General features: G+C 71.2%; 55 protein-coding genes (2 of these 55 cut by a window edge). 30 read left to right on the top strand and 25 right to left on the bottom strand.

The genetic code is table 11. From position 1 onward, the window contains the following. Positions 1 to 348 carry the 3' portion of a MarR family winged helix-turn-helix transcriptional regulator gene (locus ACFYZQ_RS12975; RefSeq protein WP_389145589.1) on the top strand. 102 nt of this gene lie to the left of the window's left edge, so only the last 348 of its 450 coding nucleotides appear in the window; the start codon falls outside the window, past its left edge; it ends in the stop codon at positions 346 to 348. Positions 349 to 372: 24 nt separating this feature from the next. Here the strand turns inward: ACFYZQ_RS12975 and ACFYZQ_RS12970 are convergent, their stop codons facing one another. Both ACFYZQ_RS12970 and ACFYZQ_RS12965 read right to left on the bottom strand, forming a co-directional pair. Continuing rightward, positions 373 to 1,977, bottom strand: coding sequence for a peptide-N4-asparagine amidase (locus ACFYZQ_RS12970; protein ID WP_389145586.1), 1,605 nt, complete (start codon positions 1,975 to 1,977; stop codon positions 373 to 375). Between the two features lie 51 nt (positions 1,978 to 2,028). After that, complete coding sequence (locus ACFYZQ_RS12965; protein ID WP_389145583.1) at positions 2,029 to 2,781, bottom strand: L,D-transpeptidase family protein; 753 nt, start codon at positions 2,779 to 2,781, stop codon at positions 2,029 to 2,031. Between the two features lie 128 nt (positions 2,782 to 2,909). Here ACFYZQ_RS12965 and ACFYZQ_RS12960 point away from each other — a divergent pair, with 128 nt between their 5' ends. From ACFYZQ_RS12960 to ACFYZQ_RS12945, 4 genes are all read left to right on the top strand, one after another. Continuing rightward, positions 2,910 to 4,757 carry an ABC transporter transmembrane domain-containing protein gene (locus ACFYZQ_RS12960; RefSeq protein WP_389145581.1) on the top strand — a complete coding sequence of 616 codons (1,848 nt, stop codon included), beginning with the start codon at positions 2,910 to 2,912 and terminating at the stop codon, positions 4,755 to 4,757. Further along, positions 4,754 to 6,535, top strand: coding sequence for an ABC transporter ATP-binding protein (locus ACFYZQ_RS12955; RefSeq protein WP_389145578.1), 1,782 nt, complete (start codon positions 4,754 to 4,756; stop codon positions 6,533 to 6,535). The genes ACFYZQ_RS12960 and ACFYZQ_RS12955 overlap by 4 nt, the downstream gene beginning before the upstream one ends. A gap of 285 nt (positions 6,536 to 6,820) precedes the next feature. Then, entirely contained in the window at positions 6,821 to 7,291 is a 471-nt protein-coding gene (locus ACFYZQ_RS12950; RefSeq protein ID WP_388790526.1) for a DUF5709 domain-containing protein, read from the top strand. Positions 7,292 to 7,325: 34 nt separating this feature from the next. Further along, entirely contained in the window at positions 7,326 to 7,592 is a 267-nt protein-coding gene (locus tag ACFYZQ_RS12945) for a type B 50S ribosomal protein L31 (protein ID WP_389145575.1), read from the top strand. A 41-nt stretch (positions 7,593 to 7,633) separates the two neighbouring features. On the opposite strand, the gene ACFYZQ_RS12940 is transcribed toward ACFYZQ_RS12945, so the two are convergent. Next, entirely contained in the window at positions 7,634 to 8,428 is a 795-nt protein-coding gene (locus ACFYZQ_RS12940) for a metal-dependent hydrolase (RefSeq protein ID WP_389145572.1), read from the bottom strand. Between the two features lie 145 nt (positions 8,429 to 8,573). On the opposite strand from ACFYZQ_RS12940, the gene ACFYZQ_RS12935 reads away from it, so the two are divergent. Continuing rightward, complete coding sequence (locus ACFYZQ_RS12935; protein WP_389145569.1) at positions 8,574 to 11,087, top strand: DEAD/DEAH box helicase; 2,514 nt, start codon at positions 8,574 to 8,576, stop codon at positions 11,085 to 11,087. Positions 11,088 to 11,106: 19 nt separating this feature from the next. Then, positions 11,107 to 11,973 (top strand): acyl-CoA thioesterase, encoded by an 867-nt coding sequence (locus ACFYZQ_RS12930; RefSeq protein WP_389145566.1) that lies wholly within the window; start codon positions 11,107 to 11,109, stop codon positions 11,971 to 11,973. Here the strand turns inward: ACFYZQ_RS12930 and ACFYZQ_RS12925 are convergent. Next, complete coding sequence (locus tag ACFYZQ_RS12925; protein WP_389145563.1) at positions 11,960 to 12,949, bottom strand: DUF6397 family protein; 990 nt, start codon at positions 12,947 to 12,949, stop codon at positions 11,960 to 11,962. The two genes, ACFYZQ_RS12930 and ACFYZQ_RS12925, sit on opposite strands and share 14 nt — an antisense overlap. 124 nt (positions 12,950 to 13,073) lie before the next feature. Then, complete coding sequence (locus ACFYZQ_RS12920; RefSeq protein WP_389145559.1) at positions 13,074 to 13,487, bottom strand: roadblock/LC7 domain-containing protein; 414 nt, start codon at positions 13,485 to 13,487, stop codon at positions 13,074 to 13,076. A gap of 94 nt (positions 13,488 to 13,581) precedes the next feature. Between ACFYZQ_RS12920 and ACFYZQ_RS12915 the strand changes: the two genes are divergently transcribed. After that, on the top strand, positions 13,582 to 14,010 hold the full coding sequence (locus ACFYZQ_RS12915) for a PPOX class F420-dependent oxidoreductase (protein WP_389145556.1): 429 nt from the start codon (positions 13,582 to 13,584) through the stop codon (positions 14,008 to 14,010). A 14-nt stretch (positions 14,011 to 14,024) separates the two neighbouring features. Here ACFYZQ_RS12915 and ACFYZQ_RS12910 read toward each other — a convergent pair whose 3' ends face one another. From ACFYZQ_RS12910 to ACFYZQ_RS12890, 5 genes are all read right to left on the bottom strand, one after another. Beyond that, complete coding sequence (locus tag ACFYZQ_RS12910; protein WP_389145553.1) at positions 14,025 to 14,639, bottom strand: ATP/GTP-binding protein; 615 nt, start codon at positions 14,637 to 14,639, stop codon at positions 14,025 to 14,027. 71 nt (positions 14,640 to 14,710) lie between these two features. After that, the gene (locus ACFYZQ_RS12905; protein WP_389145550.1) at positions 14,711 to 15,124 is read right to left on the bottom strand and encodes a DUF742 domain-containing protein; all 414 of its coding nucleotides are present in this window, start codon (positions 15,122 to 15,124) and stop codon (positions 14,711 to 14,713) included. 22 nt (positions 15,125 to 15,146) lie between these two features. Further along, entirely contained in the window at positions 15,147 to 15,584 is a 438-nt protein-coding gene (locus ACFYZQ_RS12900; RefSeq protein WP_389145548.1) for a roadblock/LC7 domain-containing protein, read from the bottom strand. Continuing rightward, entirely contained in the window at positions 15,581 to 18,094 is a 2,514-nt protein-coding gene (locus tag ACFYZQ_RS12895; protein WP_389145546.1) for a nitrate- and nitrite sensing domain-containing protein, read from the bottom strand. The genes ACFYZQ_RS12900 and ACFYZQ_RS12895 overlap by 4 nt, the downstream gene beginning before the upstream one ends. A 48-nt stretch (positions 18,095 to 18,142) precedes the next feature. Next, entirely contained in the window at positions 18,143 to 18,916 is a 774-nt protein-coding gene (locus tag ACFYZQ_RS12890) for an MHYT domain-containing protein (RefSeq protein WP_389145544.1), read from the bottom strand. 152 nt (positions 18,917 to 19,068) lie between these two features. Between ACFYZQ_RS12890 and ACFYZQ_RS12885 the strand changes: the two genes are divergently transcribed. After that, positions 19,069 to 19,668, top strand: a complete 600-nt coding sequence (locus tag ACFYZQ_RS12885) for a class I SAM-dependent methyltransferase (protein WP_389145542.1) — start codon at positions 19,069 to 19,071, stop codon at positions 19,666 to 19,668. 14 nt (positions 19,669 to 19,682) lie between these two features. Here ACFYZQ_RS12885 and ACFYZQ_RS12880 read toward each other — a convergent pair whose 3' ends face one another. Further along, the gene (locus ACFYZQ_RS12880) at positions 19,683 to 20,438 is read right to left on the bottom strand and encodes an alpha/beta fold hydrolase (RefSeq protein WP_389145539.1); all 756 of its coding nucleotides are present in this window, start codon (positions 20,436 to 20,438) and stop codon (positions 19,683 to 19,685) included. A gap of 129 nt (positions 20,439 to 20,567) precedes the next feature. Between ACFYZQ_RS12880 and ACFYZQ_RS12875 the strand changes: the two genes are divergently transcribed. Beyond that, a complete protein-coding gene (locus tag ACFYZQ_RS12875) occupies positions 20,568 to 21,101 on the top strand; it encodes a PadR family transcriptional regulator (protein WP_389145537.1) in 534 nt (177 codons plus the stop codon). On the opposite strand, the gene ACFYZQ_RS12870 is transcribed toward ACFYZQ_RS12875, so the two are convergent. Continuing rightward, entirely contained in the window at positions 21,078 to 21,983 is a 906-nt protein-coding gene (locus ACFYZQ_RS12870; RefSeq protein WP_389145534.1) for an oxygenase MpaB family protein, read from the bottom strand. The two genes, ACFYZQ_RS12875 and ACFYZQ_RS12870, sit on opposite strands and share 24 nt — an antisense overlap. 99 nt (positions 21,984 to 22,082) lie before the next feature. Between ACFYZQ_RS12870 and ACFYZQ_RS12865 the strand changes: the two genes are divergently transcribed. Both ACFYZQ_RS12865 and ACFYZQ_RS12860 read left to right on the top strand, forming a co-directional pair. Next, the gene (locus ACFYZQ_RS12865) at positions 22,083 to 22,379 is read left to right on the top strand and encodes a hypothetical protein (RefSeq protein ID WP_389146229.1); all 297 of its coding nucleotides are present in this window, start codon (positions 22,083 to 22,085) and stop codon (positions 22,377 to 22,379) included. A gap of 145 nt (positions 22,380 to 22,524) precedes the next feature. After that, a complete protein-coding gene (locus ACFYZQ_RS12860; protein ID WP_389145531.1) occupies positions 22,525 to 23,373 on the top strand; it encodes a hypothetical protein in 849 nt (282 codons plus the stop codon). A 39-nt stretch (positions 23,374 to 23,412) separates the two neighbouring features. Here ACFYZQ_RS12860 and ACFYZQ_RS12855 read toward each other — a convergent pair whose 3' ends face one another. From ACFYZQ_RS12855 to xylA, 4 genes are all read right to left on the bottom strand, one after another. Beyond that, positions 23,413 to 23,679, bottom strand: a complete 267-nt coding sequence (locus ACFYZQ_RS12855) for a hypothetical protein (RefSeq protein WP_389145529.1) — start codon at positions 23,677 to 23,679, stop codon at positions 23,413 to 23,415. A 145-nt stretch (positions 23,680 to 23,824) separates the two neighbouring features. After that, positions 23,825 to 24,007, bottom strand: a complete 183-nt coding sequence (locus ACFYZQ_RS12850) for a hypothetical protein (protein ID WP_389145526.1) — start codon at positions 24,005 to 24,007, stop codon at positions 23,825 to 23,827. 160 nt (positions 24,008 to 24,167) lie between these two features. After that, entirely contained in the window at positions 24,168 to 24,584 is a 417-nt protein-coding gene (locus ACFYZQ_RS12845; protein WP_389145523.1) for a hypothetical protein, read from the bottom strand. Positions 24,585 to 24,737: 153 nt separating this feature from the next. Beyond that, positions 24,738 to 25,904: a xylose isomerase gene (gene xylA / locus ACFYZQ_RS12840; RefSeq protein ID WP_389145520.1), complete on the bottom strand. Its 1,167-nt coding sequence runs from the start codon at positions 25,902 to 25,904 to the stop codon at positions 24,738 to 24,740. 145 nt (positions 25,905 to 26,049) lie between these two features. Between xylA and xylB the strand changes: the two genes are divergently transcribed. The 3 genes from xylB (at position 26,050) to ACFYZQ_RS12825 (ending at position 29,300) form a co-directional block, all read left to right on the top strand. Beyond that, positions 26,050 to 27,495 carry a xylulokinase gene (gene xylB, locus ACFYZQ_RS12835; protein ID WP_389145518.1) on the top strand — a complete coding sequence of 482 codons (1,446 nt, stop codon included), beginning with the start codon at positions 26,050 to 26,052 and terminating at the stop codon, positions 27,493 to 27,495. A 105-nt stretch (positions 27,496 to 27,600) separates the two neighbouring features. After that, positions 27,601 to 28,809, top strand: coding sequence for an ROK family protein (locus tag ACFYZQ_RS12830; protein WP_389145515.1), 1,209 nt, complete (start codon positions 27,601 to 27,603; stop codon positions 28,807 to 28,809). After that, on the top strand, positions 28,806 to 29,300 hold the full coding sequence (locus tag ACFYZQ_RS12825) for an NUDIX hydrolase (protein ID WP_389145512.1): 495 nt from the start codon (positions 28,806 to 28,808) through the stop codon (positions 29,298 to 29,300). The genes ACFYZQ_RS12830 and ACFYZQ_RS12825 overlap by 4 nt, the downstream gene beginning before the upstream one ends. Here the strand turns inward: ACFYZQ_RS12825 and ACFYZQ_RS12820 are convergent. Continuing rightward, entirely contained in the window at positions 29,269 to 30,213 is a 945-nt protein-coding gene (locus ACFYZQ_RS12820) for a DUF4232 domain-containing protein (RefSeq protein ID WP_389145509.1), read from the bottom strand. The genes ACFYZQ_RS12825 and ACFYZQ_RS12820 overlap by 32 nt on opposite strands. A 528-nt stretch (positions 30,214 to 30,741) precedes the next feature. Between ACFYZQ_RS12820 and ACFYZQ_RS12815 the strand changes: the two genes are divergently transcribed. The 3 genes from ACFYZQ_RS12815 (at position 30,742) to ACFYZQ_RS12805 (ending at position 34,306) form a co-directional block, all read left to right on the top strand. Beyond that, positions 30,742 to 31,341 carry an N-acetylmuramoyl-L-alanine amidase gene (locus tag ACFYZQ_RS12815; RefSeq protein ID WP_389145506.1) on the top strand — a complete coding sequence of 200 codons (600 nt, stop codon included), beginning with the start codon at positions 30,742 to 30,744 and terminating at the stop codon, positions 31,339 to 31,341. Between the two features lie 66 nt (positions 31,342 to 31,407). After that, entirely contained in the window at positions 31,408 to 32,688 is a 1,281-nt protein-coding gene (locus ACFYZQ_RS12810) for a GAF domain-containing protein (protein ID WP_389145503.1), read from the top strand. A gap of 94 nt (positions 32,689 to 32,782) precedes the next feature. Next, a complete protein-coding gene (locus ACFYZQ_RS12805) occupies positions 32,783 to 34,306 on the top strand; it encodes an aldehyde dehydrogenase family protein (RefSeq protein WP_389145500.1) in 1,524 nt (507 codons plus the stop codon). Positions 34,307 to 34,498: 192 nt separating this feature from the next. Here the strand turns inward: ACFYZQ_RS12805 and ACFYZQ_RS12800 are convergent, their stop codons facing one another. Beyond that, the gene (locus tag ACFYZQ_RS12800) at positions 34,499 to 35,257 is read right to left on the bottom strand and encodes a FadR/GntR family transcriptional regulator (protein WP_389145497.1); all 759 of its coding nucleotides are present in this window, start codon (positions 35,255 to 35,257) and stop codon (positions 34,499 to 34,501) included. A 307-nt stretch (positions 35,258 to 35,564) separates the two neighbouring features. Between ACFYZQ_RS12800 and ACFYZQ_RS12795 the strand changes: the two genes are divergently transcribed. From ACFYZQ_RS12795 to ACFYZQ_RS12770, 6 genes are all read left to right on the top strand, one after another. After that, on the top strand, positions 35,565 to 36,929 hold the full coding sequence (locus ACFYZQ_RS12795; RefSeq protein WP_389145494.1) for an ABC transporter substrate-binding protein: 1,365 nt from the start codon (positions 35,565 to 35,567) through the stop codon (positions 36,927 to 36,929). After that, positions 36,926 to 37,840, top strand: coding sequence for a carbohydrate ABC transporter permease (locus ACFYZQ_RS12790; RefSeq protein ID WP_389145491.1), 915 nt, complete (start codon positions 36,926 to 36,928; stop codon positions 37,838 to 37,840). The genes ACFYZQ_RS12795 and ACFYZQ_RS12790 overlap by 4 nt, the downstream gene beginning before the upstream one ends. Positions 37,841 to 37,949: 109 nt before the next feature. Beyond that, on the top strand, positions 37,950 to 38,804 hold the full coding sequence (locus tag ACFYZQ_RS12785; protein ID WP_389146227.1) for a carbohydrate ABC transporter permease: 855 nt from the start codon (positions 37,950 to 37,952) through the stop codon (positions 38,802 to 38,804). Between the two features lie 8 nt (positions 38,805 to 38,812). Beyond that, positions 38,813 to 40,831, top strand: coding sequence for a hypothetical protein (locus ACFYZQ_RS12780; protein ID WP_389145488.1), 2,019 nt, complete (start codon positions 38,813 to 38,815; stop codon positions 40,829 to 40,831). Continuing rightward, complete coding sequence (locus ACFYZQ_RS12775) at positions 40,828 to 41,175, top strand: L-rhamnose mutarotase (RefSeq protein WP_389145485.1); 348 nt, start codon at positions 40,828 to 40,830, stop codon at positions 41,173 to 41,175. The genes ACFYZQ_RS12780 and ACFYZQ_RS12775 overlap by 4 nt, the downstream gene beginning before the upstream one ends. Before the next feature lie 38 nt (positions 41,176 to 41,213). Beyond that, positions 41,214 to 42,119, top strand: a complete 906-nt coding sequence (locus tag ACFYZQ_RS12770; RefSeq protein WP_389145482.1) for an amidohydrolase family protein — start codon at positions 41,214 to 41,216, stop codon at positions 42,117 to 42,119. A 258-nt stretch (positions 42,120 to 42,377) separates the two neighbouring features. Here the strand turns inward: ACFYZQ_RS12770 and ACFYZQ_RS12765 are convergent, their stop codons facing one another. After that, positions 42,378 to 42,572, bottom strand: a complete 195-nt coding sequence (locus ACFYZQ_RS12765; RefSeq protein WP_389145481.1) for a hypothetical protein — start codon at positions 42,570 to 42,572, stop codon at positions 42,378 to 42,380. Positions 42,573 to 42,758: 186 nt separating this feature from the next. On the opposite strand from ACFYZQ_RS12765, the gene ACFYZQ_RS12760 reads away from it, so the two are divergent. After that, the gene (locus ACFYZQ_RS12760; RefSeq protein ID WP_389145478.1) at positions 42,759 to 43,187 is read left to right on the top strand and encodes a hypothetical protein; all 429 of its coding nucleotides are present in this window, start codon (positions 42,759 to 42,761) and stop codon (positions 43,185 to 43,187) included. A 43-nt stretch (positions 43,188 to 43,230) separates the two neighbouring features. On the opposite strand, the gene ACFYZQ_RS12755 is transcribed toward ACFYZQ_RS12760, so the two are convergent. Together ACFYZQ_RS12755 and ACFYZQ_RS12750 are read right to left on the bottom strand one after the other, a co-directional pair. Next, positions 43,231 to 44,151, bottom strand: coding sequence for an alpha/beta hydrolase (locus tag ACFYZQ_RS12755; protein ID WP_389145476.1), 921 nt, complete (start codon positions 44,149 to 44,151; stop codon positions 43,231 to 43,233). Positions 44,152 to 44,200: 49 nt separating this feature from the next. Then, positions 44,201 to 45,814, bottom strand: coding sequence for a tannase/feruloyl esterase family alpha/beta hydrolase (locus tag ACFYZQ_RS12750; RefSeq protein ID WP_389145473.1), 1,614 nt, complete (start codon positions 45,812 to 45,814; stop codon positions 44,201 to 44,203). Between the two features lie 316 nt (positions 45,815 to 46,130). Here ACFYZQ_RS12750 and ACFYZQ_RS12745 point away from each other — a divergent pair, with 316 nt between their 5' ends. Next, positions 46,131 to 46,682, top strand: a complete 552-nt coding sequence (locus tag ACFYZQ_RS12745; protein ID WP_389145470.1) for a CGNR zinc finger domain-containing protein — start codon at positions 46,131 to 46,133, stop codon at positions 46,680 to 46,682. Between the two features lie 87 nt (positions 46,683 to 46,769). Here ACFYZQ_RS12745 and ACFYZQ_RS12740 read toward each other — a convergent pair whose 3' ends face one another. Further along, entirely contained in the window at positions 46,770 to 46,967 is a 198-nt protein-coding gene (locus tag ACFYZQ_RS12740; RefSeq protein ID WP_389145467.1) for a hypothetical protein, read from the bottom strand. 34 nt (positions 46,968 to 47,001) lie between these two features. Further along, complete coding sequence (locus tag ACFYZQ_RS12735) at positions 47,002 to 47,430, bottom strand: Ohr family peroxiredoxin (RefSeq protein ID WP_389145464.1); 429 nt, start codon at positions 47,428 to 47,430, stop codon at positions 47,002 to 47,004. 264 nt (positions 47,431 to 47,694) lie between these two features. Here ACFYZQ_RS12735 and ACFYZQ_RS12730 point away from each other — a divergent pair, with 264 nt between their 5' ends. From ACFYZQ_RS12730 to ACFYZQ_RS12715, 4 genes are all read left to right on the top strand, one after another. Then, on the top strand, positions 47,695 to 48,528 hold the full coding sequence (locus ACFYZQ_RS12730) for an oxidoreductase (RefSeq protein WP_389145461.1): 834 nt from the start codon (positions 47,695 to 47,697) through the stop codon (positions 48,526 to 48,528). A 104-nt stretch (positions 48,529 to 48,632) separates the two neighbouring features. Next, complete coding sequence (locus ACFYZQ_RS12725; RefSeq protein ID WP_389145458.1) at positions 48,633 to 49,691, top strand: alpha/beta fold hydrolase; 1,059 nt, start codon at positions 48,633 to 48,635, stop codon at positions 49,689 to 49,691. Between the two features lie 166 nt (positions 49,692 to 49,857). Beyond that, positions 49,858 to 50,718 (top strand): alpha/beta fold hydrolase, encoded by an 861-nt coding sequence (locus ACFYZQ_RS12720; protein ID WP_389145455.1) that lies wholly within the window; start codon positions 49,858 to 49,860, stop codon positions 50,716 to 50,718. A 424-nt stretch (positions 50,719 to 51,142) separates the two neighbouring features. After that, entirely contained in the window at positions 51,143 to 53,884 is a 2,742-nt protein-coding gene (locus ACFYZQ_RS12715; protein ID WP_389146224.1) for an AAA family ATPase, read from the top strand. Positions 53,885 to 53,897: 13 nt separating this feature from the next. Here ACFYZQ_RS12715 and ACFYZQ_RS12710 read toward each other — a convergent pair whose 3' ends face one another. Both ACFYZQ_RS12710 and ACFYZQ_RS12705 read right to left on the bottom strand, forming a co-directional pair. Next, positions 53,898 to 54,704: an alpha/beta hydrolase gene (locus ACFYZQ_RS12710; RefSeq protein WP_389145453.1), complete on the bottom strand. Its 807-nt coding sequence runs from the start codon at positions 54,702 to 54,704 to the stop codon at positions 53,898 to 53,900. Between the two features lie 167 nt (positions 54,705 to 54,871). Beyond that, positions 54,872 to 55,179, bottom strand: partial view of an acyl-CoA reductase gene (locus tag ACFYZQ_RS12705; protein WP_389145450.1) — the 3' portion only. The gene runs 1,075 nt beyond the window's last position; only the last 308 of its 1,383 coding nucleotides appear in the window; its start codon lies off the right edge, out of view — the gene reads right to left on this strand; the stop codon is at positions 54,872 to 54,874.

The following is a 55,179-nucleotide window of genomic DNA, read 5'->3' as shown; positions in this document are numbered from 1 at the left end:
GGCATCACCCCGGCCCAGTCCCGGCTGCTGCGCACCCTCGCCCACTACGGCTCACCGCCGCGCATGGCCGACCTGGCCGAGCGCCTCGAGGTGGTGCCGCGTGCGGTGACCACGCTGGTCGACGGGCTGGAGGCGAGCGGCAGGGTACGCCGGGTGCCCGACCCGGCGAACCGGCGGGTCACCCGGATCGAGCTGACGGAGGCCGGCCGGGGGACCCTCGACGCGCTGCGCGGGGCCCGGCGGTCGGCCGCGCTGGAGATCCTGGCGCCGTTGACACACGAGCAGCGCGAGCTGCTCGGCGACCTGCTGGACACGCTGGTCGACGGAGCCACGGTCAAGCGCTGCTGACCGTCGCGCGCCTGCTCCGCCCCTTCAGCAGCGCCTGTCGTCCTGCGTGAGCACCCCCTGAACCGTCGTCAGTGAACGGTCGTAGCAGCCGCCCGTGCCGTACAGCCGGTAGCGCTCGCGCGTCGTGCCGACCGCGTGGCGCTGGTCGCGAGGGACGCCGAGGGTGTAGGCGGCGTCGCCGGTGTAGGTGTCGTCGAGCCGCGACCAGGCCGTGCGCCTTCCGTTGCGTGTCCCGGCCACCACTGCCCGGTCGCCCAGGGTGAGTTCCGTGCGCAGCCGCTCGTCGGTGCCGATGACGGTGGTGCCGTCCATCGTGTACGTCCGGTGTGTGTACGTCGTCCCGGCGGGACCGCGTCCGTCGACCGTCACCGACTCGTCGTCGGTCCAGCGGGCGTCGAGTACGTCCGTCGTCTCGCCGTCGGTCCAGCGGTGGGCGGAGGTGTTGGCGAGCGTGCGCGTGACCGTGGTCCTCACGCGGCCGTGGGAGGTGTCGACGTATCCGGCGACCGTGAGCCGGTGGCCGGCGTCGGTGTCCACGCGGTGGTCCGGACCGGGCGTGTAGGTGGCGGAGTTCCTGAGGTCGCCCTCCTTGCGCAGGGTGATCCCGCCGGTGAGGCGCGCCCGGCCCGTGTCCTGCCAGACCATGACGTTCACGGGAGTGCTCCAGCCCGTCTGCCCCTCGGGGACCCCGACCACGGAGACGTGCACGCGGTGCGGACGGCCATCGTCGAGGATGCCCGCGTAGGGGGTCAGGTCGTACTCGATCGGCCGGACGTCGAAAGCCCGCGGAGCCGGAACGACGTACCAGAGGAAGGGGTTGGACCAGCCGCCGGTCCACACGTTCGGGAACGGCGCGGCGATCCCGGCCAGTTGGCCGTCGACCCTGACCTGGACCTCGCGGTAGGGGCCGCCGGCCGCCTTGCAGGAGTACGGCGCCGGATCGGGGGCCGCCAGGTACCAGAACTCCTCGCAGCCGCCGCCGGATCCGGTGGCGTACACCTCCGCGACGACGCGCTCGGTGTTGCGCGGTGTGGTGAGGGTGGTTCCGTCGGCCGTGTCGGTCAGGGTGAGGACGCGGTCGGGAGCGGCGACGGGCGGGCGGCCCGCGTAGAAGGTCAGTGTGACCTTCACGTCGATGACGCCCGTGTACGTGTCGTCGACGACGTTCCCGATGAGCATCTCGACGTTCTGCGGACTGCGGAGGGTGGCGCTGTAACGCGTGACGTCCTTCTCCACCGACCACTCGATGCCGTCCGGGGACGGCTCGGGGGTCGAGGTACGCATGACCTCCACGCCACCGACGTGCAGATACCCGAGCCGGTCGTACTGGCGGCCCTTCACCTTGCCGTCGAGTCGCAGCACCACCTTGCTCCAGCTCTCGCCGCAGCCCGCCGGGGGCGCGTAGGTGCCCCGGTACGGCGTGAAGTCCCTGAACCGCGCCTCGGCGAGGGTGACTTCGCAGGACCTCGTGTGCGGTCGGGTGACGGCCGGGGCCGCCGTCACGGGGTCGTGCCAGTCGGTGCCGAACTCGGCGGGGACGTCGGCGGACCGCGCGGGAGCCGCTCCCAGGAGGACGCCCGCCAGGAGGGAGATCCCGGCGAGCATGGACATGACTATTCGGCTTCTCATGGCCGGTGTTCTACGGGGAGCCGGGCCCGGCCGCAATGAGGCCTCGGCGGATCAGGTGCTCAGATCGGCCCTGTCCCCCATGACGATGACGGGATGCCGGGCCGGGTCGAGCGTGCGCAGCAGGTACTCCATGGCCTTCCGTGAGACGCTGACACAGGCCGACGTTCCGCTGCCGTGGTCCATGTGCAGCCAGATGCCGCCGCCCTTCTGCTCGCCCTCGGGGCGGGCCGGATTGTTCGGCGGGGTGCCCTTGACGCGGTTGTAGTCGATGGCGATGACGTAGTCGAAGTCGTGCCAGTGCGACTCGGCCCACATGCGCGGGGCGGCGAACGACGCGTCCTGCGTGTACGGCAGCCTGGCACCGGGATCGTCGAGCACGCCGCCCGCGTCGGAGAGGGTGTAGACCCCGACGGGGCTGCGGTTGTCACCCATGTGGTGGTCGACGGTCCAGCCCTTCTTGCCGTTGTGCGCCGGCCAACTACGGGTCCGCTCCCAGGCACTGCCACGCCTGGTGTACAGCACGACCGTGGCTTCGGCCGAGTCCTTGCCGCGGCCGTAGACGGCCACCACCTGGCCGGATTCAGCGGGAATCCGGCGGTGCAGCCGGTCACCGACGCCCGGCAGACGGGTCGGGTCGACGGCGGCGGGGCGGTGCGCGGAACGGCCGGGGGCCCCTCGCGCGCCGGCGGGCCGGGCACCGCCGTCTCCCGCGGAGCCGCATCCGGACAGGGCCGACAGGGTCGTCAGAAGCGTCCCGAGAGCCGTCACCACGACCGTCGTACGCCGCACACCGTTCAACTGCACCGGGCCATGGTGGCACGTTGTGCGCACTGTCCTGGAAAACCGTTTGCTTTCGACCACGCTGCGACGCGAACCTTGCACGGTTTGTTGCCGTCTCCCCCCTGACACGAGCCACTGGGACGTCATACGCCATGCAGATCCAAGACCTTCCGTATCCCGACCCTGGCGTCCCCGACGCGCGTTCGGGTCCCCGATTCCTGTGGTGGCTGTGGCGCAACCAGCTGGGCGGCCAGGTCAAGTCGCTGGCCTGGGGCCTGCTCCACTTCGTCTCCGTCTCCGCGCTGCCGTTCTGCGTCGGACTCGCCGTGCAGGCCGTGGTCGACCGCTCCGGCCGGCACCTGGCCCTGACCGGCGGGCTGATGGCGCTGTGCGGTGCGGGCATCGCCGTCGGCGACACCTTCCTGCACCGGGCCGCCATCACGAACTGGATCACGGCCGCCGCCCGCGTCCAGCAGTTGCTGGCCAGAAAGGCCGCACTGCTCGGCTCGGCGCTGACCCGGCGGGTCGCGGCCGGCGAGGTGGTGGCCGTCTCGACGGGTGACGTCGAGAAGATCGGCTGGTTCGTCGAGGCGGTCTCGCGCTTCACCGCCGCCGCGTTGACGGTGGTGGTGGTCTGCGTCGCCCTGCTCGTCTACCAGCCGGCGCTCGGCGTGCTGCTCGCGGTGGGCCTGCCGGTGGTGGCGCTCGCCGTGCTGCCGCTGCTGCCCCGGGCGACCCGGCGTGCCGACGTCCAGCGCGACAAGGCGGGCCGGGCCACCGAACTCGCCTCGGACACCGTCGCCGGACTGCGCGTGCTGCGCGGCATCGGCGGCGAGGAACTGTTCCTCGACCGCTACCGCAGCGCCTCCCAGGAGGTACGGCGCGCGGCCGTGCGCAGCGCCCGGATGTGGGCCCTGATCGCCGCGATCCAGGTGCTCCTGCCCGGAGTGCTGCTGATCACGATCGTCTGGCACGGCGTCCATCTCGCCCGCGACGGCCGGATCACCGTCGGCGAACTGGTCACCGCCTACAGCTCGGTGATGATTCTCGCCTATCCGCTGCGGCACTTCGAGGAGATCGCGATGGCGTACTCCTTCTCGCGTCCGTCGGCCAAGCGTGCCGCGCGCGTGCTGTCGCTGGACCGCACGACGGACGCGGGTGGCTCGCGCGAGGCCGAGACGCCGAGCGGCGACCTGTACGACCCGGGCACCGGACTGCTGGCGCCCACCGGCCGGTTGACCGCCGTGGTCTGCGGCGATCCGGACGCGGCCGGGCGGCTCGCCGAGCGGCTCGGCGGCCACCCCGCCGAACCGGGCCCGTCGGTGCTGCTCGGCGGGGTGCCGCTGGACGAACTGCCCCTGGACTGCGCGCGCACCGCCGTCCTGGTGCAGGACAAGGACCCGGTGCTGCTGTCGGGTTCGCTGCGCGAGCTGCTCGACGTGCCCGCGTCCGGCGCCGTCCGCGCGGAGGAGGCACTGGCGGCCGCGCAGTGCGGGGACGTCCTGGAGGCCCTGGTGCAGGGTTCGTTGGACGCCGCCGATCCGATGGACGCCCGCATCACGGAGCGCGGACGCTCGCTGTCGGGCGGCCAGCGCCAGCGGCTCGCGCTGGCCCGGTCCCTGATCACGGACCCCGAGGTGCTGGTCCTGGACGAGCCGACCTCCGCCGTCGACTCCCATACGGAGGCACGGATCGCCGAGGGAGTGCGGCAGCTGCGGACCGACCGCACGACGGTGGTGTTCACCTCCTCACCGCTGCTCCTGGACCGCGCGGACCGGGTCGTCCTCGTCCACGACGGCGAGGTGGCGGCGGTCGGCGCGCACCGCGAACTGCTGCACACCGAGCCCCGGTACCGGGCGGTCGTGACCCGCGAGAGCGAGGAAGGGGCTCCTGTGCCCGCACTGCCGGCGGACAAAAGGACCGCCCTGCGCGGTGGGTTGGAAGCGAATGAGGCCGCCGCCCTCCGGGGCGCCCTGGAAGAGATCGAGGAGAGCGCATGATCGGCGTCGCGCCACCGGCCTACGACCCGGCGGCCCCGACGACGGCCACCACCCTGCCCGTCGGCGCCCCGGCAACCGTACGCGCCTACGTGGTGGAACTGTTCCGTCGGCACCGCCGAGCCTTCGGGATCCTGATCCTCGTCAACACCGTCGCCGTGGTGGCCTCCATGGCGGGCCCCTACCTGGTGGGCGCACTGGTGGAACGGGTCTCCGACCGGGCCGCTGAACTGCACCTGGGCCTGACCGCCGGGGCCTTCCTGCTCGCGCTGGTCATCCAGGCGGTGTTCGTTCGCGAGGTGCGGCTGCGCGGGGCGATGCTCGGCGAGCGGATGCTGGCCGACCTGCGCGAGGACTTCCTCGTCCGGTCGGTCGGGCTGCCGCCTGGGGTGCTGGAGCGGGCGGGCACCGGTGACCTGCTGTCCCGTATCACCACGGACATCGACCGGCTCGCCAACGCCATGCGTGAGGCGGTACCGCAGCTGGCGATCGGGACGGTGTGGGCCGCGCTGCTGCTCGGCGGGCTCGTGGTCACCGCGCCGCCGCTGGCGGCTGCCGTGCTGCTCGCCGCGCCGCTGCTGGTCGCGGGCTGCCGCTGGTACTGGAGGCGGGCGCCGTCCGGCTACCGGTCCGAGGCCGCCGGGTACGCCGCCGTGGCCGCCGCGCTCGCCGAGACCGTGGACGCCGGCCGCACCGTCGAGGCCCACCGCCTCGGCGGCCGCCGCATCGCCCTGTCTGAACGCCGGATCAAGGAGTGGACGGCCTGGGAGCGCTACACATTGTGGCTGCGGTCCGTGCTCTTCCCGGTCATCAACGCCACCCACACCATGGTCCTCGGCTCGGTCCTCATGGTCGGCGGGGTCTTCGTGCTGCACGGCTGGCTCGGGGTCGGGCAGCTCACCACCGGCGCGCTGATCGCGCAGATGCTCGTCGAACCGGTCAACCTGATCCTGCGCTGGTACGACGAGGTCCAGGTCGCCCAGGTCTCGCTGGCCCGCCTGGTCGGGGTGCGCGAGATCGAGCCGGACGCCGGGGACGCGGCGCTGGCCCCGGACGGACGCGACGTGCACGCGGACCGGGTGCACTTCGGCTACCGGGAGGGCGTCGACGTGCTGCGCAAGGTCTCGCTGGAGGTCGCGCCCGGCACCCGGCTGGCCCTCGTGGGGCCCTCGGGGGCGGGCAAGTCCACGCTGGGCAGGCTGCTCGCCGGTATCTACGCGCCCCGGGACGGCCGGATCACGCTGGGCGGTGCCGAGCTGTCCCGGATGCCCGCCGAGCGGGTCCGCTCGCACGTCGCCCTCGTCAACCAGGAGCACCACGTGTTCGTGGGCTCCCTGCGCGACAACCTCCTGCTGGCCGGAGCCGGCGCCACCGACGCCGAGCTGTGGGCGGCGCTCGGCGCGGTCGACGCCGACGGGTGGGCGCGGGCGCTGGACGACGGCCTGGACACCGAGGTCGGCTCGGGCGGACTGTCGCTCACCCCCGCACAGGCCCAGCAGATCGCGCTGGCCCGGCTGGTGCTGGCCGACCCGCACACCCTGGTCCTGGACGAGGCGACCTCGCTCCTCGACCCGCGCGCGGCACGCCACCTCGAGCGCTCCCTGGCCCGGGTCCTGGACGGCCGCACCGTGGTCGCCATCGCCCACCGCCTCCACACGGCGCACGACGCCGACGTCATCGCGGTCGTGGAGAGCGGCCGCATCAGCGAGCTGGGCAGCCACGACCAGCTGGTAGCGGCGGACGGCGCGTACGCGGCGCTGTGGCGGTCCTGGCACGGGTGACCCACCGGCACGCCGCGCGGCCCGGCAGCGGGCCGGAAGGAGAGTGCACGCTTCAGGTGGACGGCTTGGAGCCGGGATCGGGGTGTGCACTCTCGGGCCGGTCCCCGTGCCGTTGCGCGGTGCCGAGCCGGGGTGGAAGGCTGGAAACTGGCACCGGCTTGGGGAACGCCCGGGAACCGTCCGCTCACCGTCCGGTTCGCGCCGGGTGACACCTGTGCCCCGCACCCCGGCGGTCCGCCGCCGGACGCGGTGAGAACGGGCCGTGCCGAGCAGCTGGAGGTAGCCGTGGACAGCACCGACGGATGGGGAGACGACGTCTACCAGCCCGATGCGTCCGAGATCCAGGACGACGCGGGACTGCTCGACGCGGAGGACACGCTCGTCGACGACGGTGTCGACGACCCCCTGGACCGCGGCTGGTCTCCTCCCGAGCGGCCCTGGGCGGTGGAGCACGTGGGTGTGACGGCGGCCGAGCGCCGGCACGGTGAGACCCTGGAGGAGCGCCTCGCCGAGGAACTGCCCGACCTCGCCGCCCCCGACGGCGACGGCATCGGCGACGCCGAGGACACCGACGGCGAAGCATTGGACAACGAGGTCGGAGGCCTCCGCTCCGGCCGCCTCGTGGCTCCCGACGAAGGGGCGCACGAGGACGAGGAGGCCGCCCTCGTGGCCACCGATGTGGGTATCGACGGCGCGGCCGCCTCCGCCGAGGAGGCCGCGATGCACGTCGTGGACGAGGACACCCTCTCCGGCTGACCCGAACGCCACCCGTCCGCCGCGGGGAGCCGGCGTGCAGGAGGACAAGCACCCCGACTACCACGCGGTCGTCTTCCGTGACCGCGCCGCCGGATACGCGTTTCTGACCCGGTCCACCGCGAACAGCGACCAGACCATCGAGTGGGACGACGGGGAGACGTACCCCGTCGTCGACGTGGAGATCTCCTCGGAGAGCCATCCCTTCTACACCGGCAAGGCCCGCACGGTGGACGCCGAGGGACGCATCGCGCGCTTCGAGCGCCGGTACGGCGGGGCGGACTCCGGGGAGTCCGCCTCCTGAGCCCGGTCCGGGGAGTCCGCTTCCTGGGCCCGGCCAGTCCGTCAGATGACGTTGAGCGCGGCGGCGCAGCCCACTCCGCCGAGCACCATGAACGCCGGCATCAGCACCTTCAGCTCGACCCAGCTGCCCGCCCGGAACCGCATCGCCTTCGGCGGCCCCAGCGGGTACCAGCGCTTGCGGCCCACGGGGATCGGCCACAGGATCGGGCAGCCCGAGACGGTCAGCGCGTCCCCGATGTCGTGCACCAGTGCCCCCAGCACCACGGGCAGCCCCAGCCACAGGTACTCCTGTCCGGGCGCGGTGAACAGCCAGCCGGAGCCGTTGCCCGGTTTATCCAGGATGCCCGCGAGGATCCACGCGCTCGTCGCGGCCAGCAGCCAGACCAGTACATCGCTGCTCGAGCCGCGCGCCGCCCGCCACAGCAACCCCTCGATCGCCAGCACCATGTGCGCGAAGAGGATCGCCAGCACCGCCCAGCGCCCCCCGGTGATCGCCGCCGCGGAGCAACCCCCGCCTATCAGGACCGCCCACAGCCAGGTGTGCGTCAGCGTCCGGTGCCCGCCGGAGCGCCGGGGGTCGCCCTGCTTCCTGGTCGCCTTGTAGACGGCGTACGACAGCTTGTCCACGATCTCGCAGATCCAGCGCGAGAGCGGCCCGAAGGCGCGCGAGATGGTGGCCGCCTTGTGGTCGAGGTCGGGGGCGAGCGCTGCACCGGCGCAGATCAGCGCGCCGACCAGGAGCACCGGCCAGGGCATCGGGTGCCCGGCCGCGGCGGCGGCCGCTCCGACGCCGAGCCAGGCGGCGGCCCCCGACAGTGAGTGTGCTGGTCCCATCATGGCCGTTGCCCGCCCCATTCCTCGTGTGCCGCTGTCCAGTTGACCGGGTGCGTCGACGCTCCGTCGGCGACACAGCGTAGCCTCCGTGATCTTCGAGCTCGCAGCCGATTCCCCCATCGGCCAGGACGCCAGGCAAGATGGGTGCGTGACCCTCATCGATCAGCTGCCGCCGACCGCCGACCCCGACGCCCTGTACGAAGCCTTCGAGTCGTGGGCCCAGGAGCGCGGTCTCACGCTCTACCCCCATCAGGAGGAGGCGCTGATCGAGGCGGTCTCGGGTGCGAACGTGATCGTGTCGACGCCCACCGGCTCGGGCAAGTCCATGATCGCCGCGGGGGCCCACTTCGCCGCGCTGGCCCGGGACGAGGTCACCTTCTACACGGCGCCCATCAAGGCCCTGGTGTCGGAGAAGTTCTTCGAGCTGTGCAAGCTCTTCGGCACCGAGAACGTCGGCATGCTCACCGGCGACGCCTCCGTGAACGCCGACGCGCCGGTCATCTGCTGCACCGCCGAGGTACTCGCGTCCATCGCGCTGCGCGACGGCAAGGACGCGGACGTCGGCCAGGTCGTCATGGACGAGTTCCACTTCTACGCCGAGGGCGACCGTGGCTGGGCCTGGCAGATCCCGCTGCTCGAACTCCCCCAGGCCCAGTTCGTCCTGATGTCGGCCACGCTCGGCGACGTCTCCTTCTTCGAGAAGGACCTCACCCGCCGCACCGGCCGCCCCACTGCGGTGGTCCGCTCCGCGACCCGCCCGGTCCCCCTCTCCTACGAGTACAAGCTCACGCCGCTCACCGAGACGCTCACCGACCTGCTGGAAACCAGGCAGGCACCCGTCTACATCGTGCACTTCACCCAGGCGCAGGCCGTGGAGCGGGCGCAGGCGCTGATGAGCATCAACATGTGCTCGCGCGAGGAGAAGGACCAGATCGCCGAGCTGATCGGCAACTTCCGCTTCACCACGAAGTTCGGCCGCAACCTCTCCCGGTACGTACGCCACGGCATCGGCGTCCACCACGCCGGCATGCTGCCCAAGTACCGGCGTCTGGTGGAGAAGCTGGCGCAGGCCGGTCTGCTGAAGGTCATCTGCGGCACCGACACCCTGGGCGTCGGTGTCAACGTGCCCATCCGCACGGTGCTTTTCACGGCCCTGACCAAGTACGACGGCAGCCGCGTGCGCACGCTGCGCGCCCGTGAGTTCCACCAGATCGCGGGCCGGGCCGGCCGGGCGGGTTTCGACACGGCGGGGCTCGTGGTCGCGCAGGCGCCCGAGCACGTCATCGAGAACGAGAAGGCCCTTGCCAAGGCGGGCGACGACCCGAAGAAGCGCCGCAAGGTGGTGCGCAAGAAGGCGCCGGAGGGTTTCGTCGGCTGGACGGAGAACACCTTCGAGAAGCTGATCGCCTCCGAGCCGGAACCGCTGACGTCCCGGTTCCGGGTGACGCACACGATGCTGCTGTCGGTGATCGCCCGGCCCGGCAACGCCTTCGAGGCGATGCGCCGTCTCCTTGAGGACAATCACGAGCCGCGTAGGCAGCAACTGAGGCACATCCGGCGGGCGATCGCCATCTACCGCTCGCTGCTGGACGGCGGCATCGTCGAGAAGCTGGACGAGCCGGACCCCACGGGCCGCATCGTCCGCCTCACGGTCGACCTCCAGCAGGACTTCGCGCTCAACCAGCCGCTGTCGACGTTCGCGCTCGCCGCGTTCGAGTTGCTGGACCCGGAGTCGCCGTCCTACGCCCTCGACATGGTGTCGGTCGTGGAGTCCACCCTGGACGACCCGCGGCAGATCCTCGCCGCCCAGCAGAACAAGGCGCGCGGCGAGGCCGTGGCCGCGATGAAGGCGGACGGCGTCGAGTACGAGGAACGCATGGAGCGCCTCCAGGACGTCACCTACCCCAAGCCCCTGGAGGAGCTGCTCTTCCACGCGTACAACACGTACCGCAAGAGTCACCCCTGGGTCGGCGACCATCCGCTGTCGCCGAAGTCCGTGATCCGCGACATGTACGAACGGGCACTGTCCTTCACGGAGTTGGTGTCCGTCTACGAGCTGGCCCGCACCGAGGGCATCGTGCTGCGCTACCTCGCCGGCGCCTACAAGACCCTGGACCACACGATTCCGGACGATCTGAAGTCGGAGGACCTCGAGGACCTGATCGAATGGCTCGGCGAGATGGTGCGCCAGGTCGACTCCAGCCTGCTGGACGAGTGGGAGCAACTGGCGAACCCGGAGGAGATGACCGCCGAGGAGGCCCAGGAGAAGGCCGACGAGGTCAAGCCGGTCACCACCAACGCGCGCGCCTTCCGGGTACTGGTCCGCAACGCGATGTTCCGCCGTGTGGAGCTCGCCGCCCTCGACCAGGTCGACGAACTGGGCGAGCTGGACGCGGAGTCCGGCTGGGACGCGCAGGCCTGGGGCGAGGCGATGGACAAGTACTGGGACGAGTACGACGACCTCGGCACCGGCCCCGACGCCCGCGGCCCCAAGCTTCTGGTGATCCAGGAGGAGCCGCAGAACGGGCTCTGGCGCGTCCGCCAGATCTTCGACGACCCGGCCGGTGACCACGACTGGGGTATCAGCGCGGAGGTCGACCTCGCGGCCTCCGACGCGGAGGGCCGTGCGGTCGTCCGCGTCACCGACGTCGGACAGCTGTGAGCACAGGAGCATCCCAACCATGACGAATCCGGCCGAGAGACTCGTCGACCTGCTCGACCTGGAGCGGATCGAGGTCAACATATTCCGTGGACTCAGCCCGCAGGAGTCCCTCCAGCGGGTCTTCGGCGGCCAGGTGGCGGGCCAGGCACTGGTCGCCGCCGGGCGCACCACGGACGGCGACCGCCCGGTGCACTCGCTGCACGCGTACTTCCTGCGCCCCGGCAGGCCGGGCGTGCCGATCGTGTACCAGGTGGAACGGGTGCGCGACGGGCGGTCGTTCACGACACGCCGGGTCACCGCCGTGCAGCAGGGCCGCACGATCTTCAATCTGACCGCCTCCTTTCACAAGCCTGAGGAAGGATCCTTCGAGCACCAGCTCCCGCCGGCCCGCGAGGTGCCGGCCCCGGATTCCCTGCCGACGGTCACGGAGGAGATCCGCAAGCATCTGGGCGCACTGCCCGAGCAACTGGAGCGGATGGCGCGCCGCCAGCCCTTCGACATCCGTTACGTCGACCGGCTCCGCTGGAACGCCGAGGAGGTGGAGGGCGCGGAGCCGCGCAGCGCGGTGTGGATGCGTGCGGTCGGCCCGCTGGGCGACGACCCGTTGGTGCACACCTGCGCATTGACCTACGCCAGCGACATGACCCTCCTGGACGCGGTCCGCATTCCCGTCGAGCCGCTGTGGGGACCGCGGAACTTCGACATGGCCTCGCTGGACCACGCGATGTGGTTCCACCGGCCGTTCCGCGCGGACGAGTGGTTCCTGTACGACCAGGAGTCCCCGATCGCCACGGGCGGCCGTGGTCTGGCCCGTGGGCGGATCTACGACCTGCAGGGGCGTCTGCTCGTGTCGGTGGTCCAGGAAGGTCTGTTCAGGGCCCTGTAGCCACGGCTCGGCGCCCTGGGGTCCGGGAGCTTCTGCGGCGCAGCCGGCCCAGGAGTCCGCGTGCCGGTTTCGGGGCGTGCGCCGCGTCCGGTGCGGACGGGCCCGGGTGTGGTGGTGACGGGTCCGGGTGTGGTGCCGGCGGGTCCGCGTGTGGCGTGGGTGGGTCCGCGTGTGGCGTGGGCGGGCACGGTGCGGGGCGCGGGGCGGGCCGGTGGGCGCGAGCCTCCCGCACCGCCTGCGCCAGATCGCCGCGGAGCCGGCCGACTTCCTCCGCGTCGTCCGCCGTCATGATCCGCTCGGCCAGCTCCGCGTAGGGCGATCCCGGGGCGCCGTTGGGGGGTGGCCCCGGCCGGTTGCGGCTGACATGAGCTCGTTCGTAGGGGTCCCTGATCACGTCCGAGATGTGCACCGGGTCGAGGAAGGCGGCCAAGGCCCCGGCGCGCTCCCAGGGATCGCCGGCCTGTCGCAGCAGGAACCCGAGATGACGTCCGCGCCAGGTGCGGGCCCGCAGATCCAGCCCCTCCCCCAGTCGCTCGCGCATGGCCTCGGGGGTGCGGCCGGTGAGCAGTGGGGCGTTCCGCTCGTCCGCCGTGAACTGCCGCAGTTCCTCGGCCGGATAGAGCCAGACCACGGCTCGGTACCGGTTCAGATAGAAGCGCACGGGCACCACCAGGCCGAGGCGTGCCAGGCGGGTGAACCTCATGGCCGACACTTCCATCAGGGCCGCGCCCTCCGTGGTACCCACGGCCCTGACGCTCTCCCGCAGTGATTCGGGGAATCCCTCCTCGGCGCGCAGCCGCTCGATCTCGGACCGCTCCACGCGGCGGCCCCCGCCTCCCTGTCGGTCGGGCACGGTCCGGATCCGCCCGAGGAGTACTGCGAGGTCGAATTCGCCGCGCGCAAGGCCGAGTTCCCGCGCGGCACGGCTCGGCGCGCAGGTCAGATGACGTGGTGCCGCGATGGTGCTGCCCGACATGGTCGTCTCCCCCGTGGAGTGGTGGCTCACGCCGTCCGCGCTCGCCGTGAAAAAACCGTAGCTGGTCCGGCGAATCTCCTGGCGAGCCTGTGGATAACTCCAGGCGGAGCGACGAATATGCAGGTCAGAGATCTTCTTTGGGTTCACGCCCGGGCTGCCGGGCATCCACGCCGAGGTGCTCGCCGACCCGGTTGACCAGCAGCGTCATCTCGTAGGCGATCTGTCCGATGTCGGCCTCCGCGCCGCTGAGCACGCACAGACAGCTTCCGCTGCCGGCAGCGGTGACGAACAGCACGGCGTCGTCGTACTCGACCATCGTCTGGCGGACCCTGCCCGCACCGAAGTGGCGTCCCGAACCCTTCGCCAGGCTGTGCAGTCCGGAGGCGACGGCGGCGAGATGCTCCGCGTCCTCACGGCGGAGGCCGGTGCTCGCGCCCGTCACCAGGCCGTCGTTCGACAGGACCAGCGCGTGCCGTACCTGTTCCACGCGTTCCGTCAGGTCGTCCAGGAGCCACCCGAGTCCCTGGTTCTGCGCCATTTGCGGTCTCTCCCCGTGTGACGTCTCCCCCTGGCTGGAGGAACTCTTCGCCAGCCTTCACCACGACCGCCGTCCGGGCAAGGAGGATGGAGGTATGGCACAGAAGATGACCGACGAGGAATGGCGGGCGTTCGTCTCGGCGGGCACCCGCACCGGCAAACTGTCGACCGTGCGGGCCGACGGCACCCCGCACCTGGCACCGATCTGGTTCCTGCTCGATGGGGACGAGGTGGTCTTCAACACGGGCAAGGAGACCGTGAAGGGGCGCAATCTGGCACGCGACGGCCAGGTCGCGCTCTGCGTGGACGACGACCGGCCGCCCTTCCACTTCGTGGTGCTGAACGGCCGCGCCCGGCTGTCGGAGGATCTCGGCGAGGTCCGGCACTGGGCGACCCGTATCGCCGCGCGGTACATGGGTGAGGAGCGGGCCGAGGAGTTCGGCGCCCGCAACGGCGTTCCGGGCGAACTTCTGGTCCGTGTCAGCGTCGAGCATGTGGTCGCCTTGAAGGACGTTGCGGACTGAGGCCTCGCAGGCCCTCAGCCGACCGAGTCGAGCAGCCGGGCGGTGTGCATCCGCCCGGCGTACTCGACGAGCCGGATCAGCACCTCCTTCCCCGAGTCCCGGTCACGGGCGTCGCACAGGACCACGGGGGTCCCCCGGTCGAGATCGAGGGCACGGCACACGTCGTCGGTGTCGTAGGTGCGTGCCCCGGCGAAGCAGTTGACCGCCACCACGAACGGGATGTGCCGGTGCTCGAAGTAGTCCACGGCCGGAAAGCAGTCCTCCAGCCGACGGGTGTCCGCCAGGACCACCGCTCCCAGCGCGCCCTGTGACAGCTCGTCCCACAGGAACCAGAAGCGGTCCTGGCCCGGTGTACCGAAGAGGTACAGGGACAGGCCCGAGCGGATGGTGATACGGCCGAAGTCCATGGCCACGGTCGTGGTGACCTTCTGGTCGACGCCGTCGGTGTCGTCGACCGACTGACCGGCCTCGCTCAGCAGTTCCTCGGTGCGCAGCGGGCGGATCTCGCTGACCGCGCCGACCAGGGTGGTCTTGCCGACGCCGAAGCCGCCGGCGACCAGAATCTTCAGCGCCAGGGCGGACGTCTCGCCGTCGGTGGTGTCGGAGTGCTCGGAGAGCTCTGAGACCATGATCACTTCTCTCGGGGATGCGGGTCGCGCGCGGCTGGGCGGCGAGGGTCCGGTGGGTCGGGAACTGTCATCTACAACGCCCGCAATCCCGCGATGACCTCGCGAAGAATCCGTTCGTCGGGCAGCTGCGCCGGGGGCACCGGGCGGCTGATCGTGACGCGGCCCAGATCGAGCAGGTCACCCAGCAGCACTCTGACCACACCCACGGGGAGGTCCGTGCCGGCGGCGAGTTCGGCGACCGACTGGGTTTCGGTGCGGCACAGGTCGACGAGCGAGCGGTGCTCGGGGCCGAGGGCGGGGTTGCCGTCTGCGGTGAGGCCGCCGGGATCGAGCGTCACGAGTGCGATCAGATCGAAGCGCACTCCGCTGGGGCCGGGCCTGGTGCGTCCGCCGGTCATGGCGTACGGGCGGACCAGAGGTCCGGCCTCGCCGTCGTACCACTGGCTGCCCTGCTTCGGCGGAGTGCCGCTGGTGTCCTCGCTCATGGGTGCCGACCGCCTTCTCGGTTCATCCGGCGGCAGGGGGCCGCGTGGCGGCCCGGGGGGCCGTGTAGAGGTGCTCACCGACGCGCTTGACCAGCCGTGCCATCTCGTACGCGACGAGTCCGATGTCGGCGGTCACCGCGGTGAGGACGGCGAGGCAGGAGCCGTCTCCGGCGGCGGCCACGAAGAGGAAGGCGTCGTCCATCTCCACCATGGTCTGGCGGACGCCTCCGACTCCGAAGTGCCGCCCCGTTCCCTTGGCGAGACTGTGGAAACCGGAGGCGACGGCGGCGAGGTGCTCCGCGTCCGCGCGCAGGAGGCCGGTCGAGGCGCCCACCGCCAGGCCGTCGTTGGACAGCACTACGGCGTGCCGTACGTCGCCGACGCGTGTCACCAGGTCGTCCAGCAGCCAGTCGAGTTCGCCGGACGGCTGGGCGGGCCTCGTTCTCGGGTCGTGGATCATACGGGGTCTCCTTCAGTGCTGTCGCTGCCCGCTTGGAGGTCGGGGGTGGTCCCGCGACCGGGACGCCTGCCGCCGCCGCGCGTCCAGCCGTCGCGGTAGGCCGCCATGCGGTCCCTCACCAGTTCGGGGGTGCGGTCGTCGCTCCGCGGGTCCGGTGCCGGGGACGGCTTGGGGTGGTGTTCACGCAGTTGGGGCGCCAGACTCGCCTGCCGTATCCGGCGCGGGAGGTCGTCGGAGCCCTCGGAGTCGTTCGGGGGGCGGTGCAGCCGCAAGGTGGTGACTCCCGGGGGTGCGGTTTCGATCGCGGGTTCGGCGGACGGCCGGCCGGTGGCCGCGAGGACGGGCCGGCCGGAGGACTCCACCGCGACCTCGTGGGGTGCTCGGGCCTCGGGCACGCGCGCGTATGCGTGGTGCTCGGTGCGTTCCCGGTCCGCCGCCGAGTGGGCGGTGGGTTCCGCCGGATCGCCGTGCAGGAGGGCGGTGGGCAGCAGGACCACCGCGGTGGTGCCGCCATAGGGCGAGGTCCTCAGGTGCACCTTGATGCTGTGGCGTGCGGCGAGCCTGCTGACCACGAAGAGGCCCAGACGGTCGCTGTCGAACAGGTCGAGCGCCTCGGACTGCTCGATGCGCCGGTTCGCCTCGTCGAGTGTCTCCGGGCCCATCCCCAGCCCGCGGTCCTCGATCTCCAGGGCGTAGCCGTTGCCGACGGGTTCACCCGTGACGCGGACGCGCGTGTGGGGCGGTGAGAATTGGGCGGCGTTCTCCACGAGTTCGGCGAGCAGGTGGGTGAGGTCGGCGACGGCGGCGCCGGCGACGGATGTCTCGGGAAGCTGCCGCACCTCGACGCGCGCGTAGTCCTCGACCTCGGAGACGGCCGCGCGTACGACGTCCGTGAGGGAGACGGGCATGCGCCAGGCCCGCCCGGGCGCCGCCCCGGAGAGAATGATCAGGCTCTCCGCGTGGCGCCGCATGCGGGTGGTGAGGTGGTCGAGCCGGAAGAGGTCACCGAGTTCCTCCGGGTCGTCCGAGCGGCGTTCCATGCTGTCGAGCAGGCTCAGCTGGCGGTGCACCAGGACCTGACTGCGGCGGGCCAGGTTGACGAAGACCCCGGAGATGCCGCTGGCCAGCTCGGCCCGTTCCACGGCGGCGCGCAGGGCCGCCCGGTGGACGGTACCGAGGGCTTCGGCGACCTGACCGGTCTCGTCCTCCGCGGGCGGTCCCGAAGGGGCTTCGGCCCGGATGTCGATCTCCTCCCCGGCGCGCAGTCTCCGCATGGCTTCGGGAAGTTTGCGGCGGGCGATCTCCAGCGCGCCGTTGCGCAGACCGACCAGCTCGACCACGAGTGCGCGTCCGATGCGTACGGAGATGACGAGTGAGGCGGTCACGGCGGCGAGGCCGAAGAGGACGGCGGCTCCGGCCGGGGTGAGCAGGCCGCGGCTGTACGGGTCGGCCTGGCCGGCGACGGTGATCGCGGCGTCCCTTTCGATGGCCCGCATTCCGTCCCGTACGCGCGCGTGGGCCCCCTCCCAGGTGCCTGCCGGGGCGGCCGCGGCCGCGCGGGCGCCGGGCGCCGCGGCCAGGACCCTGTCCTCGACGGCTCCGAGGGCGGTGTAGGCGCCGCCGGCGGCGAGTTTCCGCCAGGCGGCACGCTGGGCGGCGGGCAGGTCGGCGACGGCGGCGTCGGTGAGTGCGCGGCGGGTGTCGGCGGCGCCGGTGAACAGGCGCAGTCGCTCGCCGGCGAGTCCGCCCGCGAGGCGGGCGCCGGTGAGTACCGCGTCCTCCTGCGCCAGGGCTTCCCGGGCGCGGGAGAACTCGAGCACCACGCGCGCGTCGGAGCCCAGATCGGCTTGCTGGATGCCGGTGAGGGCGCCGTTCACTTCGAAGGCGGTGGTGATGGCCCGCGTGTACCGACCATACGCCTCGTCCCAGCCGGCGCGGCGGTTGAGCACCGCCGTGCGCACGGTGCGCAGGTGCTCGGCCCCGCTGACGAAGTCCTCCAGGCGCTGTGCGACGCCGGAGGGCAGTTCCTGGCCGTCGGCGACGGTGTTGTGGTCACCGAGCCGCAGCCGGGCAACGGCACGGTCGGTGCGGGCGGCGAGGGCCCGCAGGTCGTCGCCCTGTGTGGTGGCCGGATCGGTCGCACAGCGCACGGCGGCCACGCGTTCGGCCTGCAGGGCGGTGACGGCGTCGGCGAGCGGGGCGCGCAGTTCGGCGTCCACACGCTGCGACTGGCGCAGCCGGGCAACGTCCTGGGCGGTGGTGACGGTGGCGTACGCCCACAGGGCGAGCAGGGAGACGACGGGCACCATCAGCAGGCAGACGACCTTGGCGCGTACGGTCCGGGGTCTGATCCGCCGGCGTCCCGTGCGCACGGGAGCGGCGTCCGGGGGCCGGCCGGCCGTGTCGTCGGTGTCTTCGTCGGCGGGCCGCCCGGCATGGGCGCGACGGCCGCGCACCGGCGGCGAGGGCGGCGTCTGCTCGCCTGGTGTGGTCCTACGGGGTGTACGCATGGCCTTCTCGCTCGGATGTGGGTGGGGCGCGCTACCGGCGGGGGCCGGTCAGCGGGCGGGGCTCTGCACCGGGCGCTGCGCGGAGGCGGATGCCTCGCGCTCCCCCGCCGTCGGCGAGAGGGCGACGAAGGCCGAGGTGATGAACAGGTAGGACCCGAGGCCGACGGCGAGGGGGAAGATGAACTGCATCGCCGTGGCCCCGGGCAGCACCTGGCCCGAGGGGGTGACGTGCACGCGGACCGCGAACATGCCGGTGTAGTGCATGCTGCTGACGGCCGCTCCCATGACGAGGGAGGCGACGGTGACCGCGATCGGCGACTTGATGTTGAGCCCGGCCCACAGGGCCGCGGTCGCGGCGAGCACTGCGATCAGGACGGAGATCCCGACCAGCACCGGGTCGTAGGTCACGTCTCCGTGCAGCCGCACGGCCGCCATGCCCAGGTAGTGCATGCTCGCCACGCCCAGCCCGGTGGTGAGGCCGCCGAGCAGGAGGGCGCGGGTGCGGTCGCGGCTGTAGCCGACGGCGAAGACGCCGGCGCAGACGACGACCACGGCGACCAGGAGACTGAGGATGGTCAGCGGCACGTCGTAGCGGATGTCGGTGCCGCTGACGCTGAAGCCGAGCATGGCCACGAAGTGCATGGTCCAGATGCCGGTGCCGATCGCGGATGCCGCGGTGAGGAGCCAGTTGCGGCGTGCCCGGCCGGTGGTGCCGAGCGCGCGGACGGTGCAGCGCAGTCCCAGAGCGGCGCCGATGCACGCCATCACGTACGACAGCGTGGGGGTCAGCCAGCCGAAGGAGGCGTGGTCCAGGTGTCCCATGGCCCCGGGACGCTAGACCCGACAGGGACGTACAAAGGGGGCGCATTTCGAAAAGTGTTGGAATCTGGCGCAGACGTGCGCCGGAACGATCGCGTCACGCTCGAACATGTGCACAGAGCGTCCCTCCATGTGAGTGAGGGATCATGCGGACCATGAGCGATGACCACACACACGTCCAGGAGTTCTTCGCCGCCCGGGCGGACGGCTGGGACAGCAAGTTTCCGGGTGACGACCCGGCCTTCGCCGCCGCCGTCGCCGATCTCGGGCTGCGCGCGGGGGACCGTGTGCTCGACGCCGGCTGCGGCACGGGACGCGCCCTGGAGCCGCTGCGCACGGCCGTGGGGCCGTCCGGCGTCGTCGTCGGAGTGGATCTGACTCCGGCGATGCTGCGGGCCGCCGTTCGCGCGGGGCGGGATCGTCACGGCCGGCTGCTGCTGGCCGATGTCGCCGCGCTGCCGTTGCGGTCCGGGGCGTTCGACGCCGTGTTCGGCGCGGGACTGATCGCGCACCTGCCGCATCCGGCGGAGAACCTGCGGGAGCTGGCACGCGTGGTACGGCCCGGAGGCTCACTGGCCCTTTTCCACCCGGTCGGCCGGGCCGCTCTGGCAGCACGCCAGGGCCGCCGGATCACTCCGGACGACCTGCGCGCCGAGGCCAACCTGGGCCCCCTGCTGGCCGGTGCCGGGTGGCGCATGACGTCGTACGTCGACGAGGACACACGCTTCCTGGCCCTGGCTGTCCGCGAGGGCTGACCCCCGCGGAGGACCTATCCGACGCCTGCGACCGCCGCCGCGAACGCGTCAGGATTGTCGAACATGATGTTGTGACCGGCGGCCGGCACGGTCAGCACGCGGACCCCGGCCGCCTCCAGCCGGTCCCTGCCGGGCAGTTCACCGCTCAGCTCGCCCTGGAGGTAGACGCGCTCGATCCCCAGCCCCTCCAGCAGATCGCGCATGACGGGGTCCGAGCCCCTCCTCAGTCCGACGGCGCTGCGATGCAGTCCCCGCGGGTCGGCCAGCCGCATCGTCGCCGCCCACAGGGGGCCCACCTTCTCCAGCACGCGCGCGTGCCCGCCTGCCACGAACTCCTCCTCCTGGTAAGAGGCGATCGAGCTGCTGTCCGCACCGGGCGGAGGGAAGGCGTCGAGATTGGCTTCCGTGAGGACGAGCCGGGAAACCAGGTCGGGCCGCCGGTGAGCGAGCACGACGGCGACGGAACCGCCCATGCTGTGCCCGATCAGCTCGGCTCCTGTGAGGCCCGCTGCGTCCAGCGCGACCGCCACGGCGTCAGCGTGCTCCTCGAGGGTGTAGCCGAAGTCGCCCGGCCGGTCGCTGACGCCGTGCCCGGGCAGGTCGACGAACAGGCTGCGCCGGCCTGCGAGTTCCGGGCGGGCCGCGATGTGCGCGTGGTACACGGCCGACGCCGCACCCAGCCCGTGGACGTACACGCGCGCGGGGTTCGCGCCCGGGGTCTCGGTCCAGCGGATGCGGCTTCCCCTGCCGTCGAACTCGGCCTGCTTCATGACGTCCTCCTCGCTGACACCCGTGACGACCAAACGATACCTCGGTCAAACAATACCTCTGTCACGATGTATTACGGAAGAGAGGTACCTGCGTGGCGTCATACAGCGGATGTGAAGCAGAATGCGGACATGCTGGAGCTCGCCATCCTGGGATTCCTTTACGACGCCCCGCTGCACGGCTACGTGCTGCGCAAGCACATCGCGGCGCTGACGGGCCACGTACGGCCCATCGCCGAGAGCACGCTGTATCCCGCGATCAAGCGCCTGGAGAAGGCGGGTCTGCTCGCGCGCACCACCGAGCCGGGCTCAGTGGCCGCACCGCGTCATGTACTGACGCTCACCGAGGAGGGCAGGCGCGAGCTGCGGCGGCGGCTCACCGAACCGGCCCAGCGGGAGATCACCGACGAGAACCTGTGGTTCACGCTGCTCGCCTTCCTCAGACATCTCGACGACCCGTCCGCGCAGGCGGCGCTGCTACGGCGCCGGCTGGCGTTCCTGGAGGAACCGGCCAGTTTCTTCTACGACGGTGACCGCCCGTTGCGGGCCGAGGAACTGGACGATCCGTTCCGGCGTGGCATTCTCACCATCGCCCGGGCCACGAGCCGGGCGGAGCTCACCTGGCTGCGCGAGACCCTCGCCTCACTCGAGGGGGTCGGCCGCTGAGATGCCGGTGTGCCGCACCGGGCAGCCCCGCACGCCGGGCACCGGGCGGGTGCCCAGGTCGGCCAGCCGGTAGCCGTTCGGGTAACCCTTGATCTCCCAGTTCTGCCGACCGTAGTGGGGTGTGCGGCGCGGCGGGAGCAGCCGGACGAGGCGTCCCCGCATCCGGACGGCGCGCCGCACGACCGTGGTGGTGGCGGGGGCGGGGGGCTCGTAGCGGAAGGCCCTCAGCAGCTGTTCGTCGAGAAGGGCGAGCGTCGCGGCGCGCAGCACGGGCGCCATGGGTTTGGGATACCAGGACGTCATGAGATCGAGCGTGGCGTCGGAGACCCGGCGCGACTGCTCGTCCCAGGCGAAGTGGGCCTCCTCGTAGGCGTCCAGGCAGTCCTCGAAGGCCTCGTAGGACTCCGGCAGGTCCGTGATGCCCATGTGCCGGCCGAGCGTGCGGTAGTAGACGGTGGCGGCAACGATCTCGTGCCGGGACATCCGGCGCCAGCCATAGGCGTCGATCCACCTCTTCGGTGTCACGACGAAGGTGCACAGCACGTAGCGCATGTCGTCGTTGCTGATGTCGTAGGCGCGGTGCATCTGGTTGATGCGGCGGATCGCCGTGCGCCCCTGGACGGAGGCGAAGCCGTGTTCGACGACGGCGTCGAGGAGCAGCGACGTGTCGTCATAGCGCTTCTGCGTACGGTCGGTGAGCTCCGCCGTCTCGGCGAGCAGCCGGCCGATGCTCGGTACGGCGTAGGTCCGGTACAGGGCCAGCTCCAGGGCCCGGGCGAAGTCCCAGGGAAATTCGAGAGTGGCGCTGATCCGGTAGATCTCCACGGCGTCCGCCACCGGATCCATCCGGCGGATCCGTTCGAGCCGCTCGAAACGCTTCACCGCGTCATCCCCCTTTTGCCGCCGAGGCTCCAACTCTACGTTGAGGAGGGACGGATGAACGATGAGCCGGAGAACGCCACGCAGGGGAAGGTGGCCCGCATGTGGGACAGGATCCGCGAGAAGATCGCCGGGCTGGGCGTCTCCGCGCGCGTGGACGCGGGCGGAGACCGCGAAAAGGGCACGCACAATTTGTTCGACGCCGCGGCCGCCTACGTGTCGGCCAGTGCGGAGGACGACCAGGACGGGATCGAGGAGGCCGCTTCCTGGGTGTCGCCGGAGGCGCTGTCGTTCGGGGTGAGCGAGCTGGCGTGCCGGGCCGTCATCGCGCTGGCCCGGGAACGGGACGAGTCTCCACGCAAGGTGGCCCGTGACCTGCTCGGGCTGCCCGTGGCCTGACCGGCGTCCGACGGACGGCTTTTCACCCGTTTCCCGGTGGAGGACCGCGAGAAGACCGCTGCTGCGCGTGCGAGGGGAGTCGTGACAACCGCGTTCTGCTCCCACTAGGGTGCGCGCCGTTGGACGAACCATTGGGGAGGCTGGGATGGCCGGGACGGATGAGGTCGTCGCCACCGCGGACGATGCGCTGTACGTACTCACGGCGGTACTGCTGACGCCGGCGCAGTTTCCGGGCGTGCTGGGCGACGACTACCCGGAGGCGTGCGCCGCGCTGGACCTGGCGCCACGCGCCGACGGCTACGGCCTGGTGCTCGGCCAGGACGGCGACGGCTCCCGCTGGACGGTCGTCATCGACGACGTCTCGCTGGTCGCCGTGGCGATCGCGTCCTGGGACTGCGGCATGGAGTACGAGCTGTCGCCCGACGAGCGCTCGGTCGTGGCCGCCCTGCCTGGCTGGCCCCTGGCTGTAGCCGTCGCCGCACCGAACGTGCCCGCGCCGCACGACCCCGGCCCAGAGGTCACGGACCGGCCCCCGCTGGCCCCGCCGGACACCACCTCCTGGGGACCGGCCCAGCGGCGTCTGGGCGCCGACGAGATCGCCTTGCAGTGGGCCGTGTGGCGGGGGCAGATCGACGACGCGAGCTTCCGGGTGCCGGACGGCTCGACCGTGCCACGGGACGGCGGGAAGGACAGACGGGAGGACGGGGCGGACGCTCCGTCTCCCGGCCACCCCGGCATCCGGCGCGTACTCGCCGAGGCACACGCCTACGTGGACACTCCGCCGCCGCTCGGGCGGGTCCGCTCGTCGTTCGCCCCGGGGAACGCCCGGACGCTGCGCGTCGACGGCCCCGGCTGGTCGATGGTGGCCCGCACCGACGACATGGCGTTCGTGCTGCTCGACGAGAAACCCGGCGAGGTCCTGCCGTTGGGTCGTGGCCCCGAGTTGCCCGGTCTGCTGGAGGCGCTCGACAAGCTGGCCGTGCGGCCGATGTGAGGCCGTCCGGGCCGTGCCCGACACGGGCGGCGCTCCTGGTCACCTGCTGCTGCCCATGACGACCAGCAGGGCCTCCAGGGCGGCGCGCGTGGGCGGCCGATCCGGGGTCATGGGCACGTCGTCGGTCGTGGCCGTGCGACGGATGGCGAGGGTGCGCGGAACGAACGGCATGGTCGCGAAGGTGGCGTCCAGGGAGACGAGTTCGGCGCAGCGCCTCTCCCGCAGGTGCGCGGGCCGGGCCCAGAGCGCCGCGGCGCGGGCGACGGGTCCCGGATCGTCGCAGCCGAGTGCGGCCTGTCGGGCCACAGGCGTCTACTGCCGCCCGGGTGGAGCGGAGCACCACGCCGCTCCCGGGCATGCCCGTCGGCTGACCGGCGGCAGCGGCGTGGTCGGCTCCCGCCCTGGTCCAGGGGACGCGGAATGCACGGGAGACGCTCCGGACGGCAGCGCCTCAGCGGCCGAGTTCCTTGCGCGTGACACGGCGCAGCCTGCGGCGCTGCGACGGATCCAGCGCAAGGTAGGCGACCACCGGCACTCCCACGATGATCAGGAACGAGATCCACCAGGGCAGCCATATGAGCAGGATGAGCCCGACCGCCACACCTCCTGCGGCGATCTTCGCGTTGTTCGACATGAGCGTCGCCTCCTTCACGGCCAATGCCGCTCTCTGATGTGGAAACGGGTCCGCGCTTCCCGCGGTTCCGCTTCGCGACCCTGAGACGTCCCTGAGGCTCGACCCTTACTCCTCCCTGAGGGTCGGCTTCCCCCGGCTGGATCTGGTCGGCGGTGCCGCCTCAGGGCAGCGTGTCGGGGAACGCGCTGAGGAACGACTCGAAGTCGCTCGGGACATCGCTCGGCAGCCCGCTGGGGAACAACGAGGGCAGACCGCTCGGCAGCCGGGAGGGCAATCCCGGCGGCAGCCCGCTGGGCAGTTCGGTCGGCAGCCGGAACGAGGGCCTGGGCGAGTCTCTGGAAGCGGCGCTGCTCGCAGGGCGCCGGTCGTCCGAGGGACCGTCGCCGCCGGAGGCCATCAGGGCCACGGCGAGGACCGTCCCGGCCACCGCGAGCACGGCCAGGACGGCGAAGAGCGGGCCCCGGCGCCTTCGCGTGCCGGGGCCAGGGCCGCCAGGAGGTGGTCCGAAGCCGCCGCCCGGAGGTCCGGGCGGCGGGGGCGGTACCGACGGTGGCGGCGGTGCGGACGGTGGGGTCATACCGTCCACCATCGCCGCGTACGGTCCGGGAGGCGACCGGCGCACCGAGGTTGATACCGGCTCAGACCATGGACCGCACGATTCCGGGGCATTACGCGCGCGGGCCGTTCGGCGGCACGCGCGCGTACGCGTCACCGGCCCGCGCGCGTGCGATCAGCCGCGCGCCCCCAGCAGGTGGTCCATGGCCAGCTGGTCGAGGCGCTCGAAGGCCATCCCGCGTGCGGCGGCCGCCTCCACGTCGAAGTCCTCGAAGGCCGTGCGGTCGGCGAGCAGCGCCTGCAGGCCGTCCGCCGCGGTGGGCTGCGCCAGCTCGTCCAGGCGCGAGGCGCGCAGTGCCTCCTGGACCTCCGGGTCGGCGCGGAAGGCCGCCGCGCGCTCCTTCAGGATGAGGTAGTTGCGCATGCAGCCGGCCGCCGACGCCCACACTCCGTCGAGGTCCTCGGTCCGGGGCGGCTTGAAGTCGAAGTGGCGGGGGCCGTCGTAACCGGCGCTCTCCAGGAGGTCGACCAGCCAGAAGGCGGCCCGCAGGTCGCCGGCGCCGAAGCGGAGGTCCTGGTCGTACTTGATGCCGGACTGGCCGTTGAGGTCGATGTGGAAGAGCTTGCCCGCCCACAGGGCCTGGGCGATGCCGTGCGGGAAGTTGAGCCCGGCCATCTGCTCGTGGCCGACCTCGGGGTTGACTCCGTACAGCTCCGGGCGCTCCAGCCGCTCGATGAAGGCCAGCGCGTGGCCGACGGTGGGCAGCAGGATGTCGCCGCGCGGCTCGTTCGGCTTGGGCTCGATGGCGAAGCGCAGGTCGTAGCCCTGGGAGGTGACGTACTCACCGAGCAGGTCGAAGGCCTCCTTCATGCGGTCCAGGGCGACGCGCACGTCCTTGGCGGCACCGGACTCGGCACCCTCGCGGCCGCCCCAGGCCACGTACGTCTTCGCGCCCAGCTCGACCGCCAGGTCGATGTTGCGGACGGTCTTGCGCAGGGCGTAGCGCCGCACTTCGCGGTCGTTGGCGGTGAACGCGCCGTCCTTGAAGACCGGGTGCGTGAAGAGGTTGGTGGTGGCCATCGGCACGGTCATCCCGGTCGTGTCCAGGGCCTGGCGGAACCGCTTGATGTGCGACTCGCGCTCGGTGTCCGAGGACCCGAAGGGGATCAGGTCGTCGTCGTGGAAGGTCACCCCGTAGGCGCCGAGCTCGGCCAGTCGCTGCACCGTCTCGACCGGGTCGAGGGCGCGGCGCGTGGCGTCGCCGAACGGGTCCCGTCCCTGCCAGCCGACGGTCCACAGGCCGAAGGTGAACCTGTGCTCGGGGGTGGGCTGGTAGCTCATGCCGCGGCTCCTTGCTCGCTTGCGACTATTTCGTCATGGCGATTTACAAATTAGTATGCACTCGCGTCCCTGGGAAGGGACAAGATGTCCTCGAGGCCTGATCTCGAGACCAGATCCCGCGAGCCGCGGAAAGAGGGAGAGCCCGATGTCAGCAGCCGAGGGTCCGCTCGTCGTCGGCGTGGACTCGTCCACCCAGTCCACCAAGGTCCTGGTCGTCGACGCGGCCACCGGACAGGTCGTGGCGAGCGGCCAGGCGCCGCACACCGTCTCCTCCGGCGCCGGCCGGGAGAGCGACCCCCGACAGTGGTGGGAGGCCCTGTGCGCGGCGCTCCACCAGTGCGGGGACGCGGCTCACGAAGCGGCCGCGGTGTCGATCGGCGGCCAGCAGCACGGCCTGGTCACCCTGGACGCCCGGGGTGAGCCGGTGCGCCCCGCGCTGCTGTGGAACGACGTGCGCTCTGCGCCGCAGGCCCGTCGGCTCGTCGAGGAGCTGGGCGGCCCGAAGGCCTGGGCGGAGCGGACCGGCAGCGTGCCCGGCGCGTCCTTCACGGTCACGAAGTGGGCGTGGCTCGCCGAGCACGAGCCGGACGCGGTCCGCGCCACCGCGGCCGTCCGCCTGCCCCACGACTACCTCACCGGGCATCTGACCGGTCAGGGCACCACCGACCGCGGCGACGCCTCCGGTACGGGCTGGTGGGCGTCCGGGACCGAGGCGTACGACGAGGACGTCCTCGCGCGCGTGGGGCTCGATCCCGCGCTGCTGCCGCGGGTGGTGCGGCCGGGCGAGGTGGCCGGGACGGTGCGCGACAGCCACGACCTGCCGTTCTCCAAGGGCACCCTCGTCGCCCCCGGCACCGGCGACAACGCGGCTGCCGCGCTGGGCCTCGGGCTGCGCCCGGGCACCCCGGTGCTCAGCCTCGGCACATCGGGCACGGTGTACGCCGTCTCCGAGCACCGCCCCGCCGACCCGAGCGGCACCGTCGCGGGGTTCGCCGACGCGCGCGGGGACTGGCTGCCGCTGGCCTGCACCCTGAACTGCACCCTCGCGGTCGACCGGGTGGCGGCCCTGCTGGGCCTGGACCGCGAGGCCGTGGAGCCCGGCACTTCGGTCACGCTGCTGCCGTACCTCGACGGTGAGCGCACCCCGAACCTGCCGGACGCCTCGGGTCTTCTGCACGGCCTGCGCCACGACACGACCGCCGGGCAACTCCTGCAGGCGGCGTACGACGGCGCCGTGCACGCTCTGCTCGGCGCGCTGGACCTGGTGCTCGACGAGGACGCGGACCGCACGGCACCGCTGCTGCTGATCGGCGGCGGGGCACGGGGCGGGGCCTGGCAGCAGACGGTCCGGCGCCTGTCGGGACGGCCGGTGCAGATCCCCGAGGCCAGGGAACTCGTCGCGCTCGGCGCCGCGGCCCAGGCGGCCGCACTGCTGACCGGTGAGGACCCGGCCGCGGTCGCGCGCCGCTGGAACACCACGGCCGGACCGGTACTGGAGGCCGTGGAGCGGGACGAGGAGACGCTGGCCCGTATCTCCGGGGTACTCTCCGACGCGGCGCCGCTGCTGGAGCGGGGTGCGGGCGGTCGCTGACCGTCCGTCTCCGGGAGCACGACGGCGCGGGGACGTGGTGGCCGTACGGCGTGCCGACGGACTGACGCACTGACCGGACAGACGGACCGAGGACTGACTTCAGGCATGAGCGCACCGCTGCACGAGGCTCGCCCGGCCGGCCCTGGCCGGGCGCTGCCGGACACCCAGCAGGGCATGCGCCGCCGCAACCTCGCCCGGGCGATGCACGCCGTCCGCGCCGAAGGGCCGCTCTCGCGCGCCGCCGTCGCCTCACGCATCGGTCTGACACGGGCTGCGGTGTCCACCCTGGTGGACGAGCTGATCCGGTGGGGGCTGCTGGAGGAGCTGGGTCCCGAGCGGCCGGGCCGTGTGGGCCGTCCCGGGTCGGCGCTCGCGGTCAGCGGTCAGGGGCCGGCCGGGATCGGCGCGGAGGTCGGCGTCGACCACCTCGCGGTGTGCGCGGTCGACCTGCGCGGCGAGGTCCGGGCCCGGGCCGTCCGGCGCCGCGTCAACCGTGGTCGTGCGGCCGAACCGGTACTCGAGGAGCTCGACGCTCTCGTCCGCCGGGTCGTCGCGGAGGCGGAGCAGGAGGGGCTGTGGCCTGCCGGTCTCGCGGTCGCGGTGCCCGGCCTGGTGGCGCGGGACGACCGTACGGTCGTACGCGCCCCCAACCTCGGCTGGCACGACACGGACCTCGCGGCCCTGCTGCCCACCGGCGTCCCGCTGACCGTGGACAACGAGGCGAACTTCGGTGCCCTGGCCGAACTCTGGCTCGGGGCGCACACTCCCGGCGACTTCCTGCATGTGTCGGCGGAGATCGGCATCGGCGCAGCGGTCGTCGTGGACGGCCGGCTGCTGCGTGGCACGCGGGGGTTCGCGGGCGAGCTGGGCCATGTGCCGGTACACCCGGACGGGCCCCGGTGCGTGTGCGGCGGACGCGGCTGCCTGGAGCAGTACGCCGGAGAGGAAGCGGTTCTGCGCGCGGCGGGGCTCGAACCGGGCGAGGACCTGGTCGGGCTGCTCGCCCGGCGGGCCGACGAAGGGGACGCGGGCGTGCGGCAGGCGCTGCGGGACGCCGGCACGGCCCTCGGCATAGCCCTGACCGGGGCGGTCAACCTGCTCGACCCCGAGGCCGTCGTCCTCGGCGGCGCGCTGGCCGGGCTGTCGCCGTGGCTCCTGCCGTCGCTGGAGGCCGAGCTGGCGAGCCGGACGGCGGGGCCCGCCTGCCCGGTGTCGGTGTCCCGCCTCGGACCCGAGGGACCGCTGCTCGGCGCCGCACACTCCGTGATACGCGCGGTGCTCGACGACCCGGCGACGGTGGCGGAGCGGGGATGAGCGGCACATGGATGCCCCGTGAGGAGTGGGTCAAGACCCAGCCGCAGGCTCTCCTTGCCTCCTGCGTCGTGCTGCTGGACGGTCGGGGCCGCGTCCTGCTCCTGCGCTACGGGCCCGGTCAGCCGACCGCCGGTACCTGGTGGCTGCCCGGCGGGATGGTCGACCACGGGGAGGACCCCTGGACGGCGGCGCGGCGGGAGATGCGGGAGGAGACGGGCATCGAACTCGGCCCCGTGCCCACACTGATCGGCATCGACCACCGGGTGGACGTACTGGGGACAGGGCCGGTCCTCGACTGCTTCTTCCACGGCGGCACCCTTGAGGGCGAGGCACGCGTCCGGCTCAGCGCCGAGCACGACCGCTACGGGTGGTTCGCTCTCGACGAGTCGGCCGGCACGCCGCTCACCGCACGCCTGCCCACGCTCATCGCCCTGCGCACCGCTGCCCTGTCCGGAACCGTCACCTGTCTGCGGGAGGGCGACCCTCTGTGACCCGTGGGCGTGAACCGTGGTCGCGACTCGCCTGGGTGTCCCGCTTCCACGGGCCGACGGCGAGTTTCCCCGTGGTGCCCAGGTCCAGTTCCGGTGTCACCATCACCGGCGCAGAACCTGGCTTCGCCCAGACCCTGACGTAGGGGATGTCGACCGCGGCGCCGGAGAGCACGGTGTTGCGCCACACCAGGCCGGCATGGGCCGCCTCGCCCGGCTTCAGGGACACGGGGCGGGGCGGGCCGTCGGCCCCGGTGCCGGACGCGATGGCGGAGCCGTCGTGCAGGATCCGCAGGCCGGTGACCGGCCGGTGGTCCTCACCGAGGGGGCTCACACGGGGATAGCCGGTGAGGCGCTGGGTCCGGGGCCCGCAGTTCACCACGTGGAGCCCGACCACCCGCAGGCCCATGGCGGCATCGCCCTCGTCGGCGTACAGACGCAGCCCCGAGGAGGGGCAGGGACCGCCCGGGGCCGGAGCCTCGTCGACAGGGACGCTCCTCACCTTCTCGACACGCACCCGTGACCAGCCCTGTGCGCCCAGCAGCGGTTCGCCGCCGCCGACGGTGCCGGTCACCGTACGACCGGCTGCGACGGACGGCACGGTCCGGCTGGTGTCGCCCACCCGCGATCCGGAGTCGGACAGGAAGGCGAAGGTGACCGTGTAGGTGAAGGGTTCACTCGCGCGGTTGGTGACCTGGAACGCGGCGCAGTCCCGTGCTCCGTCACCCTTCTGTTCCGTGATGCTGACGCCGTCCGTCTCCTCGTCCACGGGCCCGGAGGCCGTGACGGGCCGCGAGGAGAGTTCCGCGTTGCACGTGGGGTCGTCGGTCGGGGCGGCGGAAGTCTCCTTCTGGGCGCAGGAGGTGAGGAACAGTAAGCCGGTGACGACGCAGAAGCCGGCGGGGACGGTACGCATCCGACGAGTCGATCAGGATGCGCCCACGGCGGGCTGTGGCGGAAGCCACCCCTCCGGTCACAGGACCGTCACAGGAACGCCGAAGCCCGATTTCGCCACTCCCCATTGCCTCTGCGCTCACCTCGCCGACGGCGGCTTCACCGGATCGGGCGGCCGAGTTGTCCACAATGCCGCGGTCATCCACGGATCGGCCCGAGTCTCTGCTGCCCAACCGTCGGGCGCCGTACGGTGGTTCAGGCGAGGCACTCACCACGGCCGGACGTTGGTGGCGTGACCAGGACAACGAGGGGACACACACGGTCGGGGGTTGCATGGTGGGGGAAATGTCCGAGCAGCTGGGGCCCGGTGCCGCCGGGCTGCGCCCGGATGCACTGAGCTGGAAGCGTGTCAGTTCGCAACCCGGGCGGTGGAATCACCGTTGGCCAACGCGTGCGACACCGACCACATGTGCGCGGCCGGAACCCGACGTTGCCGGCCACACCCGTCCGCGAATCCACGCTCCCCCCCACTCCGGAAGGCGACCCCACCATGGACCGGGACAGACCCCTGCCCACCAGACGACGCCTGCTCAAGGGTGCGGCACTCGCCGCCGTCCCCCATGTGGTACTGCCCACCACACGAGCTGGTGCCGAGGCCGAGACCGTCGACTATCCGACCGCCGAGTGGCAGCCGGCCACCGGTTCCAACTACACGGCGTCCGGTCGCCCCGGCACCTACGCGATCGACCGCGTGATCATCCATGTCACCCAGGAGACATATGCCGACACCCTGACCATCTTCCAGAACCCGCAGAAAGCGGTGTCCGCGCACTACCTGGTGCGCTCCGCCGACGGGCACATCGCGCAGTGCGTACGCGAGGCGAGCATCGCCTGGCACGCCGGGAACTGGGACTACAACACCCGCAGCATCGGCATCGAGCACGAGGGCTGGGTGGACCAGCCCGCCTATTTCACCGACGCCCTGTACGAGCAGTCGGCGAGACTGACGGCCGCGGTCTGCGACAGGTACGGCATCCCCAAGGACCGGGAGCACATCATCGGGCACTACCAGGTACCGGGGACCGACCACATCGATCCGGGGCCCGACTGGGACTGGGTCCGCTACATCAGGCTGGTCGACTTCGCCTGACCGGTTGTCCGGGTCACCACCCCGGGTGACGATGTCCCCAGCCGCATCGCCGTCCGGGAGGGCCAGTTGACCGATCCTTGGATGGCCCTGGAGCCGGGGGCCGACCCCGCCGAGCGCGTACGCGTGCTGCGCCGGGCGCACGAGACGTTCACCACGGCGGGCACCGTGCCGCGGCCGGTGCGGTCGGTGGTGGCGGACTCGTGGCGGCGCAGCGCGCGGGCCGGTGTCGGGCCGGACGGTGCCGCCAGTGTGGAGTTGACCGACGGCGACCTGGGTGCCTATCGCGCGGAGCACCCGCTCGCCCGGGTGATGCCGCTGGTCCGCGAGCTGATGGGACCGTTCGCCTCGGACGGCGAGCATCTGCTCGCCGTGTGCGACGCGCACGGCAGGCTGCTCTGGGTCGAGGGCCACCCGGCGACCCGGCGCCGGGCGGACCGGATGAACTTCGTCCCGGGCGCGCGCTGGGCCGAGACCGCGGTCGGAACGAACGCGCCGGGCACGGCGGTCGCCGTGGACCGGCCGGTGCAGGTGTTCGCGGCGGAGCATTTCATCCGGCAGGTACAGCCGTGGACCTGCGCGGCCGCGCCGGTCCACGATCCCCGCACCGGCCAGGTGCTGGGCGCGGTGGACATCACCGGCGGCGACGACCTGGCCCACCCGCACAGCCTGGGTTTCGTGCAGGCGGTGGCACGCGCCGCCGAGTCGCAGCTCACCCTGCTCGCCCCGCCGCGGCCCGTCGGCGAGGCACCGGCGCTGACCGCACTGGGCCGTGACGAGGCCGGTCTGCGGCTGGCCGGCCGACGGTTCGCGCTCAGTCGCCGGCACAGCGAACTGCTGGTGTTGCTGGCCAGCCATCCGGAGGGGCTGACCGGTGACGAACTGCTGTGCGCGGTCTACGAGGACGAATCGGTGCCGCCGGTGACGTTGCGCGCCGAACTGGCCCGGCTGCGCAGGCTGCTCGGTCCGGGACTGCTGGTGTCACGGCCGTACCGGCTGACCGCTCCGGTCGAGTCCGACGTCGCCCTCGTCGAACGGCGACTGCGGGCCGGCGCGGTGACGGCGGCCGCGGCGGCGTACACGGGGCCCCTGCTGCCCGCCTCGCGGGCACCGGCCGTGGTCAGGGTCCGGCGGCGCCTGGCCGACGGGCTGCGTGCCGCCCTGATCGCCCACCGCGACCCCGACCTGCTGTCCGACTGGGCGCACGCGCCCTGGGGTGAGGACGACCTCGAGGTCTGGCGGGCGCTCGCCGCGGTGCGGCCGACCGCGGCGGTACGGGCGCGGCTCACGGCCTTGGAGTCGGAACTGGCGGCGGAACCGGGGACCTGCGCTCGCCGGGCAGCGCGCTGACCGGCCGCGCAACGTCCTCGCAACGTTCCGGCTCCTAGCCTCGCGCCGAAAGCTGCCCAACGGCGGGCAGCGCTTCACCGGGAGGCAGACCAGCATGACCCGTTACGCGGCGCCCGGCACCGAGGGCTCGATCGTCTCCTACCAGGCGCGTTACGATCATTTCATCAGCGGTGAGTACGTGCCTCCGGCCAGGGGGCAGTACTTCGAGAACCCCTCGCCGGTCGACGGCCGGCCGTTCACCGAGATCGCACGGGGCACCGCGGAGGACGTGGAGCGGGCGCTCGACGCGGCGCACGCGGCCGCGCCCGCCTGGGGACGTATGTCGGTGACGGAACGCTCCGACATCCTGCTGAAGATCGCCGACCGTATGGAGGCCCGCCTCGAGCCTCTGGCGGTCGCCGAGAGCTGGGAGAACGGCAAGCCGGTGCGCGAGACGCTGGCGGCCGACATCCCGCTGGCGATCGACCACTTCCGGTACTTCGCCGGTGCGATCCGTGCGCAGGAGGGTTCGCTGGGCGAGATCGACGACGACACGGTGGCGTACCACTTCCACGAGCCCCTCGGCGTCGTCGCACAGATCATCCCCTGGAACTTCCCGATCCTCATGGCCGTCTGGAAGCTGGCCCCGGCGCTCGCGGCCGGCAACGCGGTCGTCATCAAGCCCGCCGAGCAGACGCCGGCCTCCATCCACTACTGGATGAGCCTCGTCGCGGACCTGCTGCCGCCGGGCGTGGTCAACATCGTCAACGGCTTCGGCGTGGAGGCGGGCAAGCCGCTGGCGTCCAGCCCGCGGGTGGCGAAGGTCGCGTTCACCGGCGAGACCACCACGGGGCGGCTGATCATGCAGTACGCCTCCGAGAACATCAAGCCGGTCACGCTCGAGCTCGGAGGCAAGTCGCCCAACATCTTCTTCGACGATGTCTGGGCCCACGACGACGACTTTCGCGACAAGGCGCTCGAGGGCTTCACCATGTTCGCGCTCAACCAGGGCGAGGTGTGCACATGCCCGTCCCGGGCGCTCGTCCAGCGCGGCCACTACGCCGAGTTCCTCGAGGCCGCCGTGGCCCGCACCCGGCTGATCAGGCCCGGACACCCTCTCGACACCGACACGATGATCGGCGCCCAGGCCTCCAACGACCAGCTCGAGAAGATCCTCTCCTACCTGGACATCGGCCGGCAGGAAGGCGCCAAGGTACTCACGGGCGGCGAACGCATCGAGTTTGACGGCGAGTTGCAGGGTGGCTATTACGTCCAGCCGACCATATTCGAGGGCGACAACCGCATGCGGATCTTCCAGGAGGAGATCTTCGGCCCGGTGGTCTCCGTGACCTCCTTCGACGACTTCGACGACGCCGTCAAGATCGCCAACGACACCCTGTACGGCCTCGGCGCCGGCGTGTGGACCCGGGACGCCACCACGGCGTACCGCGCCGGCCGTGCGATCCAGGCGGGCCGGGTCTGGACGAACTGCTACCACACGTATCCGGCGCACGCGGCGTTCGGGGGCTACAAGCAGTCGGGGATCGGCCGCGAGACGCACAAGATGATGTTGGAGCACTACCAGCAGACGAAGAACCTTCTTGTTTCGTACAGCCCGAAGAAACTTGGGTTCTTCTAGATCCTGAAGTCGCCCGTCTGGAGGCGTCGTCGCGCTCCAGACGGGCGAGGTCAGACCTTCGGCGGCGAACTGCGCGCCCACCGCGCCGTCGGCAGCCAGTTCACGGCCCGCGGCGTATTCGGCCGAGGCGGACCAGTCGCCCTCGACCACGCGCGGTATCCGCCTGCCGTGCGCGGCGAGCGTGCAGGGCGGTCATCCGAACAGGCGCCGCTGGATCTCCCGCCGGTAGTCTTCCAGCGTCCGGTCGAGGTGTACCGCTGTCGCCTCGGCGGCCTCGTCGGGTCGGCCGTCACGAATGGCGCGGTAGATCGCCTCGTGCTCCTCGACCGCGGCCGCCGTGCCCTCGCCGAAGGCGTCGTGGATGCCGATCGCGCTGGACTGGCGCTGCAGCCGACGGGCGTCACGCACCGCGCTGCCGAGGAACGTGTTGTGCGAGGCCGCGGCCACCGCGGCATGGAAGTCGTCGTCCGCCTGGTTGAACACGTCGACCTCACCATGGGCGTACCCGTGACGGCACTGCTGCATGGCGTCCTCGATGGCACGCAGTTCAGCGGGCGTGGACCGGGTGGCCGCGAGCCTGGCGGCGGCCATCTCCTGCACCCTGCGGAACTCGAACAGCATGAACACGTGATCGAGGTCCACGGGCCGGAAGAAGCCGCCCCAACGGCTGGTGATCAGCATGCCGTCGTCATCCGCGACGAACAGTCCGCGTCCCTTGTGCGCCCGGACCCGCCCGAGCGCCGAGAGGATCTTCACGGCTTCCCGTACCACCGCTCGGCTGGTGTCCAGCCGCTGGGCCAGGTCGTTCTCCGTGGGCATCCGGTCGCCGGGGGCCAGACGCGCCTCGGCGATGAACTCGAGGATCCGCTCCGCCACGACCTCGTATCCGGGCCGGTAGTCGCCCCGCTCGTCCGTGCCGTTCACCGCTGCCACGACGGGCGTGTCCTTCATGTGTCCTGCCTCCGTGCGACTGCGACGACGGTGACTGATCGGCCCTGAAGCCGTGGTCATCGTACCTCAGACAGAAATAAGTCGTACTCATCCGACGTCGAACCCGATCAAGGTTGTGCATGCGATTCGTGGCCTCTAAGGCGTTTTGCCGTTGTATAAAGCTTGAAGTAGCCGCCCAGCATGCACTCTGGAACTCGAGAAAAGCCGTATCCACCCCTTGACTCCCCATTTGATGTGGCGGCTAATTTCTTCCGTATCGGTACGACAGAGCCGTCAGCAACCTCGTGCACACCGAGTGGAGTCGCTCATGTCCGTCTACAAGCCTTCGGCCGACCAGGAGACAGGGACCAGCAGGAGACGCACCACGTTGCTGGCCGGCTGTGCCGCCACCGTGCTGCTCACCGTGGCCGCGTGTGGCAGCGGCGGCACCACCGGCACGACCACCAAGGACGGATTCGCCCAAGCCGCGCAGAATGACGGGGCGTTGACCGTCTGGGTGGACGCGACCCGCTTGGACGCCGCGAAGCAGTACCAGGCGCTGCACCCGGGCGTGAGGATGGACATCGTCAGCTACGACGGCGACGCCAACGGGTCGAACTACCTCCAGACGAAGGTCCAGCTCTTCAACCGCACCCACAAGGGCTGGCCGGACGTCGTCTTCAGTTCCCAGAACAACGAGGTGACCTGGGCGGTCGACGCGGGCTTCGCGGCGCCGCTGAACAAGGGTCTGATCCCGGACGCGACCCTCGGGCGGTTCGCCGAGGGCGCCAACGACGTCTGCACGGTCAACGGGACCCTCTACTGCCTGCGCAACGACCTCTCCCAGGTGGTGCTCTGGTACGACGCGCCATTGCTGAAGAAGTTCGGCTACAAGGTCCCGGCGACCTGGGAGGAGTACCAGACGCTCGGTGAGAAGGTCGCCAAGGAACACCCCGGCTACCTCGTGGGCGACGCCGGTGACACCTTCACGCCCGAGATCTACCTGTGGGCCAGCAAGTGCGGCGCCAACCACATCACCGGCCCCAAGTCCGTGTCCGTCGACACCAGCAGCGAGAACTGCACCAAGATGGCCAAGCTGATGGACGTACTGGTCAAGGACAAGTCCATGTCCATCAGCGGGGTCTTCAGCACCGACTTCGCCAAGAACAAGGCCGACAAGGTCCTGCTCATGCCCGGCCCGGCCTGGTTCGGCGGCGCGGTGTTCAAGGACGGCCTCAAGACCCCGGCGAAGCGGATAGCGGTGGCCCCTGTCCCGCAGTGGCAGGGCGACACCTCGCCGTCCACCGGCAACGTCGGCGGCGGCACCTGGCTGCTGTCCCAGCACTCCACCCACATCAAGGCGGCCACCGACTTCCTGAAGTGGGTCACCACCGACAACGCCTACCAGGGCGAGAAGGCCCCCGGCTTCCCGGCGTACGCGCCCGCCGCCGAGACCTGGCTGAAGGCGCAGGCCACCTCCGGGTACTTCGCCGGAAAGCTCACAGCCCTCAAGGACGCCTCCTCGCAGGTGTGGTCCGACTGGGGCTCGGGCCAGTTCAGCCAGGAGGCGATCTGGGCCGCCACCGTCAAGCCCGCCCTGACGCAGGGCAAGACCATCGAATCGATGCTGCCCGCCTGGCAGGACTCGATCGTCAAGTACGCCAAGGCCGACGGATACAAGGTCTCGAAGTGACCCTCACGCACTCCTCGGCCGGCTCAGTCCGGGGGCGCCCTCGCGGCACCTCCCGGCAGAGCCGGGCCGGCGTGGCATTCGTCGCCGGCTACGTACTGCTGCTGATCGCCTTCGGCGTCCTTCCGACCTGTTACGCCGTCTACTTCGCGTTCACGGACGCCGGAGGCGCGTTCACCGGCTTCGCCAACTTCGTCACCACGGCACGGGACTTCCGCTTCGTCGACTCCCTGGGCCATGTGGCCCTGTACCTGGTCTTCTGGCTGCTGTCGCTCGTGGTGTTCGTGGTGGTCCTGGCGCTGCTCCTGCACCGGCTGTCCTCCGGGCCGGTCAGTCAGGCGCTGCGCTTCCTCTACTACATTCCCGGAGCGCTCGCCGGCGCCGCGAGCGTCCTGGTGTGGCTGTTCATGCTCGACCCGACGGTCAGCCCGGTGAGCTCGCTGCTGGAGGCACTGGGATTCCACACCTTCGGCGATGTCATCGCCCCCGGCAACCTGGCCCTGCTGTTCACGATCATCGCATTCTGGACCGGCGCGGGCGGCTGGATCGTCGTCATGTACGGGGCACTGAACAACATCCCCAGGGACGTCATGGAGGCCGCCCGCATCGACGGCGCGAGCGGCTGGCAGACCGCCTGGCGGGTGCAGATCCCCATGCTCCGCAAGTGGATCGTGTACATGGTGATCCTGGCCTTCGCGGGCGGCGCCCAGCTCTTCGTCGAGCCGCAGTTGCTCTCCCTGGCCAGCGTGGGCGTGGCCGGCCGCGACTACTCGCTCAACCAGTTGACCTATGACTTCGCCTTCCAGATGAACAACATCAACGGCGCCGCCGCGGTCTCTGTGGAGCTCCTGGTCGTCAGCGTGTCGGTCGCCGGCGTCTTCGTCACACGGTCGGGGTTCTTCGATGCGGACTGACACACGACCCACTCCCCTTGCCAACACCCCACGCACGGGACGGGATCCGAACGTCATGAGCCGAACTCGACACGGGGAACCACTGCAGCGCAGCCGGCCCCCGCGGCACATGGCGCCCCGGCTGCTGGCGGGCTCGGTGCTCATCGTGTTCGTGGTGTTCTTCGTGCTGCCGGTGCTGTGGCTGCTGCTCGCGGCGACCAAGACCGACCAGCAGCTGGTCCACGACGCCCCGTTGTCCTTCGGGTCCTGGCACGCCCTGACGGTCAACTGGCACGCGCTCACGGCCTTCCAGGACGACGCCATTCTGGTGTGGCTGCGCAACTCCGCCGTCTACGCCGCGATCTCGCTGGTCATCACGCTCTGCCTGGCCATACCCGCCGGGTACGCGCTGGCGATGACCGAGTTCCGCGGCAGACGCGCTCTCCTGATCGCGACCCTTGTCGTGATGCTGATGCCGAACGCCACCCTGGTGGTGCCGCTGTTCCTGGAGATCAACGCGGTGCGCCTGATCGGCACGATGTGGTCGATCGTCCTGCCCTACTCGTTCTACCCGTTCGGGGTGTACCTGACGTACATCTACTTCACCACCGCCGTGCCCAAGGACCTCCTGGCCGCGGCACGCATCGACGGCTGCTCCGAGTTCGGCGTCTTCCGCCACGTGGCCCTGCCGCTCGCGACACCCGTCATCGCCCTGGTCGGGTTCTTCAGCTTCGTCGCCAACTGGACGAACTACTTCCTGCCGTACGTGATGCTCCCCGAGAGCGATCAGATGCCGATCCAGGTGGGCGTCGGCAGTCTGCTCAGCAATGTGCCGTCGTTCAACCCGACCGTCGGCGACCTTGCGATCCAACGCCCGCAACTGGCACTGGCGACGCTGGTGGCCATCACACCGGTACTCGTCGTGTTCCTGTTCGCCCAGCGCTTCCTGGTCAGCGGAATGCTCGCCGGCGCCACCAAGGAGTGACAGCTCTCATGCCCTTCGGCCCTCACCCTCACCCCTCCGAGGACGACACCCCCGCCTCCGACCGGCCTGCTTCCGCACTCGATGTCGAGGCCACGGTCCCGTTGCTCGAACCACCCGGCTGGGCCGTGGCCCAGCGCGCCCTGTTCGACCTGCTCGACCATGCCTGGCGCCGTTTCGAGAGCGGCTTCACCGGCCCCGACGGACGGCTGAACTACAACGACCGGCTGACCACTCGCGACGGTGTGGACGACTTCTACGAGGTCTTCTTCAACTGGCCCCAGCTGTACCTCCTCGGCGGCGCCGACGACCTGCTGCCCGCCAGCGAGCGGCACTGGGAGGGCGTGACCAGGCAGCTGACCGAACTGGGCATGCTTCGCGACGAGTTCGAGCGCGGCTACGACTGGTTCCACCAGGGTGAGAGCCTGCTCCTGCTCTACTTCCTGTGCATGGCAGCTCCCGACCGCTGGACCGAACGGGCGCTGCGCTTCGCCGAGTTGTACGTCGACCCCGCCAACGGCAACTACGACCCCGAGCAGCGCGCCATCACCCGCCCGCACAACGGCAGCGACCCCGAGCGCACCGGTCTGTTCGACGGCGACGTGTATCCCTGGCTGCTGAAGGAGGCGGAGACATACGGCTTCCCGCTCGACTGGCTGCCCGAAGCCGCGGACGGTCCCTTCCCGCTGTCGGCGGACCCGCGGCTGGGCGACCAGATGCGGGACCGGATGGGCGTCGGTGACACCGCGGTCAACCTCGCCGCGGCAGGCCTGGTCCTCAACGCCTGGATTCTTTCCGGTGAGGAGCGTTACCGGGACTGGATCGTCGAGTACGTGGGCGCCTGGCGCGAGCGCACCCGGGAACGGGGCGGCCTGATCCCGGACAACGTCGGCCCAGACGGGGTTGTCGGCAGCCTGCTGGAAGGGCGCTGGTACGGCGGCCACTACGGCTGGTCCTGGCCGCACGGCTGGCACAGCGTCGGTCACGCGGCCTGCGTGGCGGCGCTGGCGGCGGCGACGGTCACCGGGGACGACGACTACCTCTCCATGGTCGCGACCTCGCTCGACTCCCTCATCGACCGGGGCAAGGTCATGCCCAACACGGAGGCGGACTCGAGCCTGCCCTCCAAGTGGGCGGTGGAACTCGGTCCGGACCGTCACACGCCCACGCTCCACCTGCCGTTCCGGCACAACGACTCGGGCTGGTTCGACTACAACCCGGCCACGCCCCCGGTGCCGTTGGCCCTGTGGCACCACACCTCCTCGGAGGCCGACCGTGCCCGGCTGGAGCGGCTGCGCGAAGCGGACGGAATCGACTGGCGCACCGTGCGGCCGTTCCGGTCCAAAGAGGAGTCCGGGCACGAGAAGGCGTGGTTCGCCTTTCTCGCCGGCGACGACCCGGACTACCCGGAGCGGATCCTCGCGGCCGCCCAGGCCCAGGTCCGGCACCGGCTGCGGCGCATCGACCGCTATGCCGGCCTGGACGTGCCCGAGGCCGACATCCACGTGTGGCAGCTGTGCAACCCGGTGGTCACCGAGGCCTTGGTGCAGCTGACCTGGGGCGGCCCGCAGGTGCTGTACAACGGTGGTCTGCAGCAGGCGAGGCTGCGCTACCACGACGCCGACGCACGCCGGGCGGGCCTGCCGGTGGACGTCGCCGCCCTGGTCACCTCCATCGACCCCGAGGCGACCACCGTCGAACTGATCAACCTCTCCCCCGGCACCGACCGCACGGTGATCGTCCAGGCGGGCGCGTTCTCCGAGCACACCATCGCCGGCGTCCGGTACACGACCTGCGCGGACGACGGCTGGATCGGGGACATGTACGACTACGGCCACACCGAGCCGGTGGTCTCCGAGGCCGAAGCCGCCTGTGACGGACCGTTCCTGACAGTCCGTCTGCCCGCCTCCACGCGCATCCGGCTCACCCTGCGGCTCGGGCCGCGCACCCGCACACCCAGCTACCGCACGCCGTTCGACACCGCGGCCGACCGGGCCGACTCCAGCGACACGACAGGGGAACCGGCGTGAAGCGCATCGCCCAGACCATCCGGCTCCGCCCCGAACACCGCGAGGAGTACCTCCGGCTCCACTCCGCGGTCTGGCCCGGCGTCGAAGCCGCCCTGCACCGGGCGAACATCCGCAACTACAGCATCTTCCTCCACGGTGACGTGCTGTTCGCCTACATGGAGTACCACGGCGAGGAATTCGAGGCGGACATGGCGTCCATCGAGGCCGACCCCGAGACCCGACGGTGGTGGAAGCTCACCGACCCGTGCCAGGAACCCTGGCCCGACCGGGGGGAGGGCCGCCAGTGGAGCGAGCTCCCCGAGATCTGGCACCTGGGCCCGCACGGCGACGACGCCACCGCCTGACCCGGCCCGCACCAGTCCGACCCGACTTGGACCCCCTCGTGAACGCACCCGTGCTCGTCGACGCCCACCACCACCTGTGGGACCTCTCCCACCGTCCGCAACCCTGGCTCGACGACCCCGACGTGGCGTCGATCCGCCGCACCTTCACCGCCGAGGATCTGCGCTCCACCGCCACTCACCCCATCGCGGGCCGACGGCTGCACAGCACGGTGGTCGTCCAGTGCGTCGCGGAGGTCGCCGAGACCGAGGACCTGCTCGCGCTCGCGGAGCGGGAGCCCCTCATCCAGGCCGTGGTCGGCTGGGCCGACCTGACGTCCCGGGCGATCGGTGACGTGCTCGACCAACTGGTCGCCGGTCCGGGCGGCGGGTACCTGCGCTCCCTGCGGCACCTCGTCCAGGGCGAGACGGACCCGAGCTGGCCGCAACGACCCGATGTGGAACGCGGGTTGCGGGCGGCCCGGGATCGCGGCCTGCGCTACGACGTGCTGGTGCGCGACCACCAGCTCGACCAGGCGATCCGGCTCGCGGAACGCTTCCCGGACCTGCCCCAGGTGCTCGACCACGCGGGCAAACCGACCATCGCCCGGCAGGACATCGCGGACTGGGAACGCCGGATGCGGCAACTGGCCGGGCACCCGCACGTGGTGTGCAAGGTATCGGGACTGATCACCGAGGCCGACCACACCCGCTGGACCACCGCCGACATCCGTCCCGTCTGGGACGTGCTGCTCTCCGCCTTCGGCCCCGACCGGCTGATGTTCGGCTCGGACTGGCCGGTCGCCAACCTGGCGGGCGGCTGGAACCGCTGGGCCGCCACTGTGGACGCACTGCTCACCGGTTGGAGCGACAGCGATGTCCACGCGCTCCTCGTCGGCACCGCGACCGCGTTCTACAGCCTTCCACCCGTCGCCGCGGAGGGCGACGAGACCGCCCGGACAACCTGACCCGCTCCCGTCCCACGGCCAGAGCCACCGCCGCGGAGCCACGCCCCGCCGCACGAACCGCGCCGAAGGAGAAGCGCCAGATCTCGCTGGCCACCGGTGACCTGCCCGACCTGTACCTGCTGATTCCCTGGGTCGACCAGTACACCCAGCCGGAGCTCCTCGAGCTGTCCACCCAGGCCGTCATCCAGCCGCTGAACCAGTCGATGGCCTGTGCCGTCCCGCGCGGCAGCCGGTACCGGCCGGCCATGCGACTGAGCGCTAGATCCCCAGGTCGAGGGCCAGACACGAGAAGGTGCGCCACGCGCCCACGTCCTCGGGCGAGGCGTTCACCCCGCCGTGCGTCTCGGTCTCCACCACCTCGGTCATGTCCTCGTACCGGATGCGCTCGGGCAGTTTGCCGAAGCGCGCATGCCGCGCTGCCGCTGCGGCGTCCATCTCGGCTTCCTGGTTCACGACCAGCCTCCGCTTCGTCGTTCATGGACGTTTCCCGTCGGACGGCGGGACCACTGTCAGGCTGCACCGTCTCGCGTCACCTGTCAAGGAGGTGACGAACATGAGTAACCGCCTTGACAGGTGACGATGAGCCTTGCGAATCTCTCGTCACCGGTCAGAACAGTTACTACTCGGTGAGGAAATCCCATGACAGTCGTTCGGTTCGATGTCGTCTCCGAGCTCAGCCCGCGAGACGTGTTGGCGGTGCTGACCGACTTCAGCCCCGCACGCGTCGCGGCCTGGCCCACGATCGACGCCGCGCACTTCACGGTCCATGAACTCGGCGACACCTGGGCCGAGGTCACCGAGGGGACCTCGGCGGCCTGGGAGCGGGCACGCTACGAGTGGGAACCGGCCGGTGACACGGTCACCGTCACCACGCTCGACTCCAAGCTCTTCGGCGCGGGCGGCGGCTGGGTCTTCCGGATGACCCCTGAGGGGGACGGCACCCGGGTCGAGGTCGAGCTGACGCGGCAGCCGACCACCGTCAAGGGCAGGATGCTCGCCGCACTGCTCCCCCTGGCCGCTCCCTCGTCCCTGCGCAAGTCCTTCGCCGGCCCCCTGCGCGTGAAGTGACACGCTCCCGGCTCCTGATCAGGACGCCGTGGCATCGGGCCGGTCACCTGCCCAGGCGGGTGGTGAAGAAGTCGGTGAGCTTTTCGACGGCGGGGTCGATGTACTCCCTCTTGTCGTAGAGGTCGACATGGCTTGCGCCCTTGATCCAGTGGAGTTCCTTGGGGCCGGTGGCGCGCTGGTGGGCCTCGATGGCCATCCAGGCGGTGACGGCGCGCTCGCCGATGACCTGGAGGATGGGACGGGGGCCGATGAGGGGCACGGCGAAGAAGGCATCGTAGGAGGCGAGCTTGTCGATGCTCTGCCAGGCCAGGAACTTCGCGGAGCGTTCATGCTCGCCGCGCGGGGTGCAGTAGTACTCGAAGCCCTCGATGCCGTGCGGGCCGCCGACCGCGCCGGCCTGTTCGGCGGTCTCGGGGAACATGGTCATGGTGCCGGGATCTCCGCCCCGGGCGGCGGTGGCGCGGGCCTGCGCGGCGGCGTCCAGCAGGGCCTGGAAGACGGCTGGGTCCTGGGTGCCGTCCGCGCCGAGACGGAACTGGCGCGAGGGATCGGCGGTGCACACGGTCGCCACGGCCTTGACCCGGTGGTCGCCGCCGGTGGCGGCCAGCGAGTAGCCACCGGAGGCACAGATGCCGAGCAGCCCGATCCGGTCGTCGGCGACCTCCTCACGGGTGGTCAGGAAGGACACGGCGGCCTTGAAGTCCTCCACCCGCTGGGCGGGATCCTCCAGCCCCCGCGGCAGACCGCCCGACTCGCCCTGATGGGCGGCGTCGAAGGCGAGGGTGACGAACCCGCGCTCGGCCATCAGCTGCGCGTAGGTGCCTGAGGTCTGTTCCTTCACCCCGGTACCGGGGTGGCCGACCACCAGCGCCGGACGCGGGCCCGGCACCGCTGTGTCGGGCACGTGGAGGTGCGCCGCGATCTCGATACCGGCGCTGTCGAAACTGACTCGGGTCCTTGCCATGAGAACAACTCTTTTCTGAGACGGTGACGGGCGTTCGCGTCGAACCAGGTCAGTGCCGGGACGTGGAGAGGCAGCGGAAGCTGGAGGCGACGGCCGGGTCGCCGTGGCCCTTGTAGCGGGACACCTGCGGGTAGCCGCACAGGTTGCGGGTGACCTGCCGGCCGTCGGCGTTGATCAGCGTGGCGGGCAGCGTCCTGGGCGCCTTGCCGTGCTCGACCCAGGCGGTCAGGGCAGCGAGGCCGTCGGCCGAACCGTCAGTGCCGTTGAGGCCGCAGTGGTTGGTGCCCGGGGCGAGGAAGAGGCGGTAGAAGTCGTCGACCTTCTTGGCGCTGCCCAGCTTCCGCTCGACCTGCTCGCGGTACTGAACCGTGCCTTGCGTGGGGATGAACTCGTCTGCCTGGCCGTGCCAGGTCAGGAGCTTGCCGCCGGACTTGCGGAAGGCGGACAGGTCCGGGTCGCCGGTGCCGATGACCTTGTCGTACTCGGCCTTGGACTGCTTGAACAGCTGAGTGAACTGACTGTAGGTGATCGTCGAGACGTCGAAGGACGGGTCCTTCTTCAGCCAGAGCTGTACCCAGAGGGCGGGTACCGGGAAAGGCTTCCCCTTGACGGTGCCGTCGGGAGCCACCTCGGTCCCCGCCAGCCCCTTGAGATCGGCCCCGACCGGGACGCCGGACCACAGTTTCCTGCCGGAGGCGGTGCGCGGACCGTCCCAGATCTTGCGCACCACGGCGGCGTCGGCCGGGGTGATGGTCAGCTCCTTGCCGTCGCACACCACCTTGGTGCCGATCAGTCGGCGCGGGTCGAAGTGGCAGCGGGAGGCGTCGTTGACCAGGCCGTCCTTGACACCGTCGTGCGAGTCGCAGGCCTTGACGGCGGCGTGCGTGAAGGCGTCCAGCTCACAACCGGTCGGGTAGGTCTTCTCGTTGTTCATGACCACCTGCGGCCACAGCGTGGCGGGCTCGTACTCGGCCCAGTTGATCGCAGGCGCGTCGGCGAGGATGCCGTCGTAGTCGTCGGGGTGGCGCTGAGCCTCCGCATAGCCCTGGCGCCCGCCGGTGGAACAGCCGGTGAAGTAGGAGTGGGCGGCGCGCTTGGCGTAGGCCGAGGCGACGACCTGCTTGCCGACGACGGCCGCCTCGTGCTGGGAGCGGGAGGCGAGGTTCGCCAGCAGGGCGGTGTTGACCCGGCCCTCGCTGTCCAGCGCCCAGCGCGTGTCGAGGACGTCACCGAGGCCGGCGTCCGTGGTGGTCGCCGCATAGCCGTTCTTGACCGCGGTGCCCAGACCGACACCGTTGTCCCCGGCGCCGTAGGCGGCGCCGCCGAGCGCCTGGAAGCGGCCGTTCCAGCGGCTGTCGGGCAGCCAGGTCCGCACCTTGACATGGTCGCCGTCGCCCGGGTGAGCGAGGGTGACCGTCACCTCGCAGTAGGACGGGACGTCGGTGACCGTGCCGCCCAGGATCCCGGTGCCGTGAATGGTGCCGCCCGCCTGGCGGATCGCCGTCACGGACTCCACCTCGGCGCCGGTCGGGGCCTTCACCGACACCGTGTCGCAGTTGAGCGATGCGGAGGCGTGGGTCCGGGGTTCGGCCGACGCGGTCGGCAGGTACACCGCCGCGGCCAGCGGCACACCGGCCGCGAGAACAGCCAGAAGTCGTCTCATTGCTTTCCCTTCAAGGAATCAGGTGTTCGCTCAGTTGCTGTGCCACATGTGCACCGCACATGTACGAGACAGTGGGCAGCGCCCAGAGTGTGGATCGGCCCAGAGGGTGGATCGGGGGTTTACCGCGTTCACATGCATACGGACGCCGAGCGGACCGCATGCCCTCGGCCCGGTCCCCACCCTGACTGCCCGCGGCACACTCGGGCGACAGTCAGTTGACGGTGCGCGTCCCCGGGCCGCGGCCGGGCTCCGGCGCGCACGTGTTAGGTCATTCGACGTCTTGCCCCCGACAGGAGTCACCTGTCAGTATGGTGACGTGAACCTTGACCATGTATTCGTCTGCGGGCACCCGGCCCTCGACTTCGCGGCCACGCTCCGAGCTCGACGCTCGACCCGGTTCGAGATGTTCGTGACGCCGGAGCGGCTGAATGCCTGGTACCTGGAGTCCGGTCTGGTGGACACGATCACTCCCGGCGAGGAGGACGACGTCCGCGCGGCGACCACCCTGCGCGAGGCCGTCTACCGGCTGGTCACGAACCGCCGCCTCGGCGAAGCGCTCGACCGGGAGGCGCTCGGCGTGGTCAACGCCGCCGCACGCAAGACCCCCGTGACACCGCAGCTCACCCTGACGGGCCGGCACACCGACGCGACCCCCGAGCAGGCCCTGGCCACCGTCGCCCGGCAGGCCGTCGAACTGCTCAGCGGGCCGGACGTTCCACTGATGAAGGAGTGCGGCAACCCCGAGTGCACCCGGGTCTACATCGACCGTTCCCGGGGCATGCGGCGCCAGTGGTGCGGCATGGAGTCCTGCGGCAACAAGATCAAGGCCGCCGCCTACCGCGCCCGCAAGAGGACCTCGCCCGCGTGAGCGCGCACTGACCCACCGGCACCATGCCGTGCGGTGAGCGGCTCCGGTCGATCCTCCTCCGCCACCACCGCCCCGTCGGCCTGCCGGTCAGAAGAAGCTCGAGGCCGCCGGCCCGTACCCCGACAGCGGCGCACTCTCCGCCCAGTTCCACACCTGCGTGTCCGTCGGCCCGCCACGGTCCTCGGGGCTTGCCGCGCCCTGGGACAGCCGCTCGCGCGAGACACGATCGGCTTCCGGACGGCGATGCCTGGCGATCCATACGTGCGCGTGCGTCATGAAAGCCATGTCCTGCCTCGCTCTTCGGTCGGGGAGGGGCTGATCAGGCGGCGACGCCGGCGTTGACGGCGACCGGGACGTTGTCACGCATGGCCTTGGAGTACGGGCAGATCCGGTGGGCGGCGTGCGCGAGTTCCTCGGCGGTGGCGTGGTCGACACCGCCGAGTACGGGGTTGAGAACGGCGGAGAGGGAGAACTCGCCGTCGTTGCCGTGGGTCAGGGTGATCTCGGCGGTGATGGCGGTGCTGGTGAGCCGGATCTTGCGAGAGGTGGCGGCGCGGCGGAGTGCGCCGAGGAAGCAGGCGGCCCAGCCCGCGGCCAGAAGCTGCTCGGGGTTGGTCGCGGTACCGGCGCCGCCCAGCTCCTCGGGAAGGGCGAGGCCGGTCTCCAGCAGACCGTCGGAAGAACGGACATGGCCGCCGTTGCGGCCTTCTCCGTTGACCTCGACGACGGCGGTGTAGGCGACTGCCATGACTGGTTCTCCCCATCTGGATCGAAGGACTTCGGTCACCTGCCGACCAGGACACACATCGCGTCACCGGTTGAAGCGGTGATGGAATCATGGCAGCCGACATCGTCACCAGTCAAGACGGTGACGGGTGACTTACGCCGACGGATGGCGACGCAACCCCGGACAGGAAAGAACGGCAGTCAAACGACGGTCGTCCGTCGCGGGGTGCGCGACAAGACTGGGGAATCTCCGTTGCATCCGTTCCGGCAAGAGCAGAGGGCACACATGACCAGCACATGGTTGATCACCGGCGCGTCCCGGGGTTTCGGGCGCGCCTTGGCGGAAGCGGTTCTGGCGGCCGGCGACCGGCTCGTGGCGACCGCGCGTCGTCCGGAACAGCTCACGGACCTGGTCTCCCGCTACGGTGACCAGGTGCGGACGGTCCCCCTGGACGTGACCGACACCGTGGCGGCCCGGGACTCGGTGCAGACGGCCGTCGACGCCTTCGGCCGGCTGGACGTGGTCGTGAACAACGCCGGGTACGCCAACAGCGCCCCGATCGAGGAGATGGCGGAGGACGACTTCCGCGCCCAGTTCGAGGCGAACTTCTTCGGTGTCGTCAACGTGAGCCGGGCCGCCCTTCCGACACTGCGCGCGCAGCGCTCGGGGACGTTCCTGCAGTTCTCCTCGCTCGGCGGACGGGTGGGCGGCACACCGGGCATGGGCGCCTACCAGAGCGCGAAGTTCGCCGTGGAGGGCTTCTCCGAGGTGCTGGCCAACGAGGTCGCCCCCTTCGGCATCAGGGTCGTCATCGTCGAGCCGGGTGCCTTCCGGACGGACTGGCAGGGCTCGTCGATGGAGCTGCACGCCGTGGGCGCCGACTACGAGGAGACCGTCGGCGCCATGAACAAGTACCGGGCGGAGAACAACGGTTCGCAGCCCGGTGACCCGGTCCGCGCGGCCAAGGTCCTCATCGACGTCGCCCACCACGACGATCCGCCGCGCCGGCTCCTCCTCGGCGCCCAGGCCGTGGCCATGGCCCTGGAGGCGGGTGAGGCGCGCGCCGCGGAGACGAGGAAGTGGGCCGAGGTCAGCGTCACCGCCGACTTCCCGGCCTAGGCACCGCTACTGACACGAACCCCACCGCCTCACCCGTCCTCATCGGAATCCACCCATCATGCGCCACCGGCTCGACCGGTGACGCGAACTACGAAAGGTTTCACGTGATCAACAGGCGTACCTTCAGCAAGGCCCTCGGTCTGGGCACCGGCGCGGCCGCGGTCTCGCTGTCCGGCCTGCGGACCGACGCGTCGGCCGCGACCGCCGCGCACCGGCAGGACGGTGCTTCCGTCGCCGCCATCACCCCGGGCAGCCACACCGAGTTCCGTAGCGTCAAGCAGGTCAAGGCGGGCCTCCTGGACGTGGGTTACGCCGAAATCGGCCCGGCCCACGGCCCCGTCGTCATCTGCCTTCACGGATGGCCGTACGACATCCACAGCTACGTCGACGTCGCCCCGCTCCTCGCCGACCTGGGCTACCGCGTCATCGTGCCCCATCTGCGCGGTCACGGCAGCACCCGTTTCCTGTCCCGCCGCACCCCCCGCACCGCCGAGCAGTCCGCCATCGCGCTGGACATCATCGCCCTGATGGACGCCCTCAAGATCCACAAAGCCGTCCTCGCGGGCTTCGACTGGGGCTCGCGCACCGCCGACATCATCTCCGCGCTGTGGCCCGAGCGCGTCAAGGCCCTTGTCTCCACCAGTGGTTACCTCATCACCAAACGCAGTGCACAGCTCGAGCCGGCCCTCCCGGCCGTCGAACACAACTGGTGGTACCAGTGGTACTTCGCCACCGAGCGCGGCAAGAAGGCCATGGAGGACGAAAAGGAACGCATCGCCCTGTGCCGCTACGTGTGGACCCTCGTCTCCCCCAGCTGGAACTTCGACGACGCCACGTACGAGCGGACCGCCGAGTCGTTCAAGAACCCCGACTACGCCGCCATCGTGCTCTACAACTACCGCTGGCGCATCGGCCTCATCGAGGGTGAACACCGCTACGACCGCTACGAGAAGCTGCTCGCGGCCCAGCCTTCCATCGGCGTTCCCACGGTCACCCTCGACGCGGCCCTCGACCCCTTCACGCCGGGCGGCGACGGCTCCACCTACCGGGACCACTTCACGGGCCCGTACGAGCACCGCACCATCGCGGACATCGGCCACAACCTGCCGCAGGAGGCACCCACCGCCTTCGCCCAGGCAGTGGTCGACGCCGACCACCTCTGAGTGACGCCCACCATCACCCATAGCGGAGGCTAAGTACCGCCGATTCGTCACCGTCTTGACAGGTGACACACCCCGGTGACACTGTCATCACCAGTCAAGGCGGTGACGAAGACCGGCAAAGTCGACCCGCCCCGTGTACCGAGTAATTGCCTGAGAGAGGTTTGTCGTGGTGAGTAGCAAGCGTGGCCGCAAGCGGCTGCTGACGGGTGTCTTCTCCGCGGTCACGGCGGGTGTCGCATTAGGTGCGTTCGCCCTCAGCGGCACCGCCGACGGCGCGACCAGGACCGCCGAGGCCACCGACGCCGGCAGACACCCCAACCCGACCATCGTCCTGGAGCACGGCGCCTTCGCCGACGGCTCGAGCTGGGACGGAGTCATCACCGAACTGCGCGCCGACGGCTACCCGGTCGTCGCCGCCGCCAACCCGCTACGCGGCCCGGCCTCCGACGCCGCCGCCCTGCGCACGGTCCTCGACCACGTCAAGGGCCCCAAGATCCTCGTCGGCCACTCCTACGGCGGCAACGTCATCAGCGAGGCCGCCGGCAGCGACCCCGAGGTCAAGGCCCTGGTCTACGTCGCCGCCTTCCTGCCCGCCCCCGGCGAGACCGCCTTGGAGCTCACCGGCAAGTACCCGGGCTCCACCCTCCCCGACGCTCTCGACCCGGTCACCTACCAGCAGGCCGACGGATCCACGGCCACCGACCTGTACATCCGGCAGGACAAGTTCCGCCACCAGTTCGCCGCCGACGTCCCGGCCGATCAGGCCGCCCTCATGGCCGCAGAACAGCGTCCCATCGCCCAGGCCGCCCTGGAGGAGAAGGCCACCACCGCGGCCTGGAAGACCAAGCCGAGCTGGGACATCGTCACCACCCGCGACCTCAACATCCCGGCGGCCGTCCAGCGCTTCATGGCCAAGCGCGCCCACGCGCACACCACCGAGGTCGCCGCCTCCCACTCCGTCGCCGTCTCCCACCCCCACCTGGTGGCCGACGTGATCGAGCAGGCCGCCCACGCCACCGTCCGCTGACCTCCCCCTCGAAGGGCGGCGGGGCTCGAGGCCCCGCCGTCCTCGGACGACCCGCACACCTCAACGGCACGCCTCGCAGGTGTGCCGTTCGCATGAGAAAGAACTCCATGACCTCGCGCTCCGGCCCCCGTTCACTTGCTGCCTTCCTCAGGGCCCGCCGGGGGCAACTGAATCCGAGCTTGCGCGGCCTGCTAGAGACGGACTCCGCCCGCGCGGCACACATCGCCCGGCCAGGGAGGTCGTCATGCTGGTCGGTCACGGCGGTCAGCGGTTGTCTCCGAGAACCCGCGGCGGACGTGAGAAGGCGCGACGTACCCTCACCACTGTGTCCGGCGCGAACCGTACGCGCGGAAGGCGGGGTGTCCGGGCCGAGTTGGTCCGGGGCGAAGGGAGTTGGGGGACGGTGGAGTCGATCGCCGTGACCATGGTCGGCCGCGAGAGTGAGCAGGAGGTGCTGTCGGCGTTCGTGGGGGCCTCAGGGGGCCGGGCCCTCGTTCTGCGGGGCGACACAGGTGTGGGCAAGAGCGCGCTGCTGGACCACGTCGCCGAACTCGCGACGGCCGAGGAGCACAGTGTGATCAGGGCGGCCGGGGTGGAGGCCGAGTCGGAGCTGCCGTTCGCCGGTCTGCACCAGTTCCTGTATCCGCTGCTCTCCTCCATCGACCGGCTGGACGACACCCATCGGGGCGTCTTCGACGTCGTCTTCGGCAGGGGTGAGGGCACACCCCCCTCGGTCATGACGCTCGGCATCGCCGTCCTCGACCTGCTCTCCTTGGCGGCTTCGCGGCAACCCCTCCTGCTGGTCCTCGACGACGGCCAGTGGCTCGACACCTCCAGCACCGCGGTGTGCGGGTTCGTGGGGCGCCGGCTCACCGGCAGCTCGGTGAAGCTCGTGGTCGGGCTGCGCTCCGGCGTGGCCTCGGGCTTCGACACGGCCGCGCTGCCGGAGCTGCCCGTGACAACGCTGTCGGAGAAGGCCTCGGAACAACTCCTGGACAGGCACCACCCCGGGCTCGATCCCCGGGTTCGCCGGCTGGTGCTGGACGAGGCCCAGGGCAACCCGCTGGCCCTGTTGGAACTGCCTCCCTACGTGCGCGGCAGCCGGGCGGGGCGCGACTCGGAACCGTTCGGGTACACCGGCGTCCCGCTGCCTCTGCGCCTGCAGCAGGTGTACGGCGCGCGGGTGGACGCCCTCGGCGACGCCGTGCGCGCGGAGCTGCTGCGCGGCGCCCTGGACGGTGCCGGAGCGGGCACGGCCGCCGGTCGCGCACGGGGCACGCGCTATCGCATGCTGGACGCCGATGAGGCCGCGGCCTGCGGCCTGCTGGACATCGACCCGCTCAGCGGCGACTTCGCCTTCCGCCACCCGTTGGTGCGCTCGACGGTCGTTCAGAGGGCGACTCCCAACGAGCGGCGCGCGGCCCACGCCGCCCTCGCCCACGTGCACCGCGACGACGTGGAACGGCGGGCCTTGCACCTGGCGGCCTCGACGATCGACCCGGACGAGGAGGTCGCGGCCTCGCTGGAGGCGGCGGCGGACTCCGCCACCCGACGGGGCGGATCGCAGGCTGCCGTGGCCTGGCTGACCCGGGCCGCCGAGCTGAGCGAGAGCCGCGAGGAACGCTCTCGCAGGCTGGGCGACGCCGCGTTCATCGCCGGTCACGCCGGCCTCCTGGACAGGGCCCAGCAGTTGGTGCACTCCGACAGCGCGTCCGGCTGGAGCGGGTCTCCGGCCTCGGTGGTGGCATCGGCCTATGTCGCGCTGTACGAGGACGGGGACGTGCGGTCCTCGCATCGCCAGGTCCTGGCGGCGATCGAGAGCATCCGTGACAGCGGTGTGGAAGAGCCGAACGAGGTGCTCACCCGGCTGGTCAACCTGCTGCTGGCCATCAGCCAGTATGCGAGTGACGCGGCCGCGTGGCAGTGGACGCATGAACTCCTCGGCTCGCTGGGCGACTTGGTGGACCCGCGGTCGCGCGTCTACGAGGACGCGTGGGGCGACGTGGTGCGTCGTGGCGCCGGTGTGCGGGAGAGGGTGGAACGCGCCTTCGTCCGCCTCCCCGACCTCGAACCGTGGGACGTCACACGCCTGGGCGCCGCCGCCTATCACGTGGACACCCTCAGTCAGTACCGGCCGCATCTCCAGCGACTCGTCGACCGCGAGGTGGAGACGGGAGCCGTCTCGGTCGGCATGACCATGCTGCACCAGATCATGCTCGACCAGATCGCGGTCGGTGAGTGGGAGGAGGCCGAACGGACCGGACAGCGGTGCCTGGAGCTGACCACGTCCCATGGGCATGCGCTGTTCGCCCATCACACCCGGGCGTATCTGGGCCTGCTGGCCGCACTGCGCGGCCAGGTCGAACGCGCACGGGACCTCCAGGCCGCCGTCGACGCCTGGGCCCGCCCCCGCGGTGTCGGTTTCCTCACCCAGATCGCCGACGCCACCGGCACCACCGCCGCCCTCGCCGAAGGGGACTACGAAGCCGCCTACCTCCACGCCATCGGCATCACATCCCCCGGCACCTTCCACCCCTACGCCCACCAGGCCTCCCGCACCCTCCTCGACCTCGTCGAAGCGGCCCTCCACACCGGGCGCACCCGACAAGCCCGGCAACACGCCCTGGCCGCGCAGGACGCCGGCCTCCCCGACGTCTCCCCCCGCCTCGCCCTCATCACCTACGGCGCCCTCGCCATGACCGCCACCGACCCCGCCGAAGCCGGCCACATGTACCACCGCGCCGAGACCCACCCCACCGCCACCCGCTTCCCCTTCGAACTCGCCCGCGTCCACCTCGCCCACGGCATCCACCTCCGGCACACCCAGGGCCGGAAGGCGGCACGGCCGTACCTCGTCCGGGCCACAGAGGCGTTCGAGCGGCTCGGCGCCCCGACGTGGACCGAACGGGCCCGCGCCGAACTGCGCGCGACCGGCGCGTCCACCATGGCTGCTTCCGCGCCCCTGGCGGCGCTCACGTGGCAGGAACGCCGGATCGCCGATCTGGCCGCCGGCGGCCTGACCAACAAGGAGATCGGCGCACAGATGCATCTCTCACCCCGCACGGTCAGCTCACACCTGTACCGGGTCTTTCCCAAACTCGGCATCACCTCCCGCGCCGCCCTGCGCGACGCGCTGGGCAGGATCCCGGGCGAGCAGAACGTGTGAGCCCCATGTGCGATCAGCCCTCATCGGGCAGGCCACGGATGCCGTGTTCGTCCAGCCAGCCGAGCACGTAGTCGGCGACGGACCGCCATCCGCCGTCGACGACCAGTGAATGGGCGCGATCCGCGAACTGCTTGAGATCGGTGACGGCCGTGGAGTCGCCGTACTGCTTGTACACCTCGCGGGTGGCGGAGTCGGGTACCAGCCGGTCTTCCTGCCCGGAGATCAACAGCAGCGGTCCACGGCGCGTGTTGCCGATGTCCGCCACGGCACGCGGGCTGCGCTGTGCCCCGCCGCATCCGAGGTCGGCGAGCAGACGGCGCGGTGCCGGCACCACATAGCGCTCGAAGAGCCGGCCCGACTCCTGCGCCCCGACGGTGTTGGCGATGACGTGGTGGAACTGCTGCGGGGACAGCGGCACGAGGTGGTCGGAGGCGTCCGCCTGCCCGGGCGCCCACAGCCGGGTCGGCGAGGAGGGCAACGGGACGTCGTTGATCGGGGCGGACGCGACGGCCACCGCCGCCCGGCCGATGTCGGCGCCGATGAGATGCTGCGCGATGAGCCCGCCGACCGAGTGGCCGACGATCACCGGCGGGACGTCGAACGCACGCACGATCCCGGCGTAGTGGTCCATGAGAACGTCCAGACCGGCGCCGCCCAGCGACCCGGGGGACTCGCGCACCTGGGCGGCGGTGGCGGCCTCCCCCGGCCAGCCGGGGGAGAACGCGAGGAACCCCCGGCTCGTGAAGCGCTCCGCCCACGACTCCCAGGACAGCGCGTGCAGCCACACACCATGGATGAAGACGACGGGAGTACGGTTCACGGCTGCTTCCTCCGAGCACGACGACCACCCGGCACCGGCACGCGGGCGTCGGTCTCAGGATCGTTCAGCCGCCGACCGCGGGCGACAGTCGAATGACTCAATCTTCACGGTTCCAGCCGCCGGGCCCGGCAAGCGGGACACCGGGCACCTTGGGGACGCCTCGGGGATCACTCGTCGTTCACCCAGCGCATGAGCCGCTGCAGCGGATAGAAACCGTCGTGGGAGAGGCCGGGCGGCATGCCGCCCGCCCTGCCGAGGGAGACCACGCGCTGCACACCGGCGCAGGCGAGGGCGTCACGCAGCTCCGCCTTGCGGGCGTCGGGGTACACGCCGACCGTCTGGGTGGCCACCCCGGCGTGCCTGACGGCTTCGGAGAGCCGTGCTACCGGGACGACGTTGACGATCTTTCCGTCGGGGTGGAAGTCCACCGGTTCCGGAGAGCGGATGACCAGGCCCCGCCCGTCGTAGCCGCCCC

It is taken from the genome of Streptomyces sp. NPDC001843 (genome assembly GCF_042891955.1).
Taxonomy (GTDB): Bacteria; Actinomycetota; Actinomycetes; order Streptomycetales; family Streptomycetaceae; genus Streptomyces.
The sequence above is the reverse complement of the archived record's forward strand: the minus strand, read 5'-3'. Positions and strand labels throughout refer to the sequence as shown.

Bases quoted from the DNA above. Each gene is read 5' to 3' on its own strand.
- ACFYZQ_RS12830 (WP_389145515.1), top strand. From the start codon at position 27,601: ATGAGCGCACCGCTGCACGAGGCTCGCCCGGCCGGCCCTGGCCGGGCG.
- ACFYZQ_RS12960 (WP_389145581.1), top strand. From the start codon at position 2,910: ATGCAGATCCAAGACCTTCCGTATCCCGACCCTGGCGTCCCCGACGCG.
- ACFYZQ_RS12750 (WP_389145473.1), bottom strand. From the start codon at position 45,814: ATGAGACGACTTCTGGCTGTTCTCGCGGCCGGTGTGCCGCTGGCCGCG.
- ACFYZQ_RS12880 (WP_389145539.1), bottom strand. From the start codon at position 20,438: ATGAAGCAGGCCGAGTTCGACGGCAGGGGAAGCCGCATCCGCTGGACC.
- ACFYZQ_RS12955 (WP_389145578.1), top strand. From the start codon at position 4,754: ATGATCGGCGTCGCGCCACCGGCCTACGACCCGGCGGCCCCGACGACG.
- ACFYZQ_RS12895 (WP_389145546.1), bottom strand. From the start codon at position 18,094: ATGCGTACACCCCGTAGGACCACACCAGGCGAGCAGACGCCGCCCTCG.
- ACFYZQ_RS12850 (WP_389145526.1), bottom strand. From the start codon at position 24,007: ATGTCGAACAACGCGAAGATCGCCGCAGGAGGTGTGGCGGTCGGGCTC.
- ACFYZQ_RS12970 (WP_389145586.1), bottom strand. From the start codon at position 1,977: ATGAGAAGCCGAATAGTCATGTCCATGCTCGCCGGGATCTCCCTCCTG.
- ACFYZQ_RS12885 (WP_389145542.1), top strand. From the start codon at position 19,069: ATGAGCGATGACCACACACACGTCCAGGAGTTCTTCGCCGCCCGGGCG.
- ACFYZQ_RS12785 (WP_389146227.1), top strand. From the start codon at position 37,950: ATGGCGCCCCGGCTGCTGGCGGGCTCGGTGCTCATCGTGTTCGTGGTG.
- ACFYZQ_RS12865 (WP_389146229.1), top strand. From the start codon at position 22,083: ATGTGGGACAGGATCCGCGAGAAGATCGCCGGGCTGGGCGTCTCCGCG.
- ACFYZQ_RS12800 (WP_389145497.1), bottom strand. From the start codon at position 35,257: ATGAAGGACACGCCCGTCGTGGCAGCGGTGAACGGCACGGACGAGCGG.
- ACFYZQ_RS12900 (WP_389145548.1), bottom strand. From the start codon at position 15,584: ATGATCCACGACCCGAGAACGAGGCCCGCCCAGCCGTCCGGCGAACTC.
- ACFYZQ_RS12805 (WP_389145500.1), top strand. From the start codon at position 32,783: ATGACCCGTTACGCGGCGCCCGGCACCGAGGGCTCGATCGTCTCCTAC.
- ACFYZQ_RS12730 (WP_389145461.1), top strand. From the start codon at position 47,695: ATGACCAGCACATGGTTGATCACCGGCGCGTCCCGGGGTTTCGGGCGC.
- xylB (WP_389145518.1), top strand. From the start codon at position 26,050: ATGTCAGCAGCCGAGGGTCCGCTCGTCGTCGGCGTGGACTCGTCCACC.
- ACFYZQ_RS12925 (WP_389145563.1), bottom strand. From the start codon at position 12,949: ATGTCGGGCAGCACCATCGCGGCACCACGTCATCTGACCTGCGCGCCG.
- ACFYZQ_RS12940 (WP_389145572.1), bottom strand. From the start codon at position 8,428: ATGATGGGACCAGCACACTCACTGTCGGGGGCCGCCGCCTGGCTCGGC.
- ACFYZQ_RS12755 (WP_389145476.1), bottom strand. From the start codon at position 44,151: ATGGCAAGGACCCGAGTCAGTTTCGACAGCGCCGGTATCGAGATCGCG.
- ACFYZQ_RS12815 (WP_389145506.1), top strand. From the start codon at position 30,742: ATGGACCGGGACAGACCCCTGCCCACCAGACGACGCCTGCTCAAGGGT.
- xylA (WP_389145520.1), bottom strand. From the start codon at position 25,904: ATGAGCTACCAGCCCACCCCCGAGCACAGGTTCACCTTCGGCCTGTGG.
- ACFYZQ_RS12825 (WP_389145512.1), top strand. From the start codon at position 28,806: ATGAGCGGCACATGGATGCCCCGTGAGGAGTGGGTCAAGACCCAGCCG.
- ACFYZQ_RS12845 (WP_389145523.1), bottom strand. From the start codon at position 24,584: ATGACCCCACCGTCCGCACCGCCGCCACCGTCGGTACCGCCCCCGCCG.
- ACFYZQ_RS12780 (WP_389145488.1), top strand. From the start codon at position 38,813: ATGCCCTTCGGCCCTCACCCTCACCCCTCCGAGGACGACACCCCCGCC.
- ACFYZQ_RS12930 (WP_389145566.1), top strand. From the start codon at position 11,107: ATGACGAATCCGGCCGAGAGACTCGTCGACCTGCTCGACCTGGAGCGG.
- ACFYZQ_RS12820 (WP_389145509.1), bottom strand. From the start codon at position 30,213: ATGCGTACCGTCCCCGCCGGCTTCTGCGTCGTCACCGGCTTACTGTTC.
- ACFYZQ_RS12890 (WP_389145544.1), bottom strand. From the start codon at position 18,916: ATGGGACACCTGGACCACGCCTCCTTCGGCTGGCTGACCCCCACGCTG.
- ACFYZQ_RS12875 (WP_389145537.1), top strand. From the start codon at position 20,568: ATGCTGGAGCTCGCCATCCTGGGATTCCTTTACGACGCCCCGCTGCAC.
- ACFYZQ_RS12760 (WP_389145478.1), top strand. From the start codon at position 42,759: ATGACAGTCGTTCGGTTCGATGTCGTCTCCGAGCTCAGCCCGCGAGAC.
- ACFYZQ_RS12860 (WP_389145531.1), top strand. From the start codon at position 22,525: ATGGCCGGGACGGATGAGGTCGTCGCCACCGCGGACGATGCGCTGTAC.
- ACFYZQ_RS12735 (WP_389145464.1), bottom strand. From the start codon at position 47,430: ATGGCAGTCGCCTACACCGCCGTCGTCGAGGTCAACGGAGAAGGCCGC.
- ACFYZQ_RS12920 (WP_389145559.1), bottom strand. From the start codon at position 13,487: ATGGCGCAGAACCAGGGACTCGGGTGGCTCCTGGACGACCTGACGGAA.
- ACFYZQ_RS12905 (WP_389145550.1), bottom strand. From the start codon at position 15,124: ATGAGCGAGGACACCAGCGGCACTCCGCCGAAGCAGGGCAGCCAGTGG.
- ACFYZQ_RS12795 (WP_389145494.1), top strand. From the start codon at position 35,565: ATGTCCGTCTACAAGCCTTCGGCCGACCAGGAGACAGGGACCAGCAGG.
- ACFYZQ_RS12715 (WP_389146224.1), top strand. From the start codon at position 51,143: ATGGTCGGCCGCGAGAGTGAGCAGGAGGTGCTGTCGGCGTTCGTGGGG.
- ACFYZQ_RS12910 (WP_389145553.1), bottom strand. From the start codon at position 14,639: ATGGTCTCAGAGCTCTCCGAGCACTCCGACACCACCGACGGCGAGACG.
- ACFYZQ_RS12915 (WP_389145556.1), top strand. From the start codon at position 13,582: ATGGCACAGAAGATGACCGACGAGGAATGGCGGGCGTTCGTCTCGGCG.
- ACFYZQ_RS12740 (WP_389145467.1), bottom strand. From the start codon at position 46,967: ATGGCTTTCATGACGCACGCGCACGTATGGATCGCCAGGCATCGCCGT.